This window comes from Shimia sagamensis, from assembly GCF_900182745.1.
Classification (GTDB): domain Bacteria; phylum Pseudomonadota; class Alphaproteobacteria; order Rhodobacterales; family Rhodobacteraceae; genus Shimia; species Shimia sagamensis.
This window is the reverse complement of the sequence record NZ_FXTY01000001.1, coordinates 1-57,433: the sequence shown is the minus strand read 5'-3', so window position 1 is coordinate 57,433 and position 57,433 is coordinate 1. Positions and strand designations below refer to the sequence as shown.

General features: G+C 55.2%; 53 protein-coding genes and 1 pseudogene (1 of these 54 cut by a window edge). 30 read left to right on the top strand and 24 right to left on the bottom strand.

What is annotated here, in order from left to right:
- From QOL67_RS00260 to QOL67_RS00245, 4 genes are all read left to right on the top strand, one after another.
- Positions 1 to 530 carry the 3' portion of a GNAT family N-acetyltransferase gene (locus QOL67_RS00260; RefSeq protein ID WP_283423944.1) on the top strand. It extends 202 nt beyond the left edge of the window, so only the last 530 of its 732 coding nucleotides appear in the window; its start codon lies off the left edge, out of view; the stop codon is at positions 528 to 530.
- Positions 531 to 541: 11 nt separating this feature from the next.
- Positions 542 to 1,114, top strand: coding sequence for a peroxidase-related enzyme (locus tag QOL67_RS00255; RefSeq protein ID WP_283423943.1), 573 nt, complete (start codon positions 542 to 544; stop codon positions 1,112 to 1,114).
- The gene (locus QOL67_RS00250; RefSeq protein ID WP_283423942.1) at positions 1,111 to 2,103 is read left to right on the top strand and encodes an OmpA family protein; all 993 of its coding nucleotides are present in this window, start codon (positions 1,111 to 1,113) and stop codon (positions 2,101 to 2,103) included. The genes QOL67_RS00255 and QOL67_RS00250 overlap by 4 nt, the downstream gene beginning before the upstream one ends.
- 68 nt (positions 2,104 to 2,171) lie before the next feature.
- Positions 2,172 to 2,399: a WGR domain-containing protein gene (locus QOL67_RS00245; protein ID WP_283423941.1), complete on the top strand. Its 228-nt coding sequence runs from the start codon at positions 2,172 to 2,174 to the stop codon at positions 2,397 to 2,399.
- A 443-nt stretch (positions 2,400 to 2,842) separates the two neighbouring features.
- Here QOL67_RS00245 and QOL67_RS00240 read toward each other — a convergent pair whose 3' ends face one another.
- From QOL67_RS00240 to QOL67_RS00225, 4 genes are all read right to left on the bottom strand, one after another.
- Complete coding sequence (locus tag QOL67_RS00240) at positions 2,843 to 3,403, bottom strand: DUF3833 domain-containing protein (protein WP_283423940.1); 561 nt, start codon at positions 3,401 to 3,403, stop codon at positions 2,843 to 2,845.
- Positions 3,400 to 4,626, bottom strand: a complete 1,227-nt coding sequence (locus QOL67_RS00235; protein WP_283423939.1) for an MFS transporter — start codon at positions 4,624 to 4,626, stop codon at positions 3,400 to 3,402. Before QOL67_RS00235 ends, QOL67_RS00240 begins: the two co-directional genes overlap by 4 nt.
- 87 nt (positions 4,627 to 4,713) lie before the next feature.
- The gene (locus QOL67_RS00230) at positions 4,714 to 5,871 is read right to left on the bottom strand and encodes an SAM-dependent methyltransferase (protein WP_283423938.1); all 1,158 of its coding nucleotides are present in this window, start codon (positions 5,869 to 5,871) and stop codon (positions 4,714 to 4,716) included.
- The gene (locus tag QOL67_RS00225) at positions 5,810 to 7,153 is read right to left on the bottom strand and encodes an NAD(P)/FAD-dependent oxidoreductase (protein ID WP_283423937.1); all 1,344 of its coding nucleotides are present in this window, start codon (positions 7,151 to 7,153) and stop codon (positions 5,810 to 5,812) included. The genes QOL67_RS00230 and QOL67_RS00225 overlap by 62 nt, the downstream gene beginning before the upstream one ends.
- Positions 7,154 to 7,276: 123 nt before the next feature.
- Between QOL67_RS00225 and QOL67_RS00220 the strand changes: the two genes are divergently transcribed.
- Positions 7,277 to 8,050, top strand: a complete 774-nt coding sequence (locus QOL67_RS00220) for a DUF1365 domain-containing protein (protein ID WP_346770592.1) — start codon at positions 7,277 to 7,279, stop codon at positions 8,048 to 8,050.
- On the top strand, positions 8,047 to 8,772 hold the full coding sequence (locus QOL67_RS00215) for an SDR family NAD(P)-dependent oxidoreductase (protein ID WP_283423936.1): 726 nt from the start codon (positions 8,047 to 8,049) through the stop codon (positions 8,770 to 8,772). The genes QOL67_RS00220 and QOL67_RS00215 overlap by 4 nt, the downstream gene beginning before the upstream one ends.
- Before the next feature lie 11 nt (positions 8,773 to 8,783).
- Here the strand turns inward: QOL67_RS00215 and QOL67_RS00210 are convergent, their stop codons facing one another.
- The 4 genes from QOL67_RS00210 to QOL67_RS00195 form a co-directional block, all read right to left on the bottom strand.
- Complete coding sequence (locus QOL67_RS00210; RefSeq protein WP_283423935.1) at positions 8,784 to 9,290, bottom strand: hypothetical protein; 507 nt, start codon at positions 9,288 to 9,290, stop codon at positions 8,784 to 8,786.
- Between the two features lie 106 nt (positions 9,291 to 9,396).
- A complete protein-coding gene (locus QOL67_RS00205) occupies positions 9,397 to 9,915 on the bottom strand; it encodes a fasciclin domain-containing protein (protein WP_283423934.1) in 519 nt (172 codons plus the stop codon).
- Positions 9,916 to 10,094: 179 nt separating this feature from the next.
- Positions 10,095 to 10,730 (bottom strand): ChrR family anti-sigma-E factor, encoded by a 636-nt coding sequence (locus QOL67_RS00200; protein WP_283423933.1) that lies wholly within the window; start codon positions 10,728 to 10,730, stop codon positions 10,095 to 10,097.
- Complete coding sequence (locus tag QOL67_RS00195; protein WP_430458922.1) at positions 10,727 to 11,362, bottom strand: sigma-70 family RNA polymerase sigma factor; 636 nt, start codon at positions 11,360 to 11,362, stop codon at positions 10,727 to 10,729. Before QOL67_RS00195 ends, QOL67_RS00200 begins: the two co-directional genes overlap by 4 nt.
- Positions 11,363 to 12,234: 872 nt before the next feature.
- Here QOL67_RS00195 and QOL67_RS00190 point away from each other — a divergent pair.
- On the top strand, positions 12,235 to 12,516 hold the full coding sequence (locus QOL67_RS00190) for a hypothetical protein (RefSeq protein WP_346770591.1): 282 nt from the start codon (positions 12,235 to 12,237) through the stop codon (positions 12,514 to 12,516).
- A gap of 88 nt (positions 12,517 to 12,604) precedes the next feature.
- Here the strand turns inward: QOL67_RS00190 and iolG are convergent, their stop codons facing one another.
- Genes iolG through iolD form a run of 5 tightly spaced genes read right to left on the bottom strand, consistent with a single transcriptional unit; the run spans position 12,605 to position 18,134 of the window.
- Positions 12,605 to 13,594, bottom strand: a complete 990-nt coding sequence (gene iolG / locus QOL67_RS00185) for an inositol 2-dehydrogenase (protein ID WP_283423932.1) — start codon at positions 13,592 to 13,594, stop codon at positions 12,605 to 12,607.
- Positions 13,595 to 14,425 (bottom strand): class II fructose-bisphosphate aldolase, encoded by an 831-nt coding sequence (locus QOL67_RS00180; RefSeq protein WP_283423931.1) that lies wholly within the window; start codon positions 14,423 to 14,425, stop codon positions 13,595 to 13,597. It lies immediately after the preceding gene.
- The gene (locus tag QOL67_RS00175) at positions 14,422 to 15,279 is read right to left on the bottom strand and encodes a 5-deoxy-glucuronate isomerase (RefSeq protein ID WP_283423930.1); all 858 of its coding nucleotides are present in this window, start codon (positions 15,277 to 15,279) and stop codon (positions 14,422 to 14,424) included. Before QOL67_RS00175 ends, QOL67_RS00180 begins: the two co-directional genes overlap by 4 nt.
- Positions 15,280 to 15,291: 12 nt before the next feature.
- Positions 15,292 to 16,266, bottom strand: coding sequence for a PfkB family carbohydrate kinase (locus QOL67_RS00170; RefSeq protein ID WP_283423929.1), 975 nt, complete (start codon positions 16,264 to 16,266; stop codon positions 15,292 to 15,294).
- On the bottom strand, positions 16,266 to 18,134 hold the full coding sequence (gene iolD, locus QOL67_RS00165) for a 3D-(3,5/4)-trihydroxycyclohexane-1,2-dione acylhydrolase (decyclizing) (RefSeq protein ID WP_283423928.1): 1,869 nt from the start codon (positions 18,132 to 18,134) through the stop codon (positions 16,266 to 16,268). Before iolD ends, QOL67_RS00170 begins: the two co-directional genes overlap by 1 nt.
- Before the next feature lie 132 nt (positions 18,135 to 18,266).
- Between iolD and QOL67_RS00160 the strand changes: the two genes are divergently transcribed.
- The 3 genes from QOL67_RS00160 (at position 18,267) to QOL67_RS00150 (ending at position 21,496) form a co-directional block, all read left to right on the top strand.
- Entirely contained in the window at positions 18,267 to 19,370 is a 1,104-nt protein-coding gene (locus tag QOL67_RS00160; RefSeq protein ID WP_283423927.1) for a Gfo/Idh/MocA family protein, read from the top strand.
- 16 nt (positions 19,371 to 19,386) lie between these two features.
- Entirely contained in the window at positions 19,387 to 20,280 is an 894-nt protein-coding gene (locus QOL67_RS00155) for a TIM barrel protein (protein ID WP_283423926.1), read from the top strand.
- Positions 20,281 to 20,362: 82 nt separating this feature from the next.
- Complete coding sequence (locus QOL67_RS00150; protein WP_283423925.1) at positions 20,363 to 21,496, top strand: Gfo/Idh/MocA family protein; 1,134 nt, start codon at positions 20,363 to 20,365, stop codon at positions 21,494 to 21,496.
- Positions 21,497 to 21,529: 33 nt separating this feature from the next.
- Here QOL67_RS00150 and QOL67_RS00145 read toward each other — a convergent pair whose 3' ends face one another.
- The gene (locus QOL67_RS00145) at positions 21,530 to 22,528 is read right to left on the bottom strand and encodes a LacI family DNA-binding transcriptional regulator (protein WP_283423924.1); all 999 of its coding nucleotides are present in this window, start codon (positions 22,526 to 22,528) and stop codon (positions 21,530 to 21,532) included.
- Between the two features lie 183 nt (positions 22,529 to 22,711).
- Between QOL67_RS00145 and QOL67_RS00140 the strand changes: the two genes are divergently transcribed.
- The 4 genes from QOL67_RS00140 to QOL67_RS22035 all read left to right on the top strand — a co-directional run bounded on the left by QOL67_RS00140 (position 22,712) and on the right by QOL67_RS22035 (position 26,249).
- The gene (locus QOL67_RS00140) at positions 22,712 to 23,662 is read left to right on the top strand and encodes a sugar ABC transporter substrate-binding protein (RefSeq protein WP_283423923.1); all 951 of its coding nucleotides are present in this window, start codon (positions 22,712 to 22,714) and stop codon (positions 23,660 to 23,662) included.
- Between the two features lie 91 nt (positions 23,663 to 23,753).
- Entirely contained in the window at positions 23,754 to 24,878 is a 1,125-nt protein-coding gene (locus QOL67_RS00135) for an ABC transporter permease (protein ID WP_283423922.1), read from the top strand.
- A gap of 1 nt (position 24,879) precedes the next feature.
- Complete coding sequence (locus QOL67_RS00130; protein ID WP_283423921.1) at positions 24,880 to 25,668, top strand: ATP-binding cassette domain-containing protein; 789 nt, start codon at positions 24,880 to 24,882, stop codon at positions 25,666 to 25,668.
- 446 nt (positions 25,669 to 26,114) lie between these two features.
- Complete coding sequence (locus QOL67_RS22035) at positions 26,115 to 26,249, top strand: DUF6538 domain-containing protein (RefSeq protein ID WP_430458921.1); 135 nt, start codon at positions 26,115 to 26,117, stop codon at positions 26,247 to 26,249.
- A 361-nt stretch (positions 26,250 to 26,610) separates the two neighbouring features.
- On the opposite strand, the gene QOL67_RS00125 is transcribed toward QOL67_RS22035, so the two are convergent.
- Together QOL67_RS00125 and QOL67_RS00120 are read right to left on the bottom strand one after the other, a co-directional pair.
- On the bottom strand, positions 26,611 to 27,369 hold the full coding sequence (locus QOL67_RS00125; RefSeq protein ID WP_283423920.1) for a lysozyme family protein: 759 nt from the start codon (positions 27,367 to 27,369) through the stop codon (positions 26,611 to 26,613).
- A gap of 391 nt (positions 27,370 to 27,760) precedes the next feature.
- Positions 27,761 to 29,158 carry an amidohydrolase family protein gene (locus QOL67_RS00120; RefSeq protein ID WP_283423919.1) on the bottom strand — a complete coding sequence of 466 codons (1,398 nt, stop codon included), beginning with the start codon at positions 29,156 to 29,158 and terminating at the stop codon, positions 27,761 to 27,763.
- A gap of 224 nt (positions 29,159 to 29,382) precedes the next feature.
- Between QOL67_RS00120 and QOL67_RS00115 the strand changes: the two genes are divergently transcribed.
- Together QOL67_RS00115 and QOL67_RS22030 are read left to right on the top strand one after the other, a co-directional pair.
- A complete protein-coding gene (locus QOL67_RS00115; RefSeq protein WP_283423918.1) occupies positions 29,383 to 29,967 on the top strand; it encodes an AraC family transcriptional regulator ligand-binding domain-containing protein in 585 nt (194 codons plus the stop codon).
- The gene (locus QOL67_RS22030) at positions 29,951 to 30,334 is read left to right on the top strand and encodes a helix-turn-helix domain-containing protein (protein ID WP_430458920.1); all 384 of its coding nucleotides are present in this window, start codon (positions 29,951 to 29,953) and stop codon (positions 30,332 to 30,334) included. The genes QOL67_RS00115 and QOL67_RS22030 overlap by 17 nt, the downstream gene beginning before the upstream one ends.
- Positions 30,335 to 30,421: 87 nt before the next feature.
- Here QOL67_RS22030 and QOL67_RS00110 read toward each other — a convergent pair.
- The 5 genes and pseudogenes from QOL67_RS00110 to QOL67_RS00090 form a co-directional block, all read right to left on the bottom strand.
- Positions 30,422 to 30,508, bottom strand: a pseudogene (locus QOL67_RS00110) (transposase); the annotation flags it as partial.
- Positions 30,509 to 30,711: 203 nt separating this feature from the next.
- Complete coding sequence (locus tag QOL67_RS00105) at positions 30,712 to 31,791, bottom strand: extracellular solute-binding protein (protein ID WP_283423917.1); 1,080 nt, start codon at positions 31,789 to 31,791, stop codon at positions 30,712 to 30,714.
- On the bottom strand, positions 31,782 to 33,686 hold the full coding sequence (locus QOL67_RS00100) for an ATP-binding protein (protein WP_283423916.1): 1,905 nt from the start codon (positions 33,684 to 33,686) through the stop codon (positions 31,782 to 31,784). Before QOL67_RS00100 ends, QOL67_RS00105 begins: the two co-directional genes overlap by 10 nt.
- A gap of 1,061 nt (positions 33,687 to 34,747) precedes the next feature.
- A complete protein-coding gene (locus QOL67_RS00095; RefSeq protein WP_283423915.1) occupies positions 34,748 to 35,599 on the bottom strand; it encodes a helix-turn-helix transcriptional regulator in 852 nt (283 codons plus the stop codon).
- A complete protein-coding gene (locus tag QOL67_RS00090) occupies positions 35,541 to 36,350 on the bottom strand; it encodes a ferredoxin--NADP reductase (RefSeq protein WP_283423914.1) in 810 nt (269 codons plus the stop codon). The genes QOL67_RS00095 and QOL67_RS00090 overlap by 59 nt, the downstream gene beginning before the upstream one ends.
- A 126-nt stretch (positions 36,351 to 36,476) precedes the next feature.
- Here QOL67_RS00090 and QOL67_RS00085 point away from each other — a divergent pair, with 126 nt between their 5' ends.
- Positions 36,477 to 37,169: a nitroreductase family protein gene (locus QOL67_RS00085; RefSeq protein ID WP_283423913.1), complete on the top strand. Its 693-nt coding sequence runs from the start codon at positions 36,477 to 36,479 to the stop codon at positions 37,167 to 37,169.
- A 62-nt stretch (positions 37,170 to 37,231) separates the two neighbouring features.
- Positions 37,232 to 37,612: a ferredoxin FdxA gene (gene fdxA, locus QOL67_RS00080; protein ID WP_283423912.1), complete on the top strand. Its 381-nt coding sequence runs from the start codon at positions 37,232 to 37,234 to the stop codon at positions 37,610 to 37,612.
- A gap of 90 nt (positions 37,613 to 37,702) precedes the next feature.
- Here the strand turns inward: fdxA and QOL67_RS00075 are convergent, their stop codons facing one another.
- Complete coding sequence (locus QOL67_RS00075; RefSeq protein WP_283423911.1) at positions 37,703 to 39,175, bottom strand: caspase family protein; 1,473 nt, start codon at positions 39,173 to 39,175, stop codon at positions 37,703 to 37,705.
- Between the two features lie 140 nt (positions 39,176 to 39,315).
- Between QOL67_RS00075 and QOL67_RS00070 the strand changes: the two genes are divergently transcribed.
- The 6 genes from QOL67_RS00070 (at position 39,316) to QOL67_RS00045 (ending at position 49,563) form a co-directional block, all read left to right on the top strand.
- Positions 39,316 to 40,371 carry an OmpA family protein gene (locus QOL67_RS00070; protein ID WP_283423910.1) on the top strand — a complete coding sequence of 352 codons (1,056 nt, stop codon included), beginning with the start codon at positions 39,316 to 39,318 and terminating at the stop codon, positions 40,369 to 40,371.
- A gap of 397 nt (positions 40,372 to 40,768) precedes the next feature.
- Positions 40,769 to 42,193 (top strand): HlyD family secretion protein, encoded by a 1,425-nt coding sequence (locus tag QOL67_RS00065; protein ID WP_283423909.1) that lies wholly within the window; start codon positions 40,769 to 40,771, stop codon positions 42,191 to 42,193.
- Positions 42,186 to 43,772: a glycosyltransferase gene (locus QOL67_RS00060; RefSeq protein ID WP_283423908.1), complete on the top strand. Its 1,587-nt coding sequence runs from the start codon at positions 42,186 to 42,188 to the stop codon at positions 43,770 to 43,772. The genes QOL67_RS00065 and QOL67_RS00060 overlap by 8 nt, the downstream gene beginning before the upstream one ends.
- 102 nt (positions 43,773 to 43,874) lie before the next feature.
- The gene (locus tag QOL67_RS00055; protein WP_283423907.1) at positions 43,875 to 45,290 is read left to right on the top strand and encodes a mannose-1-phosphate guanylyltransferase/mannose-6-phosphate isomerase; all 1,416 of its coding nucleotides are present in this window, start codon (positions 43,875 to 43,877) and stop codon (positions 45,288 to 45,290) included.
- Positions 45,291 to 45,508: 218 nt separating this feature from the next.
- On the top strand, positions 45,509 to 46,903 hold the full coding sequence (locus tag QOL67_RS00050) for a nucleotide sugar dehydrogenase (RefSeq protein ID WP_283423906.1): 1,395 nt from the start codon (positions 45,509 to 45,511) through the stop codon (positions 46,901 to 46,903).
- A 44-nt stretch (positions 46,904 to 46,947) separates the two neighbouring features.
- Complete coding sequence (locus QOL67_RS00045; protein ID WP_283423905.1) at positions 46,948 to 49,563, top strand: DUF6923 family protein; 2,616 nt, start codon at positions 46,948 to 46,950, stop codon at positions 49,561 to 49,563.
- 21 nt (positions 49,564 to 49,584) lie between these two features.
- Here the strand turns inward: QOL67_RS00045 and QOL67_RS00040 are convergent, their stop codons facing one another.
- A complete protein-coding gene (locus QOL67_RS00040) occupies positions 49,585 to 50,199 on the bottom strand; it encodes a LuxR C-terminal-related transcriptional regulator (protein ID WP_283423904.1) in 615 nt (204 codons plus the stop codon).
- 335 nt (positions 50,200 to 50,534) lie between these two features.
- Here QOL67_RS00040 and QOL67_RS00035 point away from each other — a divergent pair, with 335 nt between their 5' ends.
- The 6 genes from QOL67_RS00035 to QOL67_RS00010 all read left to right on the top strand — a co-directional run bounded on the left by QOL67_RS00035 (position 50,535) and on the right by QOL67_RS00010 (position 57,014).
- Complete coding sequence (locus QOL67_RS00035) at positions 50,535 to 51,056, top strand: putative pterin-binding protein (protein ID WP_283423903.1); 522 nt, start codon at positions 50,535 to 50,537, stop codon at positions 51,054 to 51,056.
- 36 nt (positions 51,057 to 51,092) lie between these two features.
- Complete coding sequence (locus QOL67_RS00030) at positions 51,093 to 53,564, top strand: PAS domain S-box protein (protein WP_283423902.1); 2,472 nt, start codon at positions 51,093 to 51,095, stop codon at positions 53,562 to 53,564.
- Between the two features lie 259 nt (positions 53,565 to 53,823).
- A complete protein-coding gene (gene zrgA, locus QOL67_RS00025) occupies positions 53,824 to 54,504 on the top strand; it encodes a zinc uptake protein ZrgA (protein WP_283423901.1) in 681 nt (226 codons plus the stop codon).
- A 21-nt stretch (positions 54,505 to 54,525) separates the two neighbouring features.
- Positions 54,526 to 55,221 (top strand): ABC transporter ATP-binding protein, encoded by a 696-nt coding sequence (locus tag QOL67_RS00020; RefSeq protein ID WP_283423900.1) that lies wholly within the window; start codon positions 54,526 to 54,528, stop codon positions 55,219 to 55,221.
- Positions 55,221 to 56,468 (top strand): ABC transporter permease, encoded by a 1,248-nt coding sequence (locus QOL67_RS00015; protein WP_283424737.1) that lies wholly within the window; start codon positions 55,221 to 55,223, stop codon positions 56,466 to 56,468. Before QOL67_RS00020 ends, QOL67_RS00015 begins: the two co-directional genes overlap by 1 nt.
- A 36-nt stretch (positions 56,469 to 56,504) precedes the next feature.
- Positions 56,505 to 57,014 (top strand): DUF3299 domain-containing protein, encoded by a 510-nt coding sequence (locus tag QOL67_RS00010; RefSeq protein WP_283423899.1) that lies wholly within the window; start codon positions 56,505 to 56,507, stop codon positions 57,012 to 57,014.
- Positions 57,015 to 57,240: 226 nt separating this feature from the next.
- Here the strand turns inward: QOL67_RS00010 and QOL67_RS00005 are convergent.
- A partial coding sequence (locus tag QOL67_RS00005; protein ID WP_283423898.1) for a hypothetical protein occupies positions 57,241 to 57,433 on the bottom strand: 193 nt, incomplete at its 5' end.

The window sequence follows — 57,433 nt, the reverse complement described above, 5'->3', positions numbered from 1 at the left end:
AACCGATCTTCCAAATTCGCGAAGGTGACGTCGAGCTTGATTCAGAGCTCGCCGCGCGCGGTTATGACATCGTTGATCCAGTGACCATGTATGTCATTCCGGCAAAAGACCTCGCAACAGAACGCCCCCCCCGCACCGCTGCCATCCCGGCATGGGAGCCACTTCAGATCATGAAAGAAATCTGGGCCGAAGGTGGCATGGATCTTGCCCGCCTGAAAGTCATGGACCGCGCACCCATGCCCAAAACCGGCTTTGTCTCCCGTTGGCAGGATAAACCGGCAGGTGCATCGTTCCTTGGCCTGCACAACGGCATCGGTATGGTACACGCGCTGGAAATTCTGCCATTCCAACGCCGCCAAGGCGTCGCCCGCTTTCTGATGCAACGCGCCGCCTTCTGGACGTTAGAGAACGGTGGCACCCACCTGTCGGTCATTTGTGTCACATCGAACGCTGCGGCAAATCGGCTGTACTCTTCCCTCGGTATGACCGTTGTGGGACAGTACCACTACCGGTGCAAACCCACCGCTTAAGGGAGGCCAACGTGGCAGAAAATACCAAACCAACCGCGCTTAACATTCCAATGATGGACCCGCTGCCACCAGAGACCCAACGCTACTTTGACATCTGTCAGGAAAAGCTGGGCATGGTGCCCAACGTGCTGCAGGCTTACGCCATCCACGCGGACAAATTGAACGCCTTCACCGCGCTTTATAACGACCTCATGCTGGGCGACAGCGGTCTCTCCAAGCTGGAGCGCGAGATGATCGCCGTGGCGGTCAGCGCCATCAACAAATGTTTCTACTGCCTTGTCGCCCATGGCGCGGCTGTGCGTCAGCTTTCCGGCGATCCGGCGCTGGGCGAGATGATGGTGATGAACTGGCGCGTGGCCGAGTTGGACGCTCGCCAATATGCCATGTTGGCATTTTCTGAGAAAATGACCATCGCCTCCGCCACCATCGAAGAGGGTGACCGCCAAACGCTGCGTGACGTTGGCTTCTCTGATCAGGACATCTGGGACATCGCCAACGTGGCCGGGTTCTACAACATGTCCAACCGCGTCGCCTCTGCCACCGCCATGCAGCCCAACGCAGAGTACCACGCTTTATCTCGATGAAATCTGCCACCCTCATAACTTGGCTCCTCCTATGCCCGGCCACCGGCTGGGCCTTTGAACCGCGTTTTGAAACGCCCGGACAGCTGTTGGGGGAGGAATTCGCACAGCAAAGCGTGCTTTCTCTGGCGATTGAACCCGCAGACAAAGCCACCGTGCCCACCATCCCCGTGGCGGGCACGCTGCGCAAGCGCAGTTGGCGGTTTTCCAGCGGCTTCCCTGGCACCGGCCGCGTCAACAGCGACCTTGCCGCCCAGCTTTTGGATGAAGGCTACGAGCTGATCCTGTCCTGTGACGCGACGGCCTGTGGCGGCTTTGACTTCCGCTTTGGCATCGACGTGTTGCTGCCACCCAACATGTTTGTCGACCTGTCCGATTACTTCTACCTCTCCGCCCACCGCGAGACTGACGCTGGCCCCGAAGCTGTGGCCGTCCTTGTAAGCCGCACCGCCCAAGCTGGCATGGTTCAGGTCTTTGACATCCGCCCGGACAGCGCCGCGGCGCCAGTACCAACCAAGTCACCCAAAGCCAACCCACAACCGCAGGTCAAACCTGAACCAGAGACCACAACTTCCACGCTCACTCCCGTTGTCTCCACCACGCCCGAAACCGCCACCGACGTCGCCACAACCCTTGCCCAATCCGGCCATGTGGTGCTCAGTGATCTGAGTTTTGAAACCGGTGCCTCCAAGCTGACCAACGGAGACGTCGCCTCCCTGGCAGCTCTCGCCGATTTCCTCAAAGACGATCCCAACCGTCGCATCGCCCTTGTTGGCCACACCGACAGCAAGGGCTCGCTTGCGACCAACACCAGCCTCTCGCAAAAACGCGCCGCTGCGGTGCGCGCACAGCTGATCAACCAGCACGGCGTTCGTAAATCTCAAATCGAAGCGCGCGGCGCAGGCTACCTCGCCCCGATTGCGACCAACCTCACAGAGGCCGGTCGCACGCTCAATCGCCGCGTCGAAGCGGTGCTGCTCTCTGGCAGCTAACGGCTGACCCAGAGTCGCCCGCCCACAAGACCATTGCACCCGATTCGCGGCTGATTTAGGCTAACCCCATGGCCATCTGCATCCTGTACAAACCTGCCAAACGCACCCGTCCCCGCTTCTACCGCGTGGAAATCGCCATGAACCTGTTTGAAGAGATCTCCGTGTTGCGCGAATGGGGTGTCGCCGGTGGCAAGGGCCGCAGCATGGTGCGCATCTTCAGCAACCTGCGCGACGCGTCTTTGGCGGCAGATCAGTACCGCGACGGCGCCCAGAAGCGCGGATATGCGCGGGGATAGAGGGAAGGCCGCAATGCGGACAAAGCCGTCGCACGAGATCCAGCCGCCGATGACCGATCTCAGCCCTTTCACGACATTCGCATGAGGCTCAGCACGTGCTCCGCTGCAGGCGCAAAGCTCTAAGGCCGATTTCCCGAAAGTTGCCTTTCAATAGGCACCCGCAGCGGTGCCGGATGCTGCGTGAGGCACCAATGGCAGCGAAGCGCAGAAAGCGACCTTTGCAAAGTGCTGTTAACGGCCCTTAGAGGACATCCGGCAATCACACGCTTGCTGCAGTGAAGCTGTTCCAAAGCGGACATCTAAAAAATTATAGACACAAATCCGAACACTGACCCGCTGCCTTCAAGCTTGAGCTACAGATAGGAACGCAGGCATGCAAGAATCGAGCCACCCAAAACAGGAAAGCGGCCGACCACCAGCAGATCACCGACCCAGTTGGGAGCCTAATTGGCTGGCGGGGATGCGGGGCGCATGGTGGCTACTAGCTCCGCGACCTTAAATCCAAACTTGCGCAACTCAGACCGATTCATAATGACGCCACTTTCTGTAAGGTACAGCCAATCAGTGACTGATAGGCTGTGACCTCCGGACGCCTCAGGAAGGACAATTTGGTATTCCATCTTGATTGTGGCCCCGGACACCACACCGCGCGCCTCGCCGATAATGTCATCCGCTGTGGCAGTAAACGTGTTGTCATCACCAAGTTTTAGAAACCACTTTCGGTTTTGACGTTGGCCATTGGAATAGGTGAACTCTTCGCTCAATGTGCCGGTGTCACCTTCCCACTCGCCAACCATTTTGGCCACGAAGCTGTTGGTTACCTTACCGGTTGGTCCATAGATAACACCTTCCGAAAGTATTGGACCCGACAGATGGGTTTTCAGTGAAACTTTGGGAGAGGTGTCCGCATAGTCCTCAGGCGATTGGGACCGGAAGCTGAGAAACAGCGTTTTGGCAAACACGGCCAGAACAATCAGCCAAGGAAGAATAGCAAGAAATTTCATGTCGGAGAGCCTTCTGATGGAAGCGTGAGAACGACGGCCAATGCACCCAACTTCAGGACGCAGGGAATGACGGCGTAGGAGATGTTTAAGCTGGTCAGTGCCGAGGCCGTGTTGGGCGCGCCGGGCACAAATCCATTGTACTCCAGCAATGGCAGGACCAGGAACGCAGCCAAAGCGAGGCTAAGTTTCCCGGCAAAAGACCATATGCCAAAAGCAAATGACGGCTCTAGCCCTCCGCGATTGAGTGCGAGGGAAAACATGATTGGTAGGATCACCATGTCTGCCCCAAGTGCTGCCCCTGAGGCGATGCAGATCAAAGCAAACCCAACCAGATCCCCGGCCGACAGAAACGCGGCGCCAATGAAGCCTAGGATCGCAAGAGGCATCGCAAGCAGGAGAGTACGTTTTGGCCCGCCCCATTTGCTGAGTTTGGTCCAGAACGGCAAGCTGAGCCCCGCACTGAGAAAAAACAGGATCAACAAGGGCCCAGCTTTGCCCGGCAATTGCAGACGGTCTTCGACAAAGAAGAGAAATAAGGTGGAGGTGATTGCAACCGGCAAGCTGTTGACCAAAGCCAACCCCAATAGGCGCAAAGCACCAGAACGTCTGAGATCTGAGTACGTAATCTGCTTTCCTGCGACCGGTTGACGCTTCCAAATCGGGAATGAGACCACGGCACATGTTATGGCGAGCGCGCCCAAAAACACACCGAAGGCGGGGTAACCTTGTCCGCTTGCCCCCATTGCCACAAAAACAGCAGGCGCAATTGCCGCAATAACGACACCGGTCAACATGCCGCCTTCACGAAACGCTGCCATCGTCATCATGTCTCGAGGCATAGATGTCACGGCAAGAGTTGTGCTTCTTGCGTACAATAGGATCATACCCAAACTGTATGATGAAAACAGCAGTACCAATGTAGCGACGAGCCAGGCCACGGTGTTGGGTCCGGCGGTCAGCGAAAAAAGCATTGGAAATCCGACAGCCAAACCAAAGGCCGCGATAAGGGCAAAACCACGTTGTGCTTGCGGCCAGCGGTCAATGGCCCAGCCAATCAACGGGTCCTGAACCAGGTCAATCAACCGAATGGCAAGCAAAATCGTGCCAACCGTGCCCAGCCCGATCCCCAGATTTACCGACGCGAACCGCGGCAGGTGAATGTATAAAGGAATGCCTGCTGCGGCCAACATCAACGCATATAGACTTACGCGAGGGTAGTGCATCACCGGCTGTCCTGACGCCGCTTCAATCGGGCGATGATGGTGTGGCGGTGCAACAGAGCACCGCCACCATTGCGCCAATGCGTCAGATTAGGCATGGGCCAGTTCCACTTGCACCACATTGGTGTGTCCCACCGCGAACGACGCAGCGCAGATTTCAAGATAGTAATGCCAGTTGCGGAAGAAGTTTTCGTTATACCCCATCGCTTTTATCCGGCGCTTCTGTGCACATAGTCGTTGGGCCCAAATCCGACAGGTTTGAGCGTAATCCTGACCAAAGGCAAAGCTGTCGCGGACCGTGAATCCGGCGTGTCGAGCTTGGTGTTCAATCACGCTGTCTGACAGGAGCATGCCACCGGGAAACACATATTGCCGGATGTAGTCCGATGACTTTCTGTAGGTTTCAAAAAAGCTGTCTTGGACGGTGATCGCCTGCAACAGCACCCGCCCGCCTTCTGCCAAGTTTCGTTTCAGGACGGAGAAGTAATCTGGCCAGTATCGTGCTCCGACGGCCTCGACCATTTCGATGGAAACGATGTTGTCATATTGGCCATTTACGTCGCGGTAGTCGCGCAGCTGGATGTCCGCGCGCCCGTCCAATCGGCATTCGGCATAGCTGTGTTGATTGTGGGAAATCGTGACACCGGTCACGTCCCGACCGGTTTGACTGGCTTGCTCTGCAAAGCCTCCCCAACCGCAGCCGACCTCTAGAACCCTTTCTCCCTCTCCGAGTCGCGACAAAATACGGTCGTTCTTGCGACTTTGAGCCCGCGCCAAATCCGTGTCGCCAGAGGAAAACAGCCCCGAAGAATAAGTCATTCCATCGTCCAGCCACAGCGCATAGAATTCGTTGCCAACGTCGTAGTGAGACCGGATGTTTTTGCGTGACCCACGCCGTGAGTTTCTGCGCAGGACAGTATCAACCATGCGGAATTTGGCTTTGTTGAATGAACTGGCATGGTCATAAGCACCGAGCGCGTCGCGGTTGCGCATTGCCAATGACATTAAGGATTCTATGGATGGCGTGTCCCACAACCCTTGAACATAGCTTTCCCCAAGGCCGACCTGACCCTGTGCAGCCATAGCGGAGACCGCCGCCCAGTCACGAATGACGAGTTCGGCTTCGGGACCGGAGTGCCCAAATTGATAGCGGGAGCCTTCGGGCGTGCGCAGAGTTAGCTGACCGTCACGCAGTTGCTCGCATGTCGATAGGAAGTTTGTTTTCAACGCCTTGTCCGTAAACCGCATGGGCAGATCCTTCAATTTGATGGGGAGGAGTAAGAGCACGCACAATGCGCATAGCGCTGGCGATGCCATCTTCATGGAACCCGTGTCGGTTCCAAGCGCCTGCAAACCAAGTGTGGTTTTGTCCCTGCATTTGCCGGATGCGCTGTTGAGCTTTTAGGGCAGCTGTATCAAAAACCGGATGGTTGTACTGCACCTCATCATAGATGGCGTCCTGCGCAATCTCTCGCGTTGGATTGAGGGTCACAAACAGAGGATCATTTTCGGGAATGCCCTGAAGTTTGTTCATCCAATAAGTGACACCAATGTCGCCGTCCTGGGAATGGTAGGACCAACTGGACCAACACGCCTTTCGCCGGGGCATTTGATTGACGTCACAATGCAAAACAGCCGAGTTGGCCTGGTAGCGAATGGCGCCAAGTGCCGCGGCCTCCTCGTCGGTAGCATTTTCCCCCAGTATTTTCAGAGTTTGGTCAGAATGACAGGCCAGGATCAACTCGTCGAAAGCGGGCAGCGTGCCGTTGATGGTGTTGATGTGAACGCCAAAATCATCCCGTTGCACATGCGCAACCGGCGTTCCCTTTCGGATGTCACATCCCCGCGCGACCAGCGCGGCTTCCAGTCTCCGAACGTACTCAATGCTGCCACCGTCAACGGTCCACCATTGATGTTCTTTGGCGCCTGCCAAAAGCGCGTGGTTACGAAAGAACCTGACCAGAGACTTGGCCGGGAATTGGTCGACCTCGCTCACAGGAGTTGACCAAATCGCACCGCACATTGGCATCAGGTAATTGTTTCGGAACCATTGTCCTAGTTTCAGGTCATCTACCAATTCGCCGATGGTCATCTCGTCATCGACTGCCGCAGCCTCTGCACGCTTTCCGAAGCGTACAATATCGGCGATCATTTTGAAAAATTGCGGACGAAACAAATTCGCTTTTTGAGCGGTTATCGCGCTCAAAGAGTTCAGGCCATATTCCAGCTTGCCTTCGTCGATACTGGCGCCAAAACTCATCTCGCTTTTGATCACCGGCACATCAAGATCGCGAAACAGTCGCGTTAAAAACGGATAAGTCGCGTAGTTGAACACGATGAACCCAGTGTCGACCGGTTGGTTTCCGTCTTTCCCAGCCATCACTGTCCGCGCGTGTCCGCCAAGTCGCGGAGCAGCCTCAAACAGCGTTATGTCGTGGCAAGGGGCCAGATAATACGCCGCAGAAAGGCCCGAGATGCCGCCGCCGACAATCGCTATCCGTTTTCGCGGGCCATGGGTTTGATCGTACATTTCTGTCCTCGCCATAAGGGTGTTTTGAAGAAACTACGTAAGGCCTTGGCATCCGGATCATTTTTCTTCGACAGACATTCTAGATAAAGTGATCCGCGTGGCGCGCGCGCGCGTATCTTTCGCATGATATTGGAACACATTCAGGCTCAGACCCATCATGCCCGCCGAGGTGCGCTCAAAAATGCGTTCACCTACCGCGTGGATTACGTGTTGACCGATTTTGAGGCTGACACACCACACCTGCTGTCGCACAATCGTTTCAATCTGTGGTCGCTGTGGGATCATCGCCATGGCGGCGTACGGGATGACGGTCAAGGGGCCAACTGGTTCCGCTGTGAGCTTCGAAATCGCGGGTTTGTTGCCGACAACCTACAAATATTGCTACTAACGCAACCCAATTTCCTGTGGTTCCATTTTAATCCGGTCAGCTTCTGGATCGCCTTGGTTGATGGCATACCACGTGCCTTTGTGGCCGAGGTCAACAACACCTTCGGTCAGCGACATTGCTATTTCTGCGCCAAAGAAGATTTCGGCCCCATTGGCAAGGGTGACTCCCTGTTTGCGGAAAAGCGCATGCATGTTTCGCCCTTCCAAAAAATCGCCGGCCACTATCAGTTCAACTTTGGCATGACCGACAGCGAAATCGACATCCGGATCATGTTCAGAAACGAAGACATGGGGGTGCTGGCGACCCTGACTGGTCCGCGTCAACCGGCAACCAACAGGTCGCTGGTTTGGGCTGCTCTCCGGCGTCCCTTTGGCGCTTTGCGTGTTCTTGCGTTGATCCATTGGCAGGCCGCGATCCTGTATCTTAAGCGCGCGCCGTTCCTCAAAAAACAGCTCCCGCCGGATCGGCTGATCAGCGATGGGCATGATGTGCTGGACGCTGAGCAATGACCCACTTTCACGGGAAGACGGTTTGGCTCATCGGCGCCAGCGAAGGTCTGGGGAGAGCTCTAGCCAAACGATTGGATCAGGAAGGTGCCCGACTGATCCTCTCAGCACGCAACACAGGACGGCTTGATGACCTGCACCGAATGCTTAGGAACTCTAAGGTGGTGCCGCTGGACGTGACCAAAATCGAAGCCGTCAAATGGGCGGCGAAGGTAGCCGGGCCCGTTGACGCAGTGGTCTACAACGCAGGGGTTTATGAGCCCATGCTGACAACGGACTGGGACAGCGAAGCCATCTTGCGAATGGCGGATGTCAATTTCTCAGGCGCGCTTCGAGTTCTTGGACAGGTGGTCCCTGAATATGTGGAAAGAGGTCACGGCGACATCACTTTGATTGGCTCTTTGTCTGGGTATCGTGGACTGCCTGCTGCGGTTGGATACGGCGCCAGCAAGGCCGCCTTAGTCAATCTGGCAGAAACCATGCGGCTTGACTTAAAGGGCACCGGCGTCACCGTGAGGCTGATAAATCCAGGATTTATCAAGACCCGCCTGACCGAGAAAAACGGCTTTTACATGCCAATGTTGATGACACCGGAAAAGGCCGCGGAACGTGTTGTGGCAGCTATGCTCAAACGACGGTTCCGCACAGATTTCCCGGCACCGTTTTCCTGGGTGATCCGCGCTTTTGACTATTTGCCCGATTTCCTTGTTTATCGCGGCAAATAGCACGTTGGCTCCTAGATATAGGGGTCGTAAGACCACTGAAGCAAAGCTTGGCGCTGCCGTGGCCTGCAAAACACATCCCCAGGGTAGCAATTGGCCCTAACCTGTCCTGCGTGTCGTGCAAATGCCTTCCACCGGCCAATTTGAATTCGGTCAATCTCAGTCAGTCGGCGTCCCAGATAGTACCGACAATACCATTGAAACCACCCGCGAGGATCCGGCCCGTAAATCCAGCCTTTCTCGCGCCAAACATCCAACGGCTGACGGCTTTTGATGGCAAAATAGTTCAAGCTCACATCCGGCTGATCGCTGATTTTGGCGTCAGAGAACCAAGAGTCCGGAAACTCATTGGTACAGTCGGAAAGGTATTTCCCCTCAAAAACGCCAAGTTTTAGCATCTCTTCTGGCGTGTAGTGTGGGCGAAAATCCGGAGCAAAGCCTTCTCCGGTCTGCGCGGTCAGTTCATAGCTGTAGTCCGTCTGCATTTTGTCAGACACAAATATTCTCTGGAGGAGTGCCATGATCAATTTTTCTCCGGTTCGGTCGTTGCCTAATGCACTTTGGCCGGTGATTCCGCAGGATCACCGGCTGAGTGCTTTTACACGAAATTTTTGTCGTGTCCGTCGATCAGTGGCAGTCTGGGCGTGTGCCGGGCAGAAGCACCTTATCGACAACATGGATGACCCCGTTGTCCGCCTCAATATTCGCAATCACGACATTAGCCATTGCACCGGTGCCGTCTGCGATCATCACACCGTCTGAGCCAGAGGTGATGCAAAGCCGTTCGCTTGCGAGTAGTGGCTTAAAGTAGTTGGAGCCAGCCGGGATCATGTCAGCCGTCAGTTTGCGATCGTCCACATGGTACAGAAGCACATCGGTCAATTGCTGTTTGTTTTCTGGTTTGAGCAACGTGTCTACCGTCCCGGCAGGCAGCGCATCAAAGGCTTCATTGACCGGGGCATACACCGTGAACGGACCGGGGCCGGACAATGTCTCGGCCAAACCGGCAGCAGTCACAGCCGCCACCAAAGTTGAGAAACGGTCGTCGCCAGCGGCGATGTCGACGATCGTGTTTGCGGGAGCAGCAGAAGCTGCCGATACGCTCAGTACAGCAGCGGCAATGGTTGTCTTTAGCTTGTGTGTCATTGGAGTTACTCCTTGTCGGTGTGCGAGTGTTGCACATTTTTAATGTGGGTTCGTACAAGGAGTACGCCGCCCAGTCGTTGCTGGATCTCCACCTCACGATTGTGTGATTTAAGAAATTGAAATAAAAAAGAAACCACCGGATTTCCGATGGTTTCAGGAGTGGTGATTTTGCTATGAAATCAGATGCGAAACAGTGGCTGCAATAACCTCGGAACAAGCGCATTGAAGCGCAGTCTTGCATCGGTGGCAGCCAGGCAAATACAGGCCGCACCTGGATCTGCGACAGGCGTGTGCTCTACGGTTTCATCGGCGATTTCCAGATCTCCAACGCCAAACCGACCAGTTTCATCGCTAAAGCTGCCTTGGAGGACAAGTGTCATTTCCAGCCCATTGTGGCTGTGATCCGGCACCGCTTGTCCCGGTGGAATATAAAGCAAGCGAACCGACCCATGAGCGTCAGCTGACAAAATATCTTGCCGCACTCCCATTCCCAGTTTTTTCCAACGTGGTGCATGTCGCTGCATCACCTCCATAACCGGGCCAGGAAAGATTCCATTCCGTTCGTAAACCGGTTCAGGCGTATATGGCGCATCAAGTTGCGCCAGAATGCTGTCCTTTAAACTGGCCGACACCGCCACAGCTTTGGTGTCTTCCAAAATCACACCACCAACAGCCTGATGCGCCTCAAGCGCCCCGCGGCAATGTGCGCATAGGGAAACATGGCTGGCCACGGCCACTGCAAAAGCCTGTGGCAGGCTTCCTGCTGCATAGGATGCCAAAATGGCGTCTGGCACGTGATGGGTTATGGCACTCATTGTGTGAGGTCCTTTAGTTCATGTCGCAACCGCTGTAATCCGAGCCGGATTCGCGATTTGATTGTTCCGAGTGGCAGGCCGGTTTGCATGCTGATTTCTTGATGTGTCAGCTCGCCCAAGTATGCTTTCTCTATCACCTCGCGCTGCTCTGGTTTGAGGGCGGCAAGAGCTTGTTTCAACTGCGTTGTCTCCTGCTCCAAACCAAGGATTTGACTGGCGTCAGGCTCAAGCTCCGGTTCTTCTTTTAACGCCTCCGGCATGGGGCGGTTTTCTTTGCGTGCGATGTCAATCCGGCGGTTGCGCGCTATCTGGTAAATCCAAGCGGATACTTGAGCGCGATGAGGGTCAAACATGTCGGCTTTTCGCCAAATTGTCAGCATCACATCTTGGACGATCTCCTCCGCTTGTTGTGGGCTTGCACCACCACGTATGAGGAAGCCTTTCAGGCGCGGCGCAAAATGGTCAAACAACGCAGCAAATGCCCCGCGATCGCGGGTATCACGCACTGCGAGCATCCAAATGGTTTCGTCAGAGTAGTCATTTTTGGTTTGAGACACGGGTTCTCTTTCGCGCCGAGGCGTCACTTTATTGCTTTTCGCGAGGTTCGGGCGATCTATGGTCTGTGTCAACATATCTTATCTACGCAGACGACTAAGCAGCGGATCACTTTTTCAAGTCCCAACTAGCCTGCAATTGAAGCGACCAGAATCTCTCTTTGAATGGCCGCTTTCAATCCTCTGTTGGGTTTTAGTTCAGTTGCAGAGAGTGACCGTTTTCCGCCCAATGTCTATTCAGGTATGTCTGCTTTGGGCTGAAAGCGGTCATACAATACCAAGGCCACAACCGACTGTAACGGTTCGATAGCCCTTGATTCCGTGAAAAAGTTGGGGGCGGCACTCAGCGACGGCCCGGAAAGATGGAGGCAACATCGAGTGAGATAGACTTTAGTGGATCGCCTTATTTGGACAAGCGGGCATTTGCACTCGCACCAGAGGAAAATTCAGGCTTGGGGGTACCAAATGGGGTACCAGTGCTTATGTTTGATAATTTTTTCCTTTTATTTACAAGATCTTAAATCTTCTTTTAAATTCCGCCCCTGGCACCATTTAAACTCTCTGAAAACAGCAGGCCGTTTCAACAGGCGTTTTCTCGCTCTTGTGTGGTTGTGCTTAGGGTCGCTGCCTTTCCGGCGTTGCTTGGTGGGTGGCCGTATCCTTGCGTATATACTTTGCGCGAGAGATGTATTTCTGTGTTGTTGCAACATAAATGCTAGCGTCTATATGGATCTCGTGGGCGTGCGACCCCAAAGTGGAATTGTAGGGTTAAGTCACTGAAATTTAGGGATAATAATTGAAAGCAAATCACGAACATGCTATAATGCAGTTATGACTTATCCTCAATTCCCCCGACATTCGGTCTCTATCGAAAGGCGCGACAGCATGCGCGATTGGATATCCATCGGTTTGTGAACCTGCTGCAAGTGTCTTCCGCCTTTGGGCGAGCTATGGAGACAGTTGACCGGGATAAGATGTGCCGATTGGTGTTTCCGCATGCCGTCCGCGCCTACGCAGAGGGATCGCTAACCCAGGCTGAACTCTCCGCAGCCATTGCTGCCACAGCAGAGGGTTATTCGTTCCCGACAAATCTGGATCGTGATCCTCCGTCAAATGGGTTGGCGCCGGAGACACAGGCGGCCTTCTTTAAGCGCGCCATTGAGGAGGGGCTGAACGAAGACCAGTTCTGTGCAAGGCTTACGAAAATGGAAGCTGTGAAACTGGCGTCCTGAGGGACACAGGGCGTCTAGTTTGAAACAGAACGGGGCATCGTGAATATCGCACGATGCCCCGTTTGATTTCTGCGGAGCCCACCGAAAGTCAGGTGAGGTCGACAGGTTTGCCGTTTTTCAGCGATTGATCGGCGGCATCAGCCAGAAGTTGAGCTTGTAAACCGTCTTCAATGCCTGGCGCCGGTGGCGTGTTGTTTTCAACAGCGGCAACAAAATGCGCCATTTCCGCGCGATAGGCTGCTTCATACCGTTCCAAGAAGAAGTGTTGCACCGGTGCCCGAGCGAACCCGGTCTCGGTTGCTATTTCAACCGTTGTTTCGTGCACGTTTTCGGCACGCAACATACCGCGTGATCCGTGCACTTCTATTCGTTGGTCGTACCCATAGCTCGCGCGTCGCGAGTTGGTGATCTGACAGATTTTGCCGCTGGCTGTGGACAGCGTGACAGCGGCGGTGTCCACATCACCCGCATTGCCGATTTCTGGATCCACGAGTGCCGATCCGATCGCGTAGACGCGAACGGGGTTCTCTCCAAGAAGGAAACGGGCCATGTCTAAGTCGTGGATCATCATATCGCGGAAAATACCGCCGGAGCTTTTGATGTAGTTGACTGGGGGCGGGGAGGGGTCGCGGGACTGAATGGTGATGATTTCTGTGTCGCCAATTTGGCCCTGTTGCAGTCTGGCCTGCAAGTCAGCGAAGTTTGGGTCAAAACGTCTGTTGAACGCGGTTAAGAAGGGTACACCGGCGTTTTCGACAACAGCTTTGCAGTCGCGGATTCTGTCCGAGGATAAGTCGACGGGTTTTTCACAGAAGATTGCTTTGCCCGCTTTGGCCACAGCGTGGATGAGGTCGTAGTGGGTGTCGGTTGGGGTGCCGATGACAACCGCGTCGACGTCGGCGCTGTTGATAAGTTCCATGGCATCCATGACCTTGGCGTTTGCACGGTTGGCCAGGTCCTGAGCTGGAGCAGGGAAAGCGTCGGCCACCGCCGAAACGGTTGCCCCCTCAATCTGTGCGATGGATCGGGCATGTACTTGGCCGATCCGGCCACATCCCAAAAGTCCGATACGTGTCATCTATGCCCCCTTGAAGCTGCGCAAAACTTGGCGGGTTTTGGCCACTAATGGATCGTGGGTTTCTTTTAGGATCTGCACGCGATCAAAGCGTAGGGGATCTGAATTCACTGCTGTGCGCATGGCGTCGCCAAAGGCCATGCGCAGTTCTGTTCCAATGTTGAATTTGCAGATCTTGGAGCCGCGCGCCAACTCTTGCCGTTGTGCCACCGGCACACCGGAGCCGCCATGGATCACCAAAGGCACTTCGGTCAACGCTTCAATGGCATTGATGCGATCTACGTCCAATCCGCCTTCTTTGTCTTGCTGCAAATGCACGTTACCGACTGAAATCGCCATGGCGTCAACGCCGGTGTCCCGTGCAAATTGTGCAGCTTCCTCTGGATCGGTACCCGCAGAGCCTTCGCCGCCTGAGTAACCGACAAAGCCGATTTCCCCCTCGCAGGATACACCCGCCGCATGGGCCATTTCAACAATCGCGGAGGTATCGTTGATGTTTTGCGACAAAGGCGTGCGCGACCCGTCAAACATCACCGACGTAAAGCCGCTTTCGACCGCAATACGGCATTCCTCAGCGGTGTAGCCGTGGTCGAGATGTGCGACGACAGGTACAGAGGCATTTTCGGCGAGATGTGAGAACATCTTGCCCAAAACGGGCAAGGGGGTGTGTTCCCGACAGGAGGGGCCTGCCTGCAAGATCACGGGCACGTTTTCCGCTTCTGCCGCCGCCACGTAAGCGCGCATGTCTTCCCAGCCTAAAGTGACCAATCCGGCCACTGCATAACCATCCTTCAGCGCGGGCTGTAGGGCTTCTTTCAATGTCACCAGTGTCATTTGAATTTCGCAACCATATCCATAATGCCAGGGATCGTGTGCAGCTGTTCCTCATGGGTGGGCTGAAAGTACTGCTTGAGGCTGCGTTGGCTCAAACCTCCGAGGATGGTGAAGTAATACATCTGATAGCCGGGCAGCACGGCGCAGGGGTGGTACCCTTTGTCGAGCATGATCGTTGAGCCATCCATGATGTGATAGGCATCGCCCGGTTTGTTGTCCTCGCGTTGCAGCATTTGAACGCCAGAGCCATAGTTTGGCTTGAAGCGGAAGTTGTAGGTTTCGTCGTGGCGGGTTTCGATCATCTCACCGTCTGCAGCCTGACGGTCGGTGTCATGTTTGTGAGATGGGAAACCAGACCAGCCGCCTTCGCCAACCGTGAACAGCTCGCTGACCAAAAGGCGCCCAACTTTGTCATGGTGATTTGCGCCGAGGATGTGCTTGATCTTGCGGTGGGTTTTGGTGTCGTCAGAGCCGTATTGCACCAGATCAAGGTCTGGCACGCGGACGTCAAACGGTTCCAGAACCTTGTCGTATTTGGCGCCTGCAATGAAAGTCTCGGTTGCGTCGGTTTTGCATGTGATGCGCACCTTCGCACCCACCGGTACATAGACCCCTTCAGGGTCGCCGTCCCAGACATCTTCTGTCCGCTTGCCCAAGTCCGGGTAGACTGCGCCCTCCACATCTACGTCCACAGTGCCGGTGGCCGGCACAACGCAGGTTTCGTAGCCGGGTACAGCGTATTCAAACACTTCGCCACGCTTGAGCTTCACGATATTGAAGTAATTCAATGGCACCAAGTCATGGTTCGCATCTACGATGGGTTTGTTTTGATTGTCATGGGGCGCAATATGCATTGGGCTCTCCTTTTAAAATGTTGGTCCGGAGTGCGAGGACAAAAAGGCCTCAAGCTCGGTGGTTGTGGGCATGGCGTTGGCGCAGCCGGGTTTTGACACCACAATTGAGGCGCAGGCGGACCCGCGCAGCACTGCGTCACGCAAGCTGTGACCGGTGGCAATGGAGGCGAGCAGGCCAGCCATAAAGCTGTCGCCTGCCCCGTTGGGTTTTATGGCGGTGGCGGGAAAGATTCCGGTTCGAATTTCTTCGCCGCCAGCCAATGTGATGGCGCCTTCGTGACCCATTTTGTAGATCACCAGTTTGCCGTCGGCGGCCAGTTCCCGCGCCTTATCAAGGCCTTTCTCAATGCCGCCAGCCATGAAGCCAAACTCTTCATCATTGCCAACAATCAGGTCGCTGGCATCACCAGCGCGCAAGAGCACATCGGAGGCAACCTCTGCGGATGGCCAGCTGTAGGGGCGGTAATCAATGTCAAAGATTACTGGCAAACCAGCAGCTTTCGCGTTTTCAAAGGCTCGGAAGGTCGCGGAGCGAGACGGTTCCGCGGCAAATACGGTTCCTGCGGTAATGAGCGCGGTGAACGCGCCATAATCCACTGCGTCCATGTCCGCGTTTGTGACCTCAAAATCCGCCGCGCCGTTGCGGTAGATCACGTTTTGGAAATCCTCGATGCAGCTTTCATAAACTGCCAAAGACGTCCGAGCCTCGCCGCCAACAGAGCGGACGTAGCGAGTGTCCACGCCGTAGTCTTGCAGGCGGTTGATGCAAAACCGTCCTACCGCGTCGTCAGACACAGACGTAACGAGGGAGGCTGTCGATCCAAGCTTAACAAGACCGGCGCAGATGTTTGCTGAGGACCCGCCAAGGTCAGCTCGGAAGATGGTTGCATCCTCGCTTTTTACTCCAATTGGATCTGCAAACATGTCCATGCCCGCGCGGCCAAAGACGGCGAAGCGATTGCCTTTGATGGCTTCAATCAAGTTCATCACACGCCCCGACGTTGTTTGACGCGGCTGGATTCCCAGTCAACATGCGCTTTGCGCACCGTGTCGTCTTCGGTGATGTGCGGGGTGCCAACTTCCCACCAGGCATGGCCTTGGGTGGTCCAGCCTTCGTAAGGGTCGACATCCATGACTATGACGTAAGTTTTTTCGCTGGCTTTGGCGCGTTTGAAAGCTTCGGCCAACTCGGCCGGATTGGCCACCTTTTCGGCCGTTGCGCCCATGGAGGCGGCATGGGCCGTGAAGTCGACGCCAAAGGCCTCTGGAATGGTCGGGCAGTCTTCGAGCAGGTTGTTGAAGCTCTCGTTGCCGGTGTTGTTTTGCAACTTGTTGATCACGGCAAAGCCGCCGTTGTCCAATACAAGCACAATCATCTTTTTCTGGCTCAGGACGGAAGAATAGATGTCTGAGTTGAGCATCATGTAAGAGCCGTCACCGCAGAAGGTGATGGTATCTTGCTCCGGTTCCCGTTCTGCTTGGGCAATGCGGGCACCCCAGGCACCGGCGATCTCATACCCCATGCAGGAGAAGCCAAATTCCACATCCACGGTGCCGATATCCAGCGTGCGCCAATTGGCGGTGACTTCTGCTGGCAGGCCGCCTGCTGCGGCGACGACGCGATCGCGTGGATCGCAGAGGTCGTTCACCACGCCGATGGCCTGCGCGTAGGAATTTGGGCGATCGTCGAGCGACACGTTGTCAGTCACATAAGCGTCCCATTTTTTGCGTTCCGCCAGAGCAATGCCAACCCATGGCGGGGGGGTGTTCATGTCGAGTACGCTGTCCAGCGCGGCTAGCGACAGTTTGGCGTCGCCAACCACGGGTAAGGACATGTGCTTGCCTGCGTCATGGCGGGCGGCGTTGACCGAGATGAATTGTGCGTCTTGGTCAAAGGCGGTCCAGCTGCCGGTGGTGAAATCTTGTAGCCTGGTGCCAACCGCAAGGATCACATCCGCCTTCTCAGCGATGGCATTGGCGCTGTCTGAGCCGGTGACACCAATTGGCCCAATATTCAGGGGGTGGGTTGCGAGCATGTTGGCGCGTCCAGCGATGGTCTCGACCACGGGAATGCTGTGCTTTTCGGCAAATTCAGTGAGCTCGGAGGCTGCCTGCGAATACTGCACGCCGCCGCCAGCAATGATCATTGGACGTTTGGCTGTTGCCAACAGTGCCGCGGCGTCGGCGATTTCGGCCGCGTCCGGAGATTGACGACGGATGCGGTGCAGCTTCTTCTCAAAGAACTTTTCGGGATAGTCGTAAGTCCACCCTTGCACGTCCTGCGGCAGGCCAAGGAAGGCTGGGCCACAATCGGCAGGGTCCAACATGGTTGCGAGCGCGTTTGGCAGGGACTGGATCACTTGTGCCGGATGCGAAATACGATCCCAGTAGCGCACGACGGGTTTGAAAGCGTCATTCACCCCGAAGGTTGGATCGTTGTAGTGCTCCATCTGCTGCAGCACTGGATCTGGTAAGCGTGTGAGGAAGGTGTCTCCGCAGAGCAATAGCATGGGTAGACGGTTTGCATGCGCCAATCCGGCAGCTGTCAGAAGGTTTGCTGTGCCCGGTCCAGCGGATGCGGTGCAGAACATGAAGCGTTGGCGCAGCCATTGCTTGGAGTATCCCGCAGCCGCGAATCCCATGCTTTGTTCGTTTTGGCCGCGATACAGTGGCAGCTCTTCCCGCACGCCATTCAAGGCCTCTCCCAAGCAGGTCACGTTGCCATGGCCAAAGATGCCAAAGCCGCCGCCGCAGACGCGCAATTCCTGCCCGTCAATTTCTATGAACTGATTGGAAAGCCAGCGAATTATTGCCTGAGCTGTGGTGAGGCGAATGGTGTTGTTGTTTGTCGTCATCTTTGCGCGACCCTTCTGGAGCACTGTGCGGAAATTGTAGTGTCCGAACGAATGCGGCTTGCGAGTTTTCGAATCTCAAGATACAAGTTTTGCAACCGGTTGCAAATTGAATTTCAAAATGGAGACTGCGCAGTGACCCAGATCGGTATCGGCATTTGTGGCGGCGGCTATATGGGCAAGGCTCATGCGGTCGCGATGGCCTCTGTGGGGGCGGTGTTCAACACGGCCCTGAGGCCGCGGTTGGAAATGGTATGCGCGTCTACTCCTGAAAGCGCGCAGCGGTATCAGGAGGCGTATGGGTTTGAGCGTTCAACAGGCGACTGGCGTGCGTTGGTATCTGACCCAAAAGTTGATGCTGTTGTGATTGCTTCGCCGCAAGAAACCCATCGGGACATTGCGGAGGCCGCCTTCGCGCTCGGAAAACCTGTGCTGTGTGAAAAGCCGTTAGGCGCGTCTATGACTGACGGCGCCGCGATGGTTGCTGCGGCGGAAGCTGCTGGTGTGCCCAATATGGTGGGGTTCAACTACGTGCGAACGCCAGCAACACAGTTTGCACGCGACTTGATCGCACGTGGCGAGATTGGCGATGTGACCTGGTTTCGTGGGGAGCACACCGAGGATTTCTATGCAGACCCTGATACACCCGCCAGTTGGCGCACGCAGGGAGTGGCCAATGGAACCATGGGGGATCTGGCGCCGCATATGGTCAATTGCGCACTGGCGCTGATGGGCCCGATTTCCAAAGTACTGGGTGAGGTTGAGACTGTGCATGCGGAGCGGCCCGGTGGTTTAGTGACCAACGATGACCATGCGCAGATGATGTGCCGGTTTGAGAGCGGCGCAATGGGGCATATGTATTTCTCGCGCATCGCGACAGGCCGGAAGATGGGCTATGCCTATGAAATCACCGGGACAAAAGGTGCGATCCGGTTTGATCAGGAAGATCAGAATGCGCTTTGGCTCTATCGTATGGAAGGTCCGGAAGCGACGCGGGGATTTGTGAAAATCCTAACGGGGCCGGCGCATCCTGACTATGAACCGTTTTGCCAAGGGCCGGGGCATGGCACAGGCTATCAGGATCAGATCATCATCGAGGCGCGGGATTTTCTGCGTGCGATTGAAACGGGGAAGGCGGTGTTCCCGACCTTCCGTGACGGACATGAGGTGAATCGTGTGATTGCAGCGGCTTTGGCCAGCAATGACGCGAAAACCTGGAAAAATATCAACAGCTTCTGACTTTGGAGTGAGCGAAATGAGTATTCGGATTAGCAATGCGCCTTGTTCTTGGGGTGTGGAATTTGCGGAGGACGACCGCAATCCAACCTGGAAAACCGTTTTGAAACAATGTGCTGCGGCTGGATATAAGGGCATCGAGCTCGGGCCAGTGGGGTTCATGCCAGAGGATCCCGCGGTGCTGGGAGAGGCTTTGGCGGCGCATGATCTGGAGCTGATCGGCGGAGTGGTCTTTCGGGCCTATCACGATCCCGATGCGTTTGACGACGTGTTGGATGCGACGCATCGCACCGCCAAGGCACTGAAGGCACATGGTGCGCAACATCTTGTTTTAATTGACTCAATATCTCCGCGTCGGGCGCCGACGGCTGGGCGTGCTGGCGAGGCTGTGCAGATGGATAAAGCCGAATGGCTGGCCTATCGGGATCGGATTGCGGAGACCGCGCGCATCGGGAGCGAGGAGTATGGCCTAACCGTTGGTATTCACGCGCATGCGGCTGGCTTCATGGATTTTGAACCGGAGCTGGAGCGTTTGTTGAACGAGGTGGATGAAAGCATCTTGAAGATCTGCTTTGACACTGGGCACCACAGCTATGCGGGCTTTGATCCGGTGGCCTTCATGAAGAAGCACGTCGACCGTATTTCATACATGCACTTCAAGGACATAGATCCGAGGGTAAAGGCTGACGTCATCGCAAAGCGTACGGGGTTCTATGACGCTTGTGGGCAGGGGATTTTCTGCAATTTGGGTGAGGGGGATGTGGACTTCCCCGCTGTGCGGCAAGTCTTGTTGGATGCAGATTTCCAGGGCTGGTGCACGGTGGAGCAGGATTGCGATCCGCTTCTGGATCCGGATCCGGTGGGCGACGCGCGCAAGAACCGCGAGTATCTTGAGTCCATCGGATTCAGCTAAATCTGAACGTCGGTATGACGTCTGTATCACAACTGTATTGCGGAGGTGCTGAATTGCAGGCACCTGAGGAGGAATGAGAGCCATGACCAAACTGAAATGGGGCATGATTGGTGGCGGCGAAGGCAGCCAGATTGGGCCGGCGCACCGGCTGGGGGCGTTGGCCGATGGCCGGTTTGAAATGGCCGCTGGCGCCTTGGATCATCGTCCAGACGTGGGCAAGGAATATGCGCAACGCCTGGGTATCGCGGAGGATCGCGCCTATGGCGATTGGCAGGAGATGCTGGCGGGTGAGAAGGTTCGCGCGGATCGTGTTGACCTCGTGACAGTGGCAACGCCTAACTCGACCCACTTCGAAATTACCAAGGCGTTCCTGGAAGGTGGCTTCAACGTGCTTTGTGAAAAGCCGATGACCATGACCGTTGAGGAAGGGGAGGAGATCGTCAAGGTCGCTGCGAAAAGCGATAAGATCTGCGCGGTGAACTATTGCTATTCGGCCTATCCGATGGTGCGCCAAGCCCGCGCTATGGTACGGGCCGGTGAGATTGGCAAAGTCCGTTTGGTGGTCACAAATTTTAGTCACGGGCATCACGGAGATGCCACGGATGCAGATAATCCGCGCGTGCGCTGGCGCTATGATCCTGCGATGGCCGGTGTGTCCGGGCAGTTTGCGGATTGTGGTATCCATGCGATGCACATGGCGGGGTTCATTGCGGATGATGAGGTCAAAAGCCTGTCCGCAGATTTTGCCTCCACCATTGCCAGTCGTGAGTTGGAAGATGATGCGATGGTCAACTTCCGTATGAGTGGTGGCGCGGTCGGGCGGCTTTGGACATCTTCCGTGGCGATTGGGCGGCAGCATGGTTTTGACATTCAGGTTTTTGGCGAGACTGGTGGTCTGCGCTGGGCATCGGAGCAGCCAAACCAGTTGATCTACACGCCAGTAGGTGGACGCACGCAGATCATTGAGAAGGGTGAGGGCGGCTTGCATGAGGACGCGCAGCGTTTGAGTCGTGTCGCGATTGCGCACCCCGAAGGGTTTCCGCTGGCGGTGGCCAATATCTATTGCGATCTGGCGGATGCCATTTCTGGCGAGCTGCGTGACGGTTTGCCAAATGCAGTTGACGGTGTGCGCTCAATGGCAGCGGTCTATAACGCAGTGGCTTCTGCGAAAGAGGGGGGCATGTGGATGGATGCCCGTCCACCGATGTTTCGCTAGCGGATAGTCGAGGCTGCGCCGATTGGCGCGGCCTCAGACCTCTGGTTGTAGGGTGCCGCGCTCCACTATGGAGCAAGGGAAAATCCGCGTTTCCGGATAGCGTTCTGGGTCGTCCAGCATCGCAACCATCAGCTCAATGGAACTGGTCACGATCTGGCGGATCGGCTGATGAATGGTTGTCAGGTTGATGTTTTCCCACTGCGCCATTTCCATGTCGTTGAGGCCGATGAGGCCAATGTCATCAGGGCATGACAAGCCGCTATCGTCGATAGCCGACAGGGCACCAATAGAAAGGACGTCGTCGCCGCAGAAGTAGGCCTGCGCGGGTTTGTTTTTCAGAAGCCTGAGCATTTCGCGGCGCCCAGCATCAAAAGAGTAAGCCTCTGCGAAGGAGTGGCTTACTTTGATTTCTGGGTGAGCGGCCATTTCAGACATGAAGCCTGTAAATCGGTCTTGTGTAGAGGTGGCGGTCTCTGGTCCCCCCATAATTCCGACGTGTTCATAGCCGCGCACCACAAGTTCGCGTGCGGCCATACGCCCGCATTCCACGTTGTCGATGCCCACAACATGCACTTGTGGTGCAGTTGAGGCGCGTCCGAAGGAATGCACGACAGGCACGCCCGCATCTCGAAATGCTTTGGCAAATTCAGGCGGTAGGGTAGACGACGCGACAACAACGCCATCCACTGAATACTGACGCAACATGCGGACTGAGTTTTCTGGATCGGTTTCGTCGGAGAGATTCACCAGCAGGGGGCGCAACCCACGGTCCTGCAATCCGCGTGTAAACAGATCAAAGACTTCTAGAAAGATCGGGTTGTGAAAGTTGTTGGAGATTAGACCAATCAACTTGGTGCGGCCCGTTGTGAGTGAAGAGGCCAGCGCGTTAGGGCTGTAGCCCAGATCCTTGGCGGCCTTCTCGACTTTGCGTCGCATCTTGTCGGAAACGGAAGCGCCATCGGTGAAGGTGCGCGATACAGCTGATCGCGAAACACCCGCGCGTTCTGCAACCTCTTTCAATGTCACGGCCATTTTTGTCGGTCCTTGGTTCGGTTCAAAGGCTTGTTTACATGGTTTTTTCAATAAGTGCAGCATGAAACGGTGTAACTATTTTTGCAACCGGTTGCAAAAAGTGGGCGAATGTGTTTTAAATTGAGTCGGAGAGGCGGGATCAGCCGCCCACGTGCCATGAAGACGTGATTTTGGGAGGAAAACATGACGTCAATTACAAAGAAGCTGGTTTTGGCCGCTGCCGTAGTGGCAGCCCCATTTGCCATGGCAACTTCGGCCGTCGCCGAAGGTGAGAAATATGTTCTCGTCAGCCATGCACCGGACAGCGACAGCTGGTGGAACACAATCAAAAACGGCATCGCGCTTGCCGGTGACCAGATGGGTGTTGAGGTGGAGTACCGCAACCCGCCAACCGGTGACCTTGCCGATATGGCACGCATCATCGAGCAAGCGGCAGCATCCGGGCCAAACGGCATCATCACAACTCTGTCTGACTATGATGTTCTGTCTGGTCCAATTAGAGCCGCTGTGGACAGCGGCGTTGATGTGATCATCATGAACTCCGGCACACCGGATCAGGCGCGTGAAGTTGGCGCGTTGATGTATGTCGGCCAGCCAGAGTATGATGCGGGTTACGCTGCTGGTCTGCGCGCCAAGGGCGATGGCGTTGGCAGCTTCCTGTGCGTGAACCACTATATCTCTTCACCATCTTCGACAGAACGTTGCAAAGGGTTTGCTGACGGTCTGGGTGTGGATCTCGGTGACCAAATGATCGATAGCGGCCAAGACCCCGCAGAGATCAAGAACCGCGTTCTGGCGTATCTGAATGCCAACCCGGCCACCGACGCGGTCCTGACGCTTGGTCCAACATCCGCAGATCCAACTCTGTTGGCGCTGGATGAAAACGGCATGGCCGGTGACATCTACTTCGGCACTTTTGACCTTGGCGAAGAGATCGTGAAAGGCATCAAGGCCGGCGTGATCAATTGGGGTATCGACCAGCAGCCATTTTTGCAGGCGTACCTGCCGGTTGTGGTTCTGACCAACTACCACCGTTACGGCGTTCTGCCAGGCAACAACATCAACTCCGGGCCAGGTTTTGTAACCGCAGATGGCCTTGAGAAAGTTGAAGAGTTCGCAGGCGAATACCGCTAAGTGAAACTCACTTTGCGAGGGGCGCTTGTTTTTGCGCCCCTCGCACCCTTTACTCCAAACCTTACAACTCAGACCAGACGGGAGATGTCGCATGACAAGCGCGACGCAACCCACGGCCAATTCCGACGAGCGCGTCAAGGAAATCTCCAATTTCCGAAATGCGTTGATCCGCCCCGAGTTGGGTGGGATTGTCGGCACCATCGCCGTGTTCACTTTTTTCCTCTTGTTCGCTTTTGACAGCGGCATGTTCAACAGCCAGGGCATCATGAACTGGAGCCAGATCTCGGCTCAATTTATGATTATCGCCGTTGGTGCCTGCCTGCTGATGATTGCTGGCGAATTTGACCTTTCAGTAGGCTCGATGATCGGGTTTGCCGGAATGCTGATCGCAATCTTCAGCGTAACCTTGGGCTGGCCTGTCTGGATGGCCATAATCGTCACCTTTGTAATCGCTGTATCCATTGGCGCCCTAAACGGGTTCATTGTGGTGCGCACCGGTTTGCCAAGTTTCATCGTGACCTTGGCCTTTCTGTTTATCTTGCGCGGCTTTGCGATCTACTTGCCGCAAACGATTGAACGGAAAACCATCATTGGTGGCGTCGGCGACGCAGCTCAAGGCGATTGGTTGGCGGCCGTGTTTGGCGGCAAGATCTTCACTGGGTTCTTTCAGTGGATGGGCGACAACGGCATCATAGCCGTATTTGAGCGCGGCACTCGCAAGGGACAACCGGTTGTCGAAGGCCTTCCCATGTTGATTGTCTGGGCCATTGCGCTGGTGATTGTCGGGCACATCATTTTGACCAAGACCCGTTTTGGCAACTGGATCTTTGCCGCTGGTGGCGACGCTGAAGCGGCGCGCAACTCCGGTGTGCCGGTCGACAAGGTGAAAATCCTGATGTTCATGTTCACCGCCTTCTGTGCCACGGTTTTTGCCACGTGCCAGGTGATGGAATTTGGCGGAGCGGGATCTGACCGAGGAGTGCTCAAGGAATTTGAGGCGATCATTGCCGTGGTCATTGGCGGTGCGTTGCTGACCGGTGGATACGGATCGGTGATTGGTGCTGGGTTGGGGGCTTTGATCTTTGGTGTGGTGCAGCAGGGTCTGTTCTTTGCCGGGGTGGAAAGCTCCTTGTTCCGGGTCTTCCTCGGCGTGATCTTGCTTGGTGCGGTGATCCTGAATACCTACATCCGTCGCATCATCACAGGGGAGCGTTGATATGAATCCTGAACACGCTCCACTCATCCAGATGAAGAACATCGAGAAGCACTTTGGCCGCGTGATCGCGTTGGCCGGTGTTTCGGTAGATGTTTTTCCCGGTGAGTGTCACTGTCTGCTGGGCGACAATGGTGCCGGTAAGTCGACGTTCATCAAAACCATGTCCGGTGTGCACAAACCGACCAATGGCGAGATTCTGTTTGAAGGCAAGCAGATGCATTTTGCCGACCCGCGTGATGCGATCTCTGCCGGGATTGCAACAGTGCACCAGCATCTGGCGATGATCCCGCTGATGTCCGTGAGCCGGAACTTTTTCATGGGCAATGAGCCGGTGAAAAAGATTGGTCCAATGAAGTTCTTCGATCATGACTACGCCAACAAGGTCACGATGGAAGAGATGCGCAAAATGGGAATCAACCTACGTGGTCCGGACCAGGCTGTTGGCACATTGTCTGGCGGGGAACGGCAGACCGTTGCCATTGCGCGGGCCGTTCATTTCGGTGCAAAGGTGCTTATCCTGGATGAGCCCACGTCCGCTCTTGGCGTACGCCAAACAGCGAATGTTTTGGCCACCATCGATAAAGTGCGCAAACAGGGCGTGGCGGTTGTCTTCATCACTCACAACGTGCGCCATGCGCTTGCCGTTGGGGACCGGTTCACGGTTCTGAACCGAGGCCAAACGCTCGGCACGTCTCAACGCGGTCAAATCACGCCGGATGAGTTGCAGGATATGATGGCTGGTGGGCAAGAACTGGTGGCGTTGGAAGGCAGCTTAGGCGGCACAGTTTAACAGGCTGGCGCCACCTATGGCGTCTGCGTGGTTTTATGAAAGCGAGGCCCCCTCCCGCACCTTTGGGATGGGGGTTTCTGCTTGGCGGCAGTGGACTGCTTTGGGGCTGGAAAGCAGAGCGCGCAGCGAGTGCCCCTGTTTGTCCATATCCAGCAGTTGAGGGCGTGGGGTCGAAATTCAATTCGAAGGTACGTCCACTCGTTGATTGGGTGCCTCTTTTGTGTGTCTTTACCTGACGAAGTTCACTGGGGCTGTCCCGCTGACGGGCCTGCCATGTCATCATGCGATTTATGTATCTACAACATAAATGCGCGACTTGTGGTCTTGTGTCATGGACGGATTGAAAACCTTCGTGTCGGTGGCTCGATTCCGCCCCTGGGCACCATTTCAGATTTCAAGCGATTGATAAGATTTGGCTTTTTCTTTGGATCAAGCAGACGTATCACATGCTAACACACAAAACACCTGCCCATACCGTCTGGAAAAACGGTATCTTCTACTTCCGTAGACGTGTCCCTTCTGATTTGTCGCATCGCTACACATCGCGTCTGATCACAGCAACTTGCCCGACATTCGGTTGAGAAGCTCAGAGCCACAACTTGATCGACTTCACAGCTCGCGGCGGTAGTCGCCGATTTCTGTCTCCGGATCAAATGACCGCTCGCACTGTTTTGACAGTTGCCGCGCGTGTTTCGACACTACCGAAAACACAGCACCTTACTGATACGACCGGCGCCGATTTTGAAAGGGAAGAAGCGGAAGATCTACTTAGTTGCCTCGGGGACGTGTAGATCGTCGCCAAAGCCGGTGGCCCCCATGAGGTGTGGAGCTATTTCAGGTTTGCGGCCTCAGGCCGAATCCTTTCACCGAGGCGTCTGTCCTACCTCTAACTCGGACCTTCAGACCGATATTGCCACGCCCCTTTCTTAACCGGCTCAGTCGCTAGCTAGGAAAGATCTTTCTGAAGTGGGCATCAAAATAGTCCCAAGTGTAGACTGCGCTATTGCCGGCATAGCCTTCGTAATAAGATTTGCCGCTTGACGTGGGCAGGCCTGCCCAGATCTTGGCAAGATTGAGCATAAAGTCCGCGCGCGACATGTCGGCGGACAGGAAGTCGCTGAGTCCCGCCTCTTCCAACAGCTGGTGTGCCAGTTGGTCCTGTAGCTCTGGGCTGAAGAGCTTGCTGTGCGGCACCTCCTGATGGCGAACAAGACGGCGCATGGTGGCGGGGATCAGCTGATAGCGCCCGATCGCATGAGGCTGTCCCGGGGTGTTGTCAATCCACTGATAGATCTCGGCGATTGTCATCTCGGTTGGCCGATTGGCAGGCCGGGTCCGGGCGCCATGCTGTACGGCATCATACCCGGCCTTGCCGGCTTCAGCGCCCGCAATCAGGGTCATCAGCTGCTGGACTGCTGACGGCAGGGTCTGCACCAACACCGGCGCGAAGAGGCCGCCGTTGGCGCGGCCGCGGAAAAGACTCGCAGCCCCAGGGCGCAACGCCACCGCTCCGCGGCTGACGTCGGCGTCGGACGGCTGCCCCTGGGCAGGACGGTGCGGTGCACGGGAGGAATCGTCATTAAATGAGGCGCGCTGCGCAAAGAAACCGTTCTGGATCAGGGAGACATTGTTTGCCTGCACTTCGGACGCCACGAGGCTGAAGGTCAGAAGAGCGAAACGCAAGGATGAGGCAATCGACATTGGACCGGCTTTCTGCTGGCAGGGTGTTTGCTGGGCAATATGCGGAAATAGCCTTGATAAACCGTTTAGCGGCGCATCCTGCCAGTTTTGGCTGTAAGTGCTGCGGGCGGGTGAATTCCAACTAGTCTTCAAGGATGGAGACTAGCCAAGTGTCCTTGGCGTGGAAGATGACAGCCTGAAGGTGTTGGTTGGTTGGTGTGGGGTGGATATTGAGTGGTGGCTATGCGCAGTTAATGGACTTTGCAAAGTTCAGGGAGTGGTCCAAAGCTGACTTTGAACTTGGAGTAAGTGAATGGCCGGTAATCCCAAAGCGGTCACAACACCGTGAAAAACAAGGCCCTAACTGCCTTTCTCATACGTGTGCCGGACTACAGGCCCGGCACCTTATTCATTAATCCAGCGTGTTCTTGTAGATCACACCGTCTTTCATGATCAGGTCCATTGCGGGGATGTCTCCGGCGGTGCGTTCTGGCGCATCGAACATCTTTGCGCTGGCCCCAAGCAATGTGATGTCCTCGAGCGGATTGCCGTCGATCAGCAGAATATCGGCATAGGCACCCGGCTTTATCACACCCAACGGCCCGTCAGGATACGGGTTGTTTTTGCCGGTCAGGGCAGCCAGTTTACCGCCATTTGATGTCATGGCCTTTAGGGTTGGCAGAATCCCGAAATTCTCTGCCCAGAACCACATTTCGTGATCTCGGGTCCGCAATGCGTTGGCCTTGGTGTTGGTCACGATGTCCGCGCCAAATGTCATAGTTTCCAGAAGTTCTGGAACCTGTTGTATGACCTTGGTGGTTTGCTGCATGGCTTCCTGGGTGACACGCGCCTTTGCCTTTGTCACCGATTCCTCAGCCCCAAATGTCGCCTCAAGTACATCGGGTGAAGATTGAGAAAGCTGCGGGTTATAGAATACCCCCTTTTCCACCATGAATTCGGCTGTTTCTACGTCGAGGTAAGGGATATGGAGAATTTCTTTCAGGCCAAACCCAATTGCGCGCCGAGCATGCTCGGGCAGGAAGATATGGGCCGTGACGTAGGTGTCCCATTGGGTGGCGGCCTCAACCACCGCTTGAATTTCTTCATCAGAACTCTGTTTCGTATGCAGCGGATCTTTGGTCGAGAAAATTCCGCCTCCCATCATCATCTTTAGAAAAGTGGCACCGTTGGCAAGGTTCTGCCGCGCTGCGCTCAATGTCGCGTCTCGCCCATCTACGATGTAGGCGAACCCAAGACGGTAACCTTTAAACGTGTAGCGTTCCTCAAGAAGGCGCTGGCCTGCAAGGCGGAAGTCACCGTGTCCCGACGTTTGGCTGATAACCCCACCAGCCTGATACATGCGTGGCCCCGCCATTTCGCCACGGTCCACCACTTTTTTAATGCCAACGGCATTTGCTCCCGGATCGCGGATCGTTGTCCATCCGTCTTTCAGAAGTGACTGTGCGGTTACGGCGCCCATCGCACCAATTTCCTGCCAGTCTCTCAACTCAATTGTGTCGTAGCCTCCAAGCATATGTTGAAGGTTGACGTGAACATGGCTTTCTATAAGCCCGGGCATAAGAGACCGCCCGCCACCATCAATGATTTTTGCGTTGGCAACGGCCAGGGGGGTACTGCTGACTTCCGTTATCAGGTTGCCGGTCACGACAACATTTGCGTTTTCCAAAAGTTTGTCACTTTCCCCGTCCCAAACGTTTACATTGGTAAACAGGATCGGCGTTGGTGCATCTTGTGCCGCTACAGCAGTGGCCAAGACAGCCAGAGCACTTGATAGAATAACATGTTTCATCTGGGAAACCCCCGCGCGTTTGGATCATTTGATACGCCCCCAAAATTGAGGTTCACTATCTTCAATTAGACTAGCAAAAGTGTACGAAACAGGTTTACCAATATGGGTCACTATCAAAAATATACTGAGCTAATGTGGTACTAATTTGGCCCGATGTGGTATATCGAGAAGAAGTACTGAGAGGTTTCGTGGACCAGAAGACGATCCCAATTGTGACGGCAACTATGGCCAATCCGTTTCGCGATGCGCTCTTGCGCAAACGGATTGACCCGGAACCCGTACTGAAGTCAGTAGGTCTCTCGACGAATACGCTAGCGAAAGAGAACGGCTTTATCTCCGCGCAGAGTTGGTATGATTTTGCTGCTGCGTCCGCCGACCGGCTGGATGACCCTTGTCTTGGTTATAACATTGGTGCGACTGCCGGATTGAACACCTTACCCAATATGCGCGTTCTTGAACTCCCCTATGCCACCCTCGGCGAGTTGCTAACCGCTCTGGTCATCGACGTTGGTCGCTTTTCAACACTGGCCACCTATTTGCTGTCAACCGATGGCACCCGCGCTAACCTGACAACTCAGAGAACGTTCATTCCCGCTTCGCCACCGGCCCAGATCGATGGGTATTTCACAGGCTTCATGATCCGAATTATGCGATTATGTACTGGTAGCAAGTGGCACCCTGAGGACCTGAAAGTTCAGGTCTGCAATCCAGAAGCGATACCAGTTGGCGAACTTCCAGCAGGATCGATCCTTGCGAAGGACCCCCGCATGTTTTTGCTTCCCTGCTCTTTGGATGTTGCAGCGCACTGATGGAGTATTGAGGCAAGCAAGAATGAAAGCCAGTTCGTCCAATACAGACTATGTGGATACCTTTCGTCTAACACTTGATATGTATTTGGATCGCCCCGGATTCACTCTACAGCGCTTTGCTAGTCTTACTGGGCGCTCAGCCAGTTCAATAAAGCGGGCGCTGGCGAAGCACGGAACGACATATCAAACGGAGTTGGATGCAAGACGCAAATCCCGTGCGATATTCCTGCTCGAGTCGAGCGATGCAGAGATTCAGAAAATCGGCACTCAACTGGGTTACCCAAGTCAGCCTAGCTTCACACGCGCATTTTTACGTTGGACTGGGATGCGACCGAGCGAATGTAGGCGGCAAAGCCGGTCTTCGTAGGCAGTAGAGGGTTTCTGACCGAGGTCTCCCTCATTCCAACACAAACGAATGTCTGAAAACTTCGGATTCCGGTCAATCGTTCTACGCGCGGCACAGCTCAGAAACGGGAACACCGCCCTCTGCCTGCTTCAGGATGCCCATAATCTGCGCGTCGCTATATCGTGCTGCCTTCATCGTAAATCTCCTCAGATATCTTGCCGAGAAAACTCTAGTTTTGAACGCCACTAATTTTAGGGGGGATTACCATCCCACTTGGCGTCCAGTTTTGAAGCCGCAACACCAACAATTTCACTATATGATAAAGCCGATGAACGCGAATTCGTGGGTGAATTTCAGAGAAAGAAAGCGCAAGTGTATTTCCCTACGTTTCTGCTGTGTTACATGCCGAGCTGCAACTGGCGCCATCTCTTGTCGAGAGTTTCTTTTTCCGACCCTGAATAATGAGGCGCCAAATACAAAGTTTCACGAACGTCTTCTGGCAGCGACATGGCTGGACTATCAAATAGTGATCTGTCCACGACATCCACAAGCTCATTCGAGCTGATCGCACCAAAAAGATACTCTACTCCCAAGGCAAGATTTTGTTTATTCATCAGGTGATTAATAGTTTTATGTGCCAGTTCCAAATGCTTAGCATCGATTGGGACCATAATAACATCCGCCCAAATATTGGTCCCCTCCTTCGGGATCACGTACTTGTAGTCCCCCTCTCCTTCGAGCATTGGCCCCAATCCTTCAGAACTCCAGGTCAATGACAAACAGATTTCTCCGTTCATCAGATCGTCATATTGCTCTGTGTTGAAGTCTGAAATGTAGGGTTCAATCGCACGAAGAACCTCGAAAGCGGCATCCACGTCTGCAGTATCCTTTGAGCGTGGGTTCTTGCCCAGATAGGCCAGTGCCGCGGCCACGACCTCTTCATTTGAGTCTACAATAGTGATGCCACAATCGGCCATGCGTTTTGCGTTCTCAGGATCGAAAATCAAAGACCAACCGTCGGTTGGCGCGTCGGGAATTCGAGCCGCGACTTCTTCGATATTATATGCAACCCCTGTGGTTCCCCACATATAGGGAACCGCATAGTCTCGCGCCTCTGGCAGATTAGAAAACAAGAGGCTTTCCAAAAAAGGTAACGGCATCACGACGTCCGGAAAGTTTTCCGGAATAAGTCTTTGAACGCCGCCGCTCGCAATAATGCGGCCAACAGACTCGCTGGACACAACAACAATATCATAGCCGGTGCCTCGTGCGACCAAGCGTGCCTCCGCCTCATTGGCATTTGCGTAGCTATCAATCTCGATCCCAAATCCGGTATCTTCCTCCCAGTTTTCCAGCACCTCTTCGGCGACATAGTCGGACCAGTTATACACCAGAACTTTGCTATCATGCGCCAAAACGGGCACCGCTCCTATACCAAAGCAACATGATACGGAGACAAGCATGGAGGTCATGCGCATTGAGATGATCCTTTGGTTTGGTTTGCGTTCGTAAAGCAGTCAATTCGCTTGAATTCGGCAACAAGAGCGGCCTTTTTGAGGGGCTTCGAAAGGTAGCCTGACATGCCAGACGATAGCCCTTCCTCTCGGTGCTCGTTCATGGCGTTGGCAGACAACCCCACAATTGGTGTCATTGGCGCTCCCTCAGCCGTTTGATAGGCACGAATGGCACGAGTTGCGTCCAGCCCGTCCATATTGGGCATGCGGACATCCATCAAAATGAGGTCGAAGCTCCCTGCCTTGAATTTGCTCAGCGCATCGACCCCGTCAAAGGCTGTTTCCACCGTCAACCCTAGGCCAGCGACTATTTTACTGGCGACCAGGAGGTTCACCTTGTTGTCGTCTGCAATCAAAACATGGCCGGTCCACCCATCTTCAACCAGCTTGTCAGTCTGAGGCTTTAGCGACCCTACTTTGCACTTCACAGGGCATTTGACGGTGAAAGTAGACCCATGTCCCAATTGAGAAACCACCGAGAGCTTTCCGCCGATTTGCTCACAAAGCTTTTGGGCAATAGATAACCCCAATCCAGTGCCTCCGTACTTCGTTGTTGTAGAGCCATCTGCTTGGGTGAATTGCTCAAAGATTTTCGACTGTGCGTCTTCCGAAATACCAATCCCGGTATCCTCAACAGAGATACATAGTCGACCTTGCTCCCCAGGCTGTTGTGGGTTTTGACGCCTCAAGAAAACGGTTATCGCACCATTGTCTGTGAATTTCAGCGCGTTATTCACCAGGTTGAGCAGAATTTGACGAACCGGCTTCCCGTAACCGACACACAAACAGGGATACGCGTCTGTCGACGTATCAAGGCTAAGCTTGATGTTCTTTCGGTGCGCTTGTGCCGAGAATAATTCCAAGACTTCTTCACACATTTGCCATGCATCAAACGTCTCTTCGACAAGCTCAACCTTTCCCGCTTCAATCTTAGCCAAATCCAACACGTCGTTGATGATCTGCAGCAATGAATTGCCGCTTTTTACGACCAGGTCGAGCATGTGCTTGCGCTCTGGATCCGCCTCGCTTTCACAAAGCAATTCACTCACGCCCATAACGCCATTAAGCGGCGTTCGAATTTCGTGACTCATCGTTGCCAAGAATGCCGATTTGGCCTGCGATGCAGCCTCCGCCATCGCACGATCGTCCTCAGCCGCGCGCCGCGCCGTCACGGCCTCCTTGCGAGCTGTCTCAGCCTCTTTACGACTTGCTTCCAGCTCCGAGTGAGACCGCAAAACGAACCGCTCCATCGGTCGCTGCACAAAGGCGATCGTGATGAAAACACCAATGGCTCCAAGCGCCAATGCCATACGCGTGTACAGCTCTTGCTTCGCGCCGGCCTCTTCCGCTGACGCGACTTCAAGCTGGTAGAGTTCCATGAACACAGGCAACGTTCGCGCACTCAACTCTTCTCCCAGCTCACCGGCCCGCGCCTTTCTTCTGACTGGGGTCTCTGTGTCACCAGCAACTCCCGCAATCTGCAGGATTTCATGAAACTCCGTGACAGGATTCAACGAAGGTTGGGTGAGAACGCGCTTGCTCTCCCCATCAAACAGCCCGCGCGCAAGTCGATCCTCAATTTCGCTGAGCGCCGCAGCTCCAACTCTGGAGTTTCGTCTCAGATTGCCTTCTGCAATATTTACGCTCTGAGCTCTCTCAGGATCGTTCAAATCAGAGAATGCCAGCGAAAGTTCGGAAGTGGAAACCAGCAACTGCCCAAGGACTTGAGCGTTAACTGAACTCTCCATGACGCCCTTGTGCCCTTCAGACGACACAACGAAGGCGGAAATCCCTGCCGCGACTAGAATAATCAGGGCAAGACTACTGCGAAGGCGCAAATAGCCGCGAATGTTCATCATGGGGCCTTGGGTCTCTTAGAGAGCTGTTGTTCGGCGACCCTAACGGCGAAAGCCTAATAGTTTCCTATCCCATCTGAGTGGCCACCATAACAAGCAGGCATGAACGAAATTCAACGCCAAACGATCACAATTGTGTTGTGTGACCGTTCGCCGGATACCTGTGGGTGACCTTTCTCTCTCTGAGAGGAAGAGAGGCCAAATTGTGGGTTCTGAAAACTTGGAGCAGGGCAAAAATTGCCTTCCAATTGTTGCCCTGGCCACTCCAGCCAACATCCTAGGCAAACATTTGCGTGAGAAATTACGCTACGCCACAGGTGGAGATGGAGTACATTCCGAGTGTCGTCAAATGGCCAATCTTGCATAGTCCGCTTCCTGCACAATGCTACAACTGGTGCCGGGCGAGGAGGGCTTCTGCTATCCTACGTTTTTGTACCCCTTGTGCGAAAACAAAGACGGGGGCACCACTGCCCACCTGAACTTGCTCTATGTCGTTGACGTGATCTAATTCAGGAGACGAGTTTCCAAGCTTACCCGCGCTTACTACTCCGCACGACGGTGCCCGTTTCTAAAGGTACAGCCCAAGGGTGTTCCACAAGTGCCGTCAGGGCTCCCTTGGTGGCAGGCGAGATCCGAACAGACCTGGGCCCTCTGTTGGTGATTTCGGACAAAACAATGTTGTCGTAGGGCCAGTTGGCGAAGAGCCTATTTCGCAGTGCTTCCGTCTGACTTATCGCGTTGGAGTATTCTGGGTTGCCGCAGAGGCGGGAGGCTTCAGACAAGTAGAAGCTTGCGAGCGACATCGCATTCTCCATCCTAAGAGCGTCCACCTCTTCTGCGTCGAGATCGGTCCAAGGCGAGAGTACGCTGTTTTTTCAATTTGAGGTTTGAGGAAGAAATGCCAATCGGGACAGTGTGTGTCTCAAGCCAACCGTTGCGCGGATTGTGAGATCATGTGAGTTTGAGAAAACGCAAAATGACACCGTAATCCTGGTCGGGATTGTGGCCACACGCATCGCCAAAAGCTGATGGTGACACTCAAGTCAGGTACCGCACCGATCTGGTCAATAACTTGCCATAAGCTGGCGCAGTGAGGTGACGTTCATGCGCTTATAGGCTTTTTTCCGATGGGTGATGATTGTTGTTTCCGCCACACCAAGCAGGTCGGCAGATTCCTTTGCAGTGCGGCCCTTGATCGCCATTGCGGCCACTTCGCGCTCGCGGGGGGTTAGATCGGGATAAGAGAGGGCAAGCCGGGCCTGTACGTCGTTCTCCATCCAAACGCCATCTTTTAAAGAGAAGGCGACGTGCCGTTCAGTTAAAGCCAACAGAAGCCTGAAAAGTGCTTGTATTTTGTCCCCGTGCGGGGCGTCGAAAGGACCATTTTCGTCACTCGCATAAAGGCTGATCGAGAGCCCATAGTCCGCGGCGCGACGCACAACGGACACGCGCTCAGAAATTCCTGGCAGATCGTAACAGTCGCGACGGTAAGTGAATGAGGGAATGTCCCCCGCGCTTTGGTAAGTCAGAAAGTCCCCAATGCCCTGTGAACCGGACAAGATTGCTGTATTTCCATCTACATGAACGTGACGCCGATACCCCTTTGCAGCCTGGGCTGCGCGCCGCTGCCCCAAACGACAGGCTGTGCCGATCAGGAGCGGTGTGTCCCGGTCTCCCTGACAAAACAGGGAGACAAAATCGGCACCACAAGTTTCGGTCGCCACCCTCATGACCGCCTGAATGAAATTCTCAGATCCAACTGTCTGCGACAATCGGATTACCTGATCGACGGCCATGTTCACGTCGGCAAAAGGGGGGTGGAGCTTTTGCTGTTTCAATCGAGATCTATCCTTTATCTTACCCGGCAAATGCTTTTTCGATGACAAACTGCCCCGGCTTTGAATTCGACCCTTCAAGAAAACCGTGCTCTTCGCAAATGCCTTTCAGCGTGTCCAGCATCGCCATCGACCCACAGATCATCACCCGGTCTGTGTCTGGCGTCAAATCTCCGCCACACAATCGCGCAAGCCGACCGTCTTTGATCCAATCGTCAATGCGTCCGGTGTTTTTGTAAGTCTCGCGAGTTGCGGAAGGATGGTGGTGCAGTTTTCCGACGGCCAGTTCCCCCAAATATTCGTGGGCGTGAACGGACTGCACCAATTCCTCGCCATACTGCAGCTCAGCCACCTCGCGGCAGGTGTGCAACAGGTGGATCTGATCGAATTTCTCGTACACTTCAGGATCACGAATAACGCTGGAAAAGGGCGCGATGCCGGTGCCCGTGGACAGCAAAAACAGCCGCTTGCCCGGCAAGAGTGCGTCAAACACAAGCGTGCCAACCGGTTTGGGGCGGATCAGAATTTCGTCACCAATCTGAATGTTCTGCAACCGAGACGTTAGAGGGCCGTCTGGCACTTTGATCGAGTAAAACTCCAGATGCTCCTCCCAGTTGGGTGAGGCTATGGAGTAGGCGCGCACCAACGGCTTGCAATCAACCATCAATCCAATCATGGCAAATTCTCCGGAGCGAAACCGAAACCCTGCAGGACGTTGTGTAGTAAAGGAAAACAAGCGTTCCGTGTAATGATGCACGGACTGGACTTCCAATGTAACAAAGCCCTTTGGCACCTCGCTTGTGGCTGCAAGTCCTCCAACAATCTGATCCATTTTTGGCTCCGTTTCTGAGTTGTTTGGTGGAACGAACACTTTTTACCCAGCTGTCAGCAATCCTCATCAATGAGGAATGAAATTGCGGGCACTGACGGTATTCTGATCAAAGCAAAGGAGACGCAAATGTTTGCACGCGATCACATCGAATACCAACCTGCCGACCTGCCAGACCGGATGGACTACTCAGCGGAAAAAAGCCTCAACGAGGCAAAGACTTTCTACGACAGAATGAAACGGCGCCACACAGTGCGTGACTATTCTGACGCTCCGGTATCCCGTGACGTGATTGAGGAATGCATTCGTACCGCTGGCACGGCGCCATCAGGGGCCAACCACCAGCCGTGGCATTTTGTGGCGATTTCCGATCCTGCGTTTAAAAAACGCGTCCGCGAAGCGGCTGAGGAGGAAGAGCGCCGGTTCTACGAAGGGGGCGCGGGTGATGAGTGGCTCAAAGCGCTCGAACCAATTGGTACCAATGACCACAAACCCCATCTGGAAGAAGCTCCTTGGCTTATTGTGGTGTTCGCACAGCGCTGGGGCCATTTTGACGATGGCACGCGTTTCAAGAACTACTATGTCCCAGAAAGCACCGGGATTGCCTGTGGGTTTTTGCTTGCAGCTCTGCACCATGCCGGCTTGGTCACTCTGACCCACACCCCAAATCCAATGCGGTTTTTGAACAAGATGTTGGGGCGGCCTGAAAGCGAGAAGCCGATAATGATTGTCGCCGTGGGGCATGCGGCACAGGACGCAAAGGTTCCCGCTGTCGCCAAGATGAAAAAGCCGCTCGACGAAATCCTGACCGTCGCTGACTAATCCCCCCATTTGTAATTGCCAAAAACGGCGAGCCATCCGGTTCGCCGACTGGAGACCGCATTATGACCTATGTTGTCACTGAAAACTGCATAGCGTGTAAATTTACTGATTGCGTGGAAGTCTGCCCGGTGGACTGTTTTTACGAAGGGGAAACGATGCTGGTCATCCACCCCGACCACTGCATTGACTGCGGTGTGTGCGAACCTGAATGCCCAGCAGGCGCGATCCAGCCCGACACGGAGCCTGACAGTCAAAAATGGGTCGATTTAAATCGAGGGTTCGCAAATCAGTGGCCGGTCATTACTGCGCGGAAAGATCCCTTGCCACATGCACAGGTGATGGATGGCTTGCCAGGAAAGCTTGCGCATCTCCAGGCATCTAAACCTCTGAGGGTGTGGGCGCGGTCTCATGCGCCAAGTGTGTGGCTTGAAACTGCGAAGTAAATCAATGGCGGGCTATCTGCTGCGAGACACATCGGAAAGGCGTAAGGCGCGCTCACAAACATTCGCTCTCGGGTATTTGCTGTCGGATGACTACTGACAGTCGCCACCTGCCCAATGCTTCAAGTTCTCTTTAAAACCGCCGCCAAATGGATGTTGCTTTGACAGGTGCCGGGCAGTTGCCTGTTTTTGGTAAAATTTCCCCTGATCGCAAAGGGCCTCTCGTGTCCACTCGTGACAGTTGGCGCAGGGTTGGTCTTTCCACATGGCCTCGGGCAACCCCTCAATCGGCGGGAACAACGGGCTAAGGGCTGTCACCTCCAAAAGCGTTGCGCCGAGGATTTCAGATGGGCCGTTTTTGAGAGGCTGGTCGAAGTATACCTCCCATTTGACTGTCTCAGTGTCTGGCGTTTGCGTGTCTGCGATGTCCTCTGGTGGGATGGGTTTGGGCGCCTCCTCAGACGCCCGTTTTAAGGCCGATACTTCTATCTTCACCAACTCGGCAAAAACTCCGTTGGGAAACGCGTCCAGGTAAGCTGCATAATCGGCCAGCGTTCCCGACCTTCGTGCGCGCTCCATCAGGGCGGTTTCTTCATCTGCGATCTCTTTTGGAGCGGGCATGGAGACCGCCGGTTCCGTCGGTTCAGTCTTGCCCCGGCTCAACTCTTCTTCGAGCGCAGTTGCCAAAAGTGCCCTGGCTTCTTCAACGTGTTCGCCGTCCGAGTAGCTTCTCATGAACAACATGATCTGAACGGGGTCCCGGCTCGCCTTCACGGCTTGCCAAAGCTGGGCTTCCGCCATTTCCTCGGGTGGCAAAGTTGCGCCAGCTTTGAAAACAAACTCCCGCGTCAAAGAGGATGTGTCCCAAGGTGTCTGTTGGCCATTGGTGTCTGACAACACCGAAACCCGCACCTGCTTAAACACGTGCTCCACCGGGGCTCCTTCCACGTGGATTTCGCGCGCGAGGGCCCTCGTGAAGGGGCTGTTGCCCTCTGCGCCATCCATCGCCACGTCACCCGGGGCCGTGGCATACGCCAGAAATGTGCCGGTCGGGGCCTTCATCTCGGCCAGCCCGCTGTCGTTTATGTCTGGTACGTTTTCAAAAGGATTGTCGCGGCACGCATCCAGGATCACGATATTTGTTTGATTGCGAGCGGACGCCATCTGTCGCAGCACGGAGGCGGCCTCAAGCCCCACCAAATCCAGATCGGCAGCCACCGTCAGGCGGGCATCCACAGGCAAAAGGTAATTCGCCCCAAACGACTGGACGCCATGCCCCGCATAATAGAATAACCCCACGGCTTCAGGACCAGCGGCGCGCAACGCCGCACCAAATTTTGCAATGGCGCCTTTCATTTCGTCTTGCGACGCGTCCGTGACCAGCGTGACATCAAAGCCCACGTCGCCTAGCGCGGTGGACATCAAAGCCGCATCAGCCCCCGCATTTGCGAGCGGGGTAACATCGGAATAGGTGGCATTTCCAACGACCAGCGCGATGCGCGGCTCGGCGCTCGCGAGGGCGGTCAGATACGTCAGGCAGGCGATCGACAAGAACAGTGCACGCACGTGCGGCCCTCCTATTGCGCGGTCTTTAGTCAAAACCCTAGCTGATCCGCGCCATATCGCAACAAATTACAACCATTGCATCTATCGGACAAACTGCCGATACTTTTCTGGTTCGAGCCACCGATGTTGGAGGGACTATCGTGTTATTTGTCAGGGTATTTGTCGCTGCGGTTGTGGTTTTGTCAGCACTGCCAAGTCTGGCGCAGGACGCTCCGTTTGGGAGTGGGTGGCGTCTAGAGCCGGGGGCCTCCTCCATTCAATTCAGCTCCATCAAGAACCAGTCGGTGATCGAAACCTCCTCATTTGCAACACTCTCAGGCAACATCAACGCCACCGGTGCGGCAACCGTGACTGTGTTGCTGGACAGCGTCGACACCAAAGTTGATCTGCGCAATGTGCGCATGCGGTTCCTGTTTTTCGAGACTTTCCTGCATCCCGAGGCAACGGTGACAACCCAGATCGCCCCTGAATTGATCGCCGACTTGTCGAAGGTCAAAAGGAAAACTGTGTCCTTGCCCATCGAGCTCAACCTTCATGGCGTAAAACGCGAAGAGATCGCTCAGCTTTCTGTGATTTTGATCGGGGAGGATCTGATTGCAGTGTCGAGCGCCGAGCCTTTGACACTCAAGGTTGCGGACTATGACCTCATGGATGGGCTGCAAAGCCTTGAGGAGGCCGCAAGCGTTTCGATAGTGCCGTCTACCAATGTGAATTTTGATCTGATTTTCAAAGCATTACCCTCGGGCGCAACGCCGCAGTCGCCGGCCGCAGAAACGCCCTCTGATGCACCGGTGTCGGTTGCGCTGGAGGCCGAAGGTGACTTTTCATTGGAAGCCTGTGCAGGTCGGTTTGAGATATTGTCGCGCAGTGGGAACATCTATTTTCGTCCCGGCTCGGCGCGTTTGAATGATGAATCGACGCCGCTCCTTACTCAGGTGGCCGATATCGTGGCCCGCTGCCCAGATCTGAAGGTTGTGGTTGCTGGTCACACTGACAACGTTGGCTCACAAAAGGCAAACCAAAGGCTGTCGGAGCGTCGCGCCGCCGCAGTCGTCCGCTTCCTGACCAACAAAGGCATCAACTCTTCACGACTGCAGGCGGTGGGCCATGGAGAGGAACGGCCTATTGCTGATAATGCTACCAAACAGGGGCGCAGCAAAAATCGTCGGATTGAGTTCTCTGTGGCGGATTCTTGAGGCACCAAACGTGCGGGGACCTCATTGGCCAAAGGTATAGTTCGCCACGCATAGCGTCGGGCTATGATGGGACCAGAGTGTTGGGGTGCGTGCAAAAAACGCCAATAGGCACACCTCTCCAGCCCTAAGCATCGCTCTTTACAACATGTGTTGCGATGTCAGAGACCAAGGCAGTCTGCGCGGCGCCTCTACATCCACACGCCTTGCCGCCCGGATGCCGCCTTTCTCCTAATGGTGAGGGACATACCCAAAAGAGACGCGCTTGCTTGGGAGATTTCCAGCTCAACTATCCTTTGGGTTAGTTGATTTCTCTTTTGATCGCCGTTCCATACAGCCGCGCGTCCTAACGGTTGGCCGCCTTTTTGTAGTTTGATTGCGAACATATCACGAGGTCGTTGTGAAAATTCGCCATCAATCCGCTGGTTCTGATTTGAGCTGGACTGTGCAAGCACCGCTGACGTTTGAAACGCCAGCCGGGGAAGTGGTGCGGATTGAAGCATGGTCGTTGGCGGGATTGAATTGGCCTGAGGAGGTCGGAGAATGCCCACAAACGGGTGTTTTGAGCGTGCCATTCCAAGGGGTTGACGTGCGCTTTCCCGTGCGGCTGACACAGCCGAATGCAGAAAATCAGGTTGAGTTTGAAGGGTTGAGTGGGCGCCAGCGGGAAACTCTGGCGCTGTTTTATCGCGCGTTGCTATCTGGACAGATGGCCAGCAGCGAGGATGTGATCACCAGTTTGGACACGCCGGTTGACCTTGTGCCGATGGAGGAGACCGAAGAGGAAAAAGAGGCGAGCATCAAGGGGCGTTGGCCAACGCCGATCCGAGCTGCGCTGCACGTTCTGGTATACGGATTGGTCGCCCTGAGCGTCGCCACAATTCTCGGGGTTTCGGTGTTCAACAGTGTTACACGGATCAATGTGCAGCACGGCCGGGTGGTGGCGCCCATTGCGGACCATCTGCCCGCCAGCGAAGGGTTTGTGAAGTCGATATCAGTGCAGGCAGGAGAAGCGGTTGTCGCCGGACAGGTGCTTGTTCGCCTTAAAGATCCAGAAGCGCAAGGAAAGTTGGATTTGGCGCGGGCAAAGCTGGCGCAGGAACAAAATGAATTGCTGCAAATCAGCCAAACACTTGAGGCGTTGACCGCATATCACAGTGTGGATGCTGCAGATGTTCGGGCCGCCGTGATGGGGCAGGCTTATGCGCGTTTTGTCGGAGATCGTGGGTTTGAAACGTTGTGGGATCGCTGGCAAGCGATGTTGCCTCAAAATCCAATCGCTGCGATTGCGCTGGATCCGTTTCAGTTTGCGGTGATGCGGCTGAGAGAGGTTGAGGCTGCGCAGCTGGCCAAAGTACGTGGTTTGCGTGCAACCCGGGATGCACATAAGTCCGCAATTTCCCTAAGCCATGTGCGCGCGCCGACCAACGGCGTGGTGCATGAGGTCCTGGTGCGCAAAGGACAACCCTATGATCACGATGACTTGGCGGTTGTATTTGAGGCTGACACCCCCCGTGTGGCGCAAGGTTGGGTCAGTGAGCGCTTCGCGGACACAATTTTTGTCGGCATGCCCGCCAGCATTGGCATCAACGCTCAGGGTCAAAAACAAACCATTGCGGGCCTGGTGACAGATGTACAGGCAGGCGCCGATCCGCGCCGCCCTGGCGAGTTTGGTATCATCGTGACAGTGACGCCAAGTGCGATGAGCGCGTCAGAGACCAAAGACGCCTTGCGCAAGGATGCGCCGGTCAACATGGAAGTCCGCCGCCCGTGGGCGCAGCGCGTAATTGACCGTTTAAAAACCCTTTGGTCACGTCATGTATGAACCAGAGTCCGAATATGCCTTTGACAAAGACCTGACCACGCGGCTGCGGGACTTACAAACCCCGATCAAACCGTATTGGGCGCGCTGGACCTTCCCCAACCTGCTGGCGCTGTTTGCCGTTGTCGTTGCGTTTTATCGGTTGCTGGCCAATGTGCCCAATCGATTTCTTGATCCAAACGCTGGGCACATCACGGTTGTGTTGGGCACTTTGGGGCTGTGGCGGTTTGGCTGGTGGTTCACCCATTCCATCCGCGCGATGATCTATGCTCGGTGCAAATGGCCTGGCATGCGCAAGCAGGCGGATGCGCTTTGGGACGCGGGTTGGCGGCCCAAACGGCTGCACATCCAGATGACCACTTACTACGAAGAACCGTCGATCACCAAGCGGGTGATTGGCTCCATTCTGGGCCAAATCCGGCGCGAACGTATTCCCACCACGCTCTACATTGGCACGGGCAGTGCCTACGATGAGATGATCATCCGGGAGTTTGTGCAAACTTACGCGCAGGACATTCCCGATGATCTCGCCGAACTGGTGTTTATCCGGCAAAACCAACCTGGAAAACGTATGGCCATTGGCCTGATCCTGCGCGCAATCAGCCGCACGGCGGCGGACCCTGAAGATATGGTGATCTTCATGGACGGAGACGCACTGTTTGGTGACGATGTTCTGAAGAAAACCCTGTCAATGTTTGCCTATGATCCTGAGCTACAGGCGCTGACCACCGATGAGGAAGTCATCTGTTACGGGCCGCAGTGGATCGCCAAATGGCTGGACATGCGGTTTGCCCAGCGGCGGCTCGCGATGCAAAGTCATGCCTTGTCCAATCGCGTGTTGACCCTGACCGGCCGCATGAGCGTGTTTCGCGCGCGTCACATTGTGGACCCGAAGTTCATTCGCACCATTGAGGCCGATCATTTGAACCACTGGCTTTGGGGACGGTTCCGCTTCCTGTCCGGAGACGACAAATCCACCTGGTACCGCTTGCTCAGCGTCGGCGCAAAAATGACCTATGTGCCAGACGCCACGGTCTACACAATCGAAGTGATCAAAGAGAATGGGCTGATGCGGATGATCCAGAATTTCCGCCGCTGGTCTGGCAACATGCTGCGCAATGGCACCCGCGCCATTGCATTGGGCCCCCGGCAGATGCCGTTTTTCATCTGGTGGTGTGTGGTGGATCAGCGCCTCGCGATGTGGACCATGATGGTCAGCCCAATCATGGCGGTTTTGGGCAGCATGATCGCGCCGGGATATTTCTGGAATTGCCTAATCTGGGTGTTGTTTTCCCGCGTGGTGCTGTGTCTGTTTCTGATTGGATATAGCCGCCGTGCCGACATGACCTGGCCCTTTATTCTCTATCTCAATCAAGTGATTAACGCGTCCGTGAAGATCTACATGATTTTCCATTTGTCCAAGCAGAAATGGTCCAACCGGGGCAACCAAAGCACGGGTGAAGGCACAAGCTTTGTGGACCGCCTGCGCAATGGGTTTGCGATGTTCCAACTGGTGACCGCGACGTCAGCGTTTCTCACCCTGTTGATGCTTTACGTGGGGCTGATCGAGATGCCCTTTTGAGGGGCACCTATCCTTTCGCGTGACCGCATAGTCCTTCGACAGCCCGACTGACTTCACATTCGCCGGTAGCCTGAATTCAGCAACCCAGGAAAGGACGAGTTCATGATCACACCTGTTATTCTCGCTGGAGGATCCGGCACACGCCTATGGCCCGTGTCGCGCAAGAGTTTTCCAAAACAGTTCGCGAACCTTTTGGACGGTCCCAGCCTGTTTCAGCGCACGGTAGATCGGGTGATCGCGCCCGAGTTCACGGAGCCAACGGTGATCACTGGCGAAGACTACCGCTTTATTGCGCAAAAACAGATGGCTGAGATGCAGGTTGCCTGCGGCGTGTTGATTGTGGAGCCAGAAGGGCGCAACACGGGACCAGCCGTGCTGACCGCTGCCCTGGTGCACAAGGATGACCCGGAAAAGGTTCTTTTGGTGCTGCCAAGCGACCATCAGATTACAGATGATCCGACGTTTCGAGAAGTGATCTCCAAAGCCGCGCGGGTGGCGCAAAAGGGCATGATCGTAACTTTAGGCATCAAGCCGGACCATGCAGCCACCGGATATGGCTATCTCCGCGTGGAGGGCGGGAATGATGACGCACTGATGATTTCGCAATTTGCGGAGAAGCCAGATGCTGAAACCGCTGCCACTATGCTGCAAGACGGCAATTGGCTGTGGAACTCCGGCATGTTCCTGTTTCGCGTGGACACTGTTCTGAAGGCTTTTGAAACCCACGCGCCGGAGCTAATTGGCCCTGCGGAGGCGGCGATGGCGTTGGGTGAGGAAGATCTGGGGTTCACCCGGTTGAATGCGGAGGCTTACAAACGATGTGCCAATATCTCGTTTGACCATGCCATCATGGAAAATTTGCAAGAGTGCGCGGCATTGCCGCTGGCTTGTGGCTGGTCAGATTTGGGCAGTTGGCAGGCGCTCAAAGATATTGGTGACGCGGATGCAAAAGGCACGGTCTCCGTCGGCAATGCCTTGGCGATTGACTGTGAAGGCAGCTTGCTGAAATCCGAAAACCCGGATGTGAAGCTGGTTGGTTTGGGACTGAAAGATGTGGTGGCAGTGGCCACAGATGACGGCATCTTGATCGCAGACCGCAGTCAAAGCGCCCAGGTAGGACACGTGGTCGAGACATTGCGTGCCGAAGGGGCCGAACAGGCGGACGGATTCAAACGTTGTTACCGCCCGTGGGGGTACTACGAAACCCTGTCCTTGGGGCCTCGTTTCCAAGTGAAACGCATTATGGTCGAGCCTGGCGCTAAGTTGTCCCTGCAAAGTCATGTTCATCGCGCTGAGCACTGGGTTGTCGTAAATGGCTCTGCCAAAGTGACCGTGAATGAAGACGTCAAACTGCTGACAGAGAACGAAAGCACCTACATCCCTCTTGGAGCAGTGCACCGGTTGGAAAACCCCGGAAAGCTACCCTTGCATCTGATTGAAGTGCAGTCCGGCTGTTACCTTGGTGAAGACGACATCATCCGCTACGAAGACATCTACCACCGCGCGGAAGTGGCCTAATCCCCCCGGATCGTCCGTCGAGGATTTCAGCTCACCCCGATCGGCGGACGTGGCAAACCTGCATGGGAAACCATGCAGGCTTTGTCGTTTTGGGACGCCACAATTTTGGACTCTCGAAAGGATAGCCAACTGACCCTCAGGGCTCTCGAGATGACCGAATACCGGAAAATTTTATGAAAACATTCCTCTAATCTGGATTCAACCAGGAGGACAATTTTATGGAATACCGTAAGTTTTCGCCGCAGGACGCAGAGATTGTCGTCCCAGCCCTACGTCAAAAATCCAGCATCAGCGTTGTTGGTCTCGGCTATGTCGGCGCGGTGTCAACCGCCTGCCTGGCATCATTGGGTCACCGGGTGGTTGGGGTCGATTTGGATCAAACCAAAGTGAACCAAATTGGCCGCGGGCAAAGCCCGATCCACGAAGATCAACTCACCGAAACTTTGTCTGCCGGTGTTGAAGGCGGCTTGATCAGCGCAACAGATGATCTGCGCCAAGCGGTGATTGACACGGATGTGACCTTTGTCTCCGTGGGAACACCCACAGCCGCAGATGGAGGGTGTGACTACAACTTCATCAAACTTGCGTCTGACGCGATGGCTCAGGGGTTACGCGACAAAGACGGCTTTCATGTGTTTGCCATGCGCTGCTCCATCCCTCCAGGCACCACGATGAAGGTCATGGCACCGATTTTGGAAGCTGTGTCCGGCAAGGTGGTTGGTCGCGATTTTGGCATCTGCTTCAATCCCGAGTTTCTGCGCGAAGGGGTGGCGATTGATGATTTCCACAACCCGCCCAAAACCGTGATCGGGACCACCGATTTTGCCACGGCAGAGATCATGCGCCGCATCTATGCGCCGGTGGACGACAAACCCATCCTGACCACCATCGAAGTGGCCGAAACGATCAAATACGTCGACAATGTTTGGCACGCAACCAAGGTTTGTTTTGCCAACGAGGTTGGGCGTTTGTGCAAACCCCTTGGGGTGGACAGTCATGCGGTGATGGATATTTTCACGCAGGATCAAAAGCTCAACCTGTCAGCCTATTACCTGAAACCGGGCTTTGCCTACGGCGGCTCCTGCCTGCCAAAAGAGGTGCGCGCGGTGCAGCATGTGGCCAGCACTTTGGGAGTGGACCTTCCCATGATCGGCGCGCTGGAGCAGTCCAATACGGAGCAAATTCAGCAGGCCGTGGAGATGGTCCTGAAAACCGGGGCCAAGCGGGTTGGCATTCTGGGACTGGCATTCAAGCCGGGTACAGACGACCTGCGTGAAAGCCCAATTCTGGAGGCCATGGCGACGCTGCAACAACAAGGCGTTGAGCTGCTGGCGCATGATGAGGCAGTGACCAAAGACACGCCTCTGGACGGGCTGGCGAGCTACACCAAATATGGCAGCCAGGGTCTGGCAACACTGGCCGAAGGTCTGACCGATATGCTTCGGGAGGATGTGGACAGTGTCATGGAAGAAGCCGACGCGGTGATCGTGTGCCATGCCAATGACACCTACCGAGATGCTGTGCGGCGCCACAAACAGGTGGCCGTGGTGGATGTTGTGCGCCTGTTTGACGCCGCGCCACAGGATCTCGCGATCAACGGCATCGGCTGGTGATCACCCCACTTTTCAATCTTTTCAGACATACGTGAGGACACGACATGCCACCAAGCAATTTTAATCTTCTTTCCGGAACGAGTCTTTCTGATCTGCTCGATGGCTCCTCTGCTGACGATCACATAACTGGCCTGTCCGGTGACGATAGCCTCACCGGCGGTGCCGGCAACGACGCCCTCTATGGCGACTATGAGGACGAGAACCTCCTGGAGGGCACCTCCGGCGCCACCGGGTTCTCGGACTATGCCAACAGCGGAAACTGGTCCGTTTCGGGTTTGGATGGCGGGCATCAGCAGATGAGCCAAACCATCACAACCGAAGAGGGCGGTGTGTACAACCTGTCCTTTGACTTGGCGGCCAACTTTGCAGCGGGGCAGCCGGGTGCGACGGTTGAAGTGCTTATCAACGGCGAGGTTGTGGGCACCTATTCAACAGACAGCGGCGCCTACAACAGTTTCAACGCCAGCTTCACGGCAGCAGGGGAAGCAACAAACATCACTTTGCGCTCCATTGACGGTCCCAATTCAGGTCCGCCAATTGATACGTCCGGGCCGATTTTCCACTACGCTCGAGAGATGGAAATCGGCGGGCAGATCGTCGAAGTGGCCGCCTTTGCAGACGGGCAAGCCAATCTCTACCAGGTGCTGAATGGAACGTTGCACGTCTTTGATGTTGCAACGCAGACCTATGAGGTTGCCGGAGCTGCTGGCACCGTCAATGTGAACTCGATGGGCTACAACGCAGAAGACGATCTGCTGTACGCCATTGCGGTTGGCACCGGCGTGGACAGTCTTGGCAATGCCGTTCAACGGTCTGACCTGATCATGTTGGACGCACAAGGCAACAGCTACCGGATTGGCGAAACGCCCTATCGGTCCTGGACCGGCGATTTTGACGATCAAGGCAACCTATGGTCTTTCCAATCCAGTATGGACCGTATTGCGGTGATCGACGTGGATCAGCTGGACGCAAACGGCAATCCAGCGGTCACAGTTCACAAGTTACCCAGCGAGCTGGTCACCCATCGGGTGTATGACGTGGCTTTTGACGCAAATACACAGAGTTTCTACGGCGTTGCCCGTCCACCGTCCGAAGGGGCGGATACCATTCTTCTGGTCGCGGACATCTCCAGCGGCACACCGGAATTCACTTTGGTGCCCGTGACCTCAACGGTTGTAGATGGCGTCACTCTGGACGGTGTTCCCGCGGTTACATTTGGGGCGGCAATCATGGATGCAGACGGCAACTTGTTTGTTGGCGGAAACTCAGGTGACCACGACATGAACAATGCCACCGGAAACAGTGGCGGCATCTACCAAGTGGTCATAGACCCAACGTCTGGCGAGGCCAGCCTCGTGTTGATCACCGAAGCGCCAAGTTCTTACTCAAATGATGGCGCCGCAGATCCCACCGCCGAAAATCCTTTTGTGGCGGTCGATCTGTCTTCCTCCGTTTTGCTGCGTGACCTGGAGCTGGTTGCCACCACCGAAGGTGAACTGACCTATGATGACCTGCTCGAAGGCAATGCCGGCAACGACACGCTGGCAGGCGGCATTGGTGAAGACGATCTGATTGGTGGCGGGCTGGGCGACACGCTGTCGGGCGGTAACGGCGATGACTACCTGCATGGCGGCGATGGGCCGGATGGGAACAGCACAATTGTGTCCCAATATGACAGCGACGGCTTGCGCTACGATCAGTTTGGCAACCTGTTGCCTGAAAATGATGACGTTTTACTCGGTGGCGAAGGCAGCGACACGCTTGAGGGCTCAGCAGGACACGACACTTTGGATGGGGGGGAAGCCTCCGATGTGCTGAGCGGTGGCTCAGGGTCGGATGTGTTGTTTGGCAGCGCTGGTGATGACACGCTGTCTGGTGGCAGTCAGGATGATGAACTCTCCGGCGGCAGCGGAGTGGATGTTCTGCGCGGTGGATCTGGCGATGATACCTTGTCTGGCGGCGGCGGAGCGGATCAGTTGCAGGGTGGCTCGGGCAACGACAGCCTGACCGGAGATCAGGGTGCCGACCAACTCTCCGGTAGTAGCGGCGACGACACGCTGAATGGCGGTGGTGATGCGGACGAACTGGTGGGCGGGTCCGGACACGATGCTCTTAACGGTGAGGCTGGCAATGACTCATTGTCTGGCGGTTCCGGCGATGATGCCCTTGACGGCGGCGCGGGTGACGACAACCTGCGCGGAGGGGTCAACGACGATGTACTCATTGGCGGTGAAGGTCGGGACAGCCTGCGCGGCGACAGCGGCAATGATGTGTTGTCCGGTGGTGCAGGGCGCGACTACCTCAGCGGTGCGTCAGGGAATGACACGTTGGATGGAGGCGCAGGTGGTGACCGGCTATATCTCGGTTCGGGCAGTGATGTGGCCTCTGGTGGCGATGGTGCGGACACGTTCATTTTCCGCAGCGATGACCTGGACGGTGCGCAAGATAGCATTCTGGACTATTCGATCGCAGACGGAGATCGCCTGGATCTGCGCCGTGTGGATCTTGGTAACAACGAAAGTGATTATGCGGCGTGGTTTGGCAGTCAGGTAAGCATCACCGGTGACGACGTTGCACTTCAGCTTGGCAACGGCACCACGCTCCTGCTGCACGATACCGCTGATGACACGGCGCTGCTTTACGATAGTTTTGTGTTCTAAACGCAGTAAATTGAGGCGGGCTTATTCAAAGCCTGCCTCCTTTGCAATCAAGGCCGCCTGCGTGCGGTTTTTTGCGTTGAGCTTCTTGCACAGTGTGCGCACATGCAGCTTGATTGTCACTTCTTGCAGGTCCAGCTCCCGCGCAATCTCTTTGTTTGAATGCCCCTTGCACAACCCTGACAGCACTTGCTTTTCACGCTGGCTCAGCTGCTTTTCAAAATCACTTTCTGCGGCTTCTCCCCCAGAAGCCAATACACTGGCAGGCACAAAGGTTTCCCCTGCAATCATGAAACGCACCGCGTTGACCAGTGACTTGGCGCCCATGGTTTTTGGCAAAAACCCAATTGCGCCAGCTTCCAATGCATCCTGAGCAACCTTGTTTGGCGCCGTGCCACTCACAATGGCAAAGGCTTGATCAGGGTAAGCGGCCACGGCATCGATCAGACCTTGCAGACCGTTCATGCCAGGCATGCTGAAGTCCAAAAGCACCAAATCAAATGGTCCCTTTTGCTCCAAAAGCTTCATGGCTTCGAAGTAGTCTGATCCAGCTACAACGGCGGCGCGGCCCTCTGTGGTGAGATATGCAGAGATGGTTTCGCGCACCATCCCGTGGTCATCGGCCAACAAAATACGCATGGAAATGGGGCGTCCTACTCTAGGGTTGTGGGAGGACCCTACGTGGCCCTGCGATTGTAAACCAGTCGTGACACCCTGACTTTGTTGCAATTCCTGCGACATACCAAACTCCTTTTGACCTTGTGACCCATTGCGCCAATTTGAGCATCAACAGGATAACTCCACGTAAATTCGCATAGTTTTTGCAAAATCCATTGGTGCATCAGATGACCAACCCGCCGCGAAGGGTCAGCCAAACTATACCAAAGGTTAGGCGCCTAACCCGATGCCCAAACCGGTGGTCCAAGCGTTTGGGGCAAAAAGAGGTACGCCATACAATCAACCGGAGTGTCTCAATGGAACGTTTCAAAAAACTGCTCGCCACCCCCTCCACGCCAAGCGTTTTGACCGGTGTCATTCTGTTTGCAATGGTGGCCTCCCAAGCCATGTCCGATACCATTCTGACTGTCACCGGCGATGTCGCCGACGCCTCCGAAGGCTCCCTATGGCAGTTTGAAGAAAATGACCTGCGCGCGTTGCCTTTGGCGCAGTTTGAAACGGACACCATTTGGACTGAAGGAACGCAGATATTTGAAGGTGTTTCCCTGTCTGATTTGCTCACCCATGTCGGTGCAAGCAATGGCACCCTTTTGGCGACAGCCGCAAACGACTACACCGTCTCTATCCCAACATCTGACGCTGTTGAGAACGGCCCCATCATTGCCTTTTTGCGCAACGGTGAAAAAATGTCCTTGCGTGACAAAGGCCCTTTGTGGATCGTTTACCCATTCGCAGGTAACGACACCTATAAAACAGAAGAGTATTATTCCCGCAGTATTTGGCAGCTCGATCGTATTGAGGTGGTTGCCGATGAGTGATTTGAGGCCCCCATCACGCACATCAGGAACCTCCTTATGAATGGCAGATGGCCGTTTGTCCTTTTTGCAGGCTTGCTTCTGGCAAGCTTGCTATTGGTTGGTGGTCTGGGCCGGACAGTGTTTGCCGACTTGCGGGTTTTGTCTACGGCGCAAAACGATGATGTGAGCTGGACCATGTCTCAGCTTGAGGTGGAGTTGCTCAGGCTGCAGAATGCGGTGCTGTCAGCGCAAGCGGATGACGCTGCCGGGCTTGGCGAAGTCCGCAAACGTTTTGATATCTTCTACAGCCGCATCACGACCACCCGACAAAGCGCTTTTTTTTCGGCCTTGGCTGAAGATACCACTGTGTCTGAAAGTACGGCGGCGGCCATAGGCTTTTTGGATAGTGGCATTCCGCGAATTGACGGATCGGATGAGAGGCTGCGAGCTTATCTGCCAATGATGCTTTCAAATATAGACGCGTTGCGGCCCAAAGTCCGGGCTCTGGCGCTGGCGGGTGTTGACCACTTCACCACTCAGGAAACCACAGATCGAAATCGTCTCTCGGTCACATTGCAGCGCTTGGCATATGGTCTGACCGCATTGATTGCGGTGCTGTTTTTGGCGCTGGCCAGTCTGATCCAGCTTTACCGCCAAGGCCAACGGGCGTCACAAAAAAGAGAACAGGCACGGGCGCGTTTTGAGGCCGTTGTATCGTCTTCACTGAATGCAGTTTTGGTGGCGGACACGCGTGGCAATATAGTGGAGTTCAATGGCGCTGCGGAGACAGTTTTTGGCTATACACGCGAGGAAGCGCTGGGCGAGGACATGTCAGAGCTAATCATTCCGGAAGAACTGAGAGAAGCACATCGTGAGGGGCTGAAACGGTTTGTCCGAACCGGTAAAAAAAGGGTCATTGGCGCTGGACGTGTTCGTCTTAAAGGGATGCGAAAAGGTGGGGAAGTGTTCCCTGTTGAGCTGTCTATCTCTTTATCTGAAGCGAGTGGTGAAACAGTGTTTGTGTCTTTCCTGCGCGACATCACCAGCGAACTAAAAGCCGAAGAGGACCTCAAAGACGCGCTTGAAAAGGCGCAGGTTGGTGAGCAAGCCAAATCCAACCTTCTCACTGTTATGAGCCACGAAATGCGCACGCCCTTGAACGGCATCCTTGGGTCACTTGAGCTGATGGATCAATCAGACCTCAGTAATGTGCAAAAGCGGCATCTTGCTTCAATTGGGATTTCTGGTGAGCTGTTGCTCTCCCATGTAAATGACGTGCTTGATCTGTCTTCTTTGAGCTCTGCGGAAGAGATGCCAAAGCAAGCCCCGTTCAATCTGAAGGAGCTGATTCAAGACGTTGTAGAAAGTCTGCAAGGGAATGCCACCCAGTCTCAAAATGCGCTGTCCGTCGATTTTCTGACACCAGATTTGGGACCGGTCACCGGGGATCGTGGGTCATTGCAAAGGTGCGTGGTGAACTTGGTAGGCAACGCGCTTAAGTTCACGCGCGGCGGGTCTGTGGCAATAGAAGTTGAGCGTTTGGCTGGTACGGACTTCATTGAGTTTCGTGTGGCTGATACCGGGGTTGGCATTGCGCCGGAAAACCTCAGTCGGATCTTTGAAGAGTTTGTCACAATCGACACTTCGTTTGATCGTGAAAACTCGGGCACTGGGCTGGGACTTGCAATCACCAAACGACTGATCGAGCGCAATGGCGGGGAATTGGAGGCGGATAGTCTGTTGGGAGAGGGGAGTTTGTTCACTTTCAGGCTGCCGTTGCCGCCTGTTGACGATGCGCACATCCCGGCGAACACCGGTGCTCAGTCGCTGCCTGCCCTTCCTGAGGGGTTTCAGGCCCTTGTTGTGGATGACAACGACATCAATCGCGAAATCCTCGTCGATATTGTGCGTGAACTTGGCGGTTACTCGCATGAAGCCAGCAACGGGTACGATGCCATTGATCTCTGTGCGGAGCAGGAATTTGATGTCTTGCTGTTGGACATCAGTATGCCGGGGATTGACGGTCTTGAAACGCTGAAGCGGATCAGAGGTGCGGCAGTCCGCAACACGTCAACACCAGCGATTGCGGTGACCGCTCACGCGTCAACTTCCGATCACGAGGCGATACTTGCGCATGATTTTCAGAGTTTAATCCTGAAGCCTGTGCGCCGGGCCGCAATCCACAGCACTCTTGCAGAGACCTTTGGTGTGGCAGGCGTCAACCTGACCAGCACAAGCTGGCCTCAAGAAGAGCCAGAGTTTTTGAAACGGTTTGGACTTGAGAGATATACCGCAGCCATGCAGGAAACGCTGGATGAAATTTCCCTGTTCCTTAAGGACAAAAACGAGTCCGACCCTCTCACACAACCTGACAGACTGGAGGCGCACCGTTTGTCAGGCTCCGCAGCGGTGCTGGGGTGGATGGATCTTTGGCATGCCTTTCAGGCGATTCAGAACGCTCCCGAGACCCAATGGGGCGCCCATCTCAAACGTCTGCGGGCAGAGTTTGAAAGAGTGTTTCCAGAATAGATCGGATCTTTTCCGATATAAGTAGGGATGGCAATTTGATGCCCAAATCGCGCTGGTAATCTGATTTTTCGGGGAAAGCTGCCCCTCCAATTGTGACAGATAATTGCCACCGACACGGAGAGGCTGAGCCGATTGGCCTAGGCTTGGAGTTGTCTTGGCGCTTTCTTGCCCCAAAAGTACACATCTCCCGCTTGCATTTTGATATATAATAACATAACGAACTAGATGTTCCTATTTGCCTTAATCCTGGAGACCTCCCATGACATTCAAGCAGGCTTTGCTGTGTTCCACATTGATTGCTCTAGCTGCGCCTGCGGTGAGCGAAGAGACGCGCGCACTTGGCGCCCATGAGCACGGTCACGGCGGTTTGAACATTGCGGTGGACGGGGACGTGCTGGTGATCGAACTTATTGCACCGGGTTTTGACATTGTTGGGTTTGAGTACACCGCAAAATCGGATGAAGACAAAGCGGCAATTGAGGCAGGTCTTGCCAAGCTTTCTGATCCCTTGACTCTCTTTGGCATGCCGGATGGCGCAAACTGCACGGTAACCAGTGCTGAGGCAGACCTGCACAGCGAAGACGAACATCATGATGACGACCATGATGACCACGGGGACAACGACCACGGTGAGCATGCTGATGACCATGCGGACCATGATGACCATGAAAAAGATCATGACGAACATGATGATCACGCAGCCGAGGGCCATGAGGATCATGATGACCACGATCACGACGATCATGGCGAAGAAAACCACAGTGAGTTCCACGCAGACTATCAATTCACCTGCGCAAACCCTGCGGAGCTGACCAGCATCGAGCTCACATACTTTGTGCAATTTCCAAATGCCAAAGAGCTGGATGTTCAGCTTGTGACCGACGCCGGGGCCAGTAAGGTGGAGGCAACCGCCGCCGCGCCGGTTGTAACACTTAACTAAAATCCGGGCTATAAGACACAGATGAAGGCCGCAATAGAACTCAAAGATGTGGCCTTCACCTGGCAAGGTCGGACGCAGTTCACGCTGTCCGTGCCCAATCTCGATGTGGTTGAGGGCGAGAAGCTTTTCCTGCTGGGGCAAAGTGGCACTGGGAAATCCACTTTGCTCAGCCTGATCTGTGGCATCACCCAACCGCAACGCGGCACAGTGGTGGTGGATGGGGTCGACCTTGCGGCTTTGCGGCCCTCGGCACGGGATAGGCTGCGCGCGGAGCGCATCGGCGTGATCTTTCAAATGTTCAATTTGCTGCCCTATGCCTCGCCGCTGGAAAACATCCTGTTGCAACTCTCCTTTGCGCCTGAGCGCCGCAAGCGTCTGGGCAACGCCCAAGACGAGGCGCTGCGTTTGACCGCCGCTTTGGGGTTGGATGATCAACTGGTGTTAAATGCACAAACAACCGAGCTCAGCATTGGGCAGCAACAGCGCGTTGCCGCCGCCCGTGCGCTTATCGGTCGCCCACAATTGATCATCGCAGACGAGCCGACCTCCGCACTGGACGCCAACAGCCAGACCGCCTTTTTGGATCTCTTGATGGCCCAGGCTGAGGAGGCGGGCGCAACGTTGGTGATGGTCAGCCATGACGCCAGATTGGCGAATAGTTTTGATCGCACTTTGGATCTGGCTGACATTGCGTCAACCAAGAGGCGCGCGTCATGATCCTGCTGCGCCTTGCCCTGAAATCTTTGCTCAGCCGCACGGTGACGGTCAGCCTGACGATTTTTGCTATCGCGCTCTCCGTTGCGCTGTTCTTGGGAGTCGAAAAACTGCGCACCGGAGCCAAAGCCAGTTTTGCCGATACCATTTCCGGCACTGACCTGATTGTTGGCGCGCGCTCCGGCGGTGTGCAGTTATTGCTCTATTCAGTGTTCCGCGTGGGCAATGCCACCAACAATGTCACCTGGCAAAGCTATCAGGACATTGCCAACCGTCCAGAAGTGAACTGGAGCGTGCCGCTCTCGTTGGGTGACAGCCATCGCGGCTTTCGGGTGTTGGGCACCACGCCGGAGTTTTTTGAGCGCTACAAGTACCGGGGTGGACGGTCTGTGGATTTTACGGACGGCACTGCGTTTTCCGATCTTTTTGATGCGGTGGTGGGTGCAGATGTCGCCGCCGCGCTGGGCTACCAGCTGGGTGATCAGATTGTTGTGAGCCACGGCGTGGCTTCGTTCACAGAACATGACGACAAACCCTTCCAAATTTCCGGTGTGCTCAAAAAAACCGGCACACCCGTGGACCGCACCGTCTTTGTCAGCTTGGAGGCGATCGAGGCCATTCATATTGACTGGCAGGGTGGCGGGCGCGCGCAAAACACCATCAGCGCCGATGAAGTCCGCCAGATGCAGCTCACCCCCAAGGCGGTGACCGCTGCCATGATCGGCACAAACACACGCCTGCAAATCTTCGGCCTGCAGCGTTGGATCAATGAATACGCGCAAGAGCCATTGCTGGCCATCTTGCCGGGCGTCGCGCTCAGCGAACTCTGGAGCCTGATTGGCGTGGCGGAGTCTGCTTTGGTGGCGGTCTCGGTTATGGTGGTGATCACCGCTTTGCTGGGCATGGCCGCGATGATCTTCTCTGGCCTCAACGAACGTCGTCGGGAAATGGCACTTCTGCGCGCCATTGGTGCGCGACCATGGACCGTTATGCTCCTGCTCACCACCGAGGCCGCGCTGATGAGTCTCACCGCTGTCGCGTTGGGCATGGGCCTGCTTTACACAGGATTGTGGGTTGCGCGGTCGCGCATCGATGCCGCATTTGGTCTCTATATAGAGATCACCCCGCCAAGTCCGCGAGAATGGCTGGTGCTGTGTGGCGTGATCTTGTCGGGCATCATTGTGAGTCTGCTGCCTGCGATCCGCGCCTACTTCCTGTCCCTGGCGGATGGCATGCAGGTGAAACACTAAGGCCTAAGGACCAACAGACCTCAAAGGAGCTTCCCCATGACATCCCGCCGCCGCTTCCTGGCCAGTTTCGCAGCGCTCACTGCCACAGGTGTGGTGCCAGCCACCGCTGCGGATGTGGTGGACCTGGATTGGAAAGATCTTGTGCCCGCTGGGGACACCGGAAAGCTGTTGGACCAACTGCGTGGCATGGGGGTCGTGGAGCACGGCCAGTTGACCACCGGCTTTGATCAGGAAGAAGCCCGCGCGGTGACGGAGGCGTATAATGGCCAAACCGTGCGTATTCCCGGATTTGTGGTGCCTTTAGATTTTGGCGCGTCTGGCGTCACCGAGTTCATTCTTGCGCCCTTTGTCGGTGCTTGCATCCACGTTCCGCCGCCGCCAGCCAATCAATTGGTCCTGGTCACGGCCAAGAAGCCTTATGGCATCACCGACCTGTTTGACCCGGTGGAGGTCACCGGGCTGTTTGACACCGCCGCCACGTCTACAGGCCTTGCGGAAGTGGGCTACACCCTGACCAAAGCCAAAGTCCGGGCGTACAAAGGGTAGGGGGCAACCCCGTGGCCCGCTGTGTTCACCGTTCAGAAACGGCATCTTTCCTGCCGTATTTGAGCACCGTTGCGATGCAGCTGCGAAACAGACGTATTACCGACGTGTTTTTTGGCGGGATTTGTTTGGTTAAGGCGTGTTTGTTTTTGGTGTTGCGGTGAGAGTCTTTGGTGAGTCTTGCGGTGAGTCTGCCTTGAGTCTGTGGATAAGTGTCGGTTTGCTTGAATTATGCGCTGTGTTTGTTTGATTTCTTGTTTTTGTGTGTTGGGGTGTTCTGTTTAGGGTGTTGATATTGTTGAGTTTTTGAGAAAGTTGGTGTGTTTTTGCGGAAAGTTGAAAAAAGCGCTTGCGGCTTTGTTGGTATAACCTTAGAACCCCCTTCACCGGCGGCGCTGAGGCGCACAACGGCGGGACGGACT

Coding starts and splice junctions, on each gene's coding strand:
- QOL67_RS00020 (WP_283423900.1), top strand. CDS start 54,526: ATGAAGGCCGCAATAGAACTCAAAGATGTGGCCTTCACCTGGCAAGGT.
- QOL67_RS00130 (WP_283423921.1), top strand. CDS start 24,880: ATGAATCCTGAACACGCTCCACTCATCCAGATGAAGAACATCGAGAAG.
- QOL67_RS00010 (WP_283423899.1), top strand. CDS start 56,505: ATGACATCCCGCCGCCGCTTCCTGGCCAGTTTCGCAGCGCTCACTGCC.
- QOL67_RS00230 (WP_283423938.1), bottom strand. CDS start 5,871: ATGCGGTTTACGGACAAGGCGTTGAAAACAAACTTCCTATCGACATGC.
- QOL67_RS00170 (WP_283423929.1), bottom strand. CDS start 16,266: ATGAACTTGATTGAAGCCATCAAAGGCAATCGCTTCGCCGTCTTTGGC.
- QOL67_RS00205 (WP_283423934.1), bottom strand. CDS start 9,915: ATGACACACAAGCTAAAGACAACCATTGCCGCTGCTGTACTGAGCGTA.
- iolD (WP_283423928.1), bottom strand. CDS start 18,134: ATGACGACAAACAACAACACCATTCGCCTCACCACAGCTCAGGCAATA.
- QOL67_RS00105 (WP_283423917.1), bottom strand. CDS start 31,791: ATGCGCATGACCTCCATGCTTGTCTCCGTATCATGTTGCTTTGGTATA.
- QOL67_RS00090 (WP_283423914.1), bottom strand. CDS start 36,350: ATGGATCAGATTGTTGGAGGACTTGCAGCCACAAGCGAGGTGCCAAAG.
- QOL67_RS00215 (WP_283423936.1), top strand. CDS start 8,047: ATGACCCACTTTCACGGGAAGACGGTTTGGCTCATCGGCGCCAGCGAA.
- QOL67_RS00040 (WP_283423904.1), bottom strand. CDS start 50,199: ATGCGTATTTTGTTGGCCGATGACCACGGGATGGTGCGCGAAACCATC.
- QOL67_RS00125 (WP_283423920.1), bottom strand. CDS start 27,369: ATGTCGATTGCCTCATCCTTGCGTTTCGCTCTTCTGACCTTCAGCCTC.
- zrgA (WP_283423901.1), top strand. CDS start 53,824: ATGACATTCAAGCAGGCTTTGCTGTGTTCCACATTGATTGCTCTAGCT.
- QOL67_RS00050 (WP_283423906.1), top strand. CDS start 45,509: ATGGAATACCGTAAGTTTTCGCCGCAGGACGCAGAGATTGTCGTCCCA.
- QOL67_RS00100 (WP_283423916.1), bottom strand. CDS start 33,686: ATGATGAACATTCGCGGCTATTTGCGCCTTCGCAGTAGTCTTGCCCTG.
- QOL67_RS22030 (WP_430458920.1), top strand. CDS start 29,951: ATGTTGCAGCGCACTGATGGAGTATTGAGGCAAGCAAGAATGAAAGCC.
- QOL67_RS00180 (WP_283423931.1), bottom strand. CDS start 14,425: ATGACACTGGTGACATTGAAAGAAGCCCTACAGCCCGCGCTGAAGGAT.
- QOL67_RS00250 (WP_283423942.1), top strand. CDS start 1,111: ATGAAATCTGCCACCCTCATAACTTGGCTCCTCCTATGCCCGGCCACC.
- QOL67_RS22035 (WP_430458921.1), top strand. CDS start 26,115: ATGCTAACACACAAAACACCTGCCCATACCGTCTGGAAAAACGGTATC.
- iolG (WP_283423932.1), bottom strand. CDS start 13,594: ATGACACGTATCGGACTTTTGGGATGTGGCCGGATCGGCCAAGTACAT.
- QOL67_RS00140 (WP_283423923.1), top strand. CDS start 22,712: ATGACGTCAATTACAAAGAAGCTGGTTTTGGCCGCTGCCGTAGTGGCA.
- QOL67_RS00190 (WP_346770591.1), top strand. CDS start 12,235: ATGGAGACAGTTGACCGGGATAAGATGTGCCGATTGGTGTTTCCGCAT.
- QOL67_RS00175 (WP_283423930.1), bottom strand. CDS start 15,279: ATGCATATTGCGCCCCATGACAATCAAAACAAACCCATCGTAGATGCG.
- QOL67_RS00235 (WP_283423939.1), bottom strand. CDS start 4,626: ATGCACTACCCTCGCGTAAGTCTATATGCGTTGATGTTGGCCGCAGCA.
- QOL67_RS00060 (WP_283423908.1), top strand. CDS start 42,186: ATGTATGAACCAGAGTCCGAATATGCCTTTGACAAAGACCTGACCACG.
- QOL67_RS00145 (WP_283423924.1), bottom strand. CDS start 22,528: ATGGCCGTGACATTGAAAGAGGTTGCAGAACGCGCGGGTGTTTCGCGA.
- QOL67_RS00240 (WP_283423940.1), bottom strand. CDS start 3,403: ATGAAATTTCTTGCTATTCTTCCTTGGCTGATTGTTCTGGCCGTGTTT.
- QOL67_RS00045 (WP_283423905.1), top strand. CDS start 46,948: ATGCCACCAAGCAATTTTAATCTTCTTTCCGGAACGAGTCTTTCTGAT.
- QOL67_RS00135 (WP_283423922.1), top strand. CDS start 23,754: ATGACAAGCGCGACGCAACCCACGGCCAATTCCGACGAGCGCGTCAAG.
- QOL67_RS00085 (WP_283423913.1), top strand. CDS start 36,477: ATGTTTGCACGCGATCACATCGAATACCAACCTGCCGACCTGCCAGAC.
- QOL67_RS00150 (WP_283423925.1), top strand. CDS start 20,363: ATGACCAAACTGAAATGGGGCATGATTGGTGGCGGCGAAGGCAGCCAG.
- QOL67_RS00030 (WP_283423902.1), top strand. CDS start 51,093: ATGAATGGCAGATGGCCGTTTGTCCTTTTTGCAGGCTTGCTTCTGGCA.
- QOL67_RS00245 (WP_283423941.1), top strand. CDS start 2,172: ATGGCCATCTGCATCCTGTACAAACCTGCCAAACGCACCCGTCCCCGC.
- QOL67_RS00115 (WP_283423918.1), top strand. CDS start 29,383: ATGGCCAATCCGTTTCGCGATGCGCTCTTGCGCAAACGGATTGACCCG.
- QOL67_RS00200 (WP_283423933.1), bottom strand. CDS start 10,730: ATGAGTGCCATAACCCATCACGTGCCAGACGCCATTTTGGCATCCTAT.
- QOL67_RS00155 (WP_283423926.1), top strand. CDS start 19,387: ATGAGTATTCGGATTAGCAATGCGCCTTGTTCTTGGGGTGTGGAATTT.
- QOL67_RS00035 (WP_283423903.1), top strand. CDS start 50,535: ATGGAACGTTTCAAAAAACTGCTCGCCACCCCCTCCACGCCAAGCGTT.
- QOL67_RS00055 (WP_283423907.1), top strand. CDS start 43,875: ATGATCACACCTGTTATTCTCGCTGGAGGATCCGGCACACGCCTATGG.
- QOL67_RS00210 (WP_283423935.1), bottom strand. CDS start 9,290: ATGGCACTCCTCCAGAGAATATTTGTGTCTGACAAAATGCAGACGGAC.
- QOL67_RS00195 (WP_430458922.1), bottom strand. CDS start 11,362: ATGTTGACACAGACCATAGATCGCCCGAACCTCGCGAAAAGCAATAAA.
- fdxA (WP_283423912.1), top strand. CDS start 37,232: ATGACCTATGTTGTCACTGAAAACTGCATAGCGTGTAAATTTACTGAT.
- QOL67_RS00120 (WP_283423919.1), bottom strand. CDS start 29,158: ATGAAACATGTTATTCTATCAAGTGCTCTGGCTGTCTTGGCCACTGCT.
- QOL67_RS00220 (WP_346770592.1), top strand. CDS start 7,277: ATGATATTGGAACACATTCAGGCTCAGACCCATCATGCCCGCCGAGGT.
- QOL67_RS00225 (WP_283423937.1), bottom strand. CDS start 7,153: ATGTACGATCAAACCCATGGCCCGCGAAAACGGATAGCGATTGTCGGC.